The following is a 56033-nucleotide window of genomic DNA, read 5'->3' as shown; positions in this document are numbered from 1 at the left end:
CGGACATGCGTTCCAGCAGGCCGTACAGTGCCAGGATCTGCGGCCAGTCGGTCTCCTCGGCCGTCGCCGCCTCGTCGTGGACCGCGGCGATCGCCGCCTGGAGCTGGTAGGGGCCGACCGCGCCCCTGGCCAGGGTGGCGGTGATGAGCGCGACGCCCTCGGCGACGGCGGCGCCGTTCCACAGGCTCCTGTCCTGCTCCGCGAGAGGGATCGGGGTGCCGCCGGGGTCGGTACGGGCGGGACGCCGGGCGTCGGTGAGCAGCATCAGCGCGAGGAGCCCGGCCACCTCGCAGTCGTCGGGGAGCAGGTCGTGGGCCATCCTGGTGAGCCGGATCGCCTCGCGCGACAGCTCAACGCGCTGCAGGTCGGGGCCGGCGCTGCTGGCGTAGCCCTCGTTGAAGACGAGGTAGAGCACGTGCAGCACCGAGCCGAGCCGTCGCGCCCTTTCCTGGGAAGCCGGCATGCGGAACGGGATCCCCGAGGCCTTGATGCGCTGCTTGGCCCGGCTGATCCGCTGCGCCATGGTCGACTCGGGCACCATGAACGCCCTGGCGATCTCGGCCGTGGTCAGGCCGCCCACGGACCGCAGGGTGAGGGCGATCGCCGACGCCGGGGTGAGCGCCGGGTGGCAGCACAGGAACAGGGTGGTGAGCGTGTCGTCCCGGTCCGTCTCGTACGCGTCGTCCGCCGACGGAGCGGTCCGCCGGTCGGAGGACTCCCGGGTGGCGACCAGCTCCTCCCGGCGGCGCCGCGCCTGCTCGTTGCGTACCTGCTCGGTCATCCGGCGGTACGCGACCTGGATGAGCCATCCGCGCGGGTTGGCGGGGACGCCCTCTTCCGGCCACTGGGCCGCGGCGTCGATCAGCGCCTCCTGGACCGCGTCCTCGGCGGCGGCGAAGTCTCCGAACCGCCGGGTGAGCACGCCGACGACCTGCGGCACCAGCGGGCGCAGCAGGTCGTCGACGGCAGGGCTATCCAACGGTCACAACCCCTTGGAGGCCGGGCTGTCCGGTGGTCACAGTCCTTCGGGGACCGGGCTGTCCAGCGGTCACAGCTCCTCGGAGGGAGGGGCCGACATCACCTGGCGCAGCTCTATCGGCATGTTCAGCGGCTTGCCGCCGGGGCCGGGGGCCGCCGAGACGTAGGCGGCGAGGTCGATCGCCCGCTCGGGGCTTTCGCAGTCGACGATCCAGTAACCGACCAGGAACTCCTTCGTCTCGGGGAACGGGCCGTCCGTGATGACGGCCGCGCCGCCCTCCCCGGCCCGTACGATCTTGGCCTGGTCGGGGGCCGCGAGCCCCTGGGCGTCCACGAACTCCCCGGCCTCGACGAGCTTCCTGTTCGTGTCGTGCATGAACTGGATGTGGGCCTGTACGTCTTCGACGGGCCAGGTGTCGATCGGCGGCACCGCGTCCTGCATCTGCCCGCTGAACTGCATCAACATCATGTACTTCATGCCATCGCTCCTCACGTTCGAGCGTCCTCCTCGACGCTCTCACCCACAGGTAGAAGCAGGCGACCGTGTTCTCGACATTCTGGCCGACATTCGGCGAAAGAAAGTTCCCGCCACGGCGCCGGAGTGCGAAGTGCCAGGTCAGGGGCAGGGCGGGCGTGCCGGAATTCTCACCCCGGTGCCGTGGTTTCGTCTACTGCCCGTGCCGGTGAGAGCCTTGAGAGGTGGTTGGGAAACCGTTGGGAAAGAGGGATCATGGTCGCACCGCTTGAGTTCGCGATCGACACGTTCGGGGACGTCACCGCCGACGCGGACGGAAGCCGGCTGCCGTACGCGCAGGTGATCCGCAACGTCGTCGAGGAGGCGGTGCTCGCCGACAGCGTGGGGATCGACGCCATCGGCGTCGGGGAGCACCACCGGGACGACTTCGCGATCTCGGCGCCGGAGATCGTGCTGGCGACGATCGCCGGTCGCACCGAACGCATCCGCCTCGGCACCGCGGTGACCGTGCTCAGCTCGGATGACCCGGTACGGGTCTTCGAGAAGTTCGCGACCCTGGACGCGGTGTCCCAGGGCCGCGCGGAGATCATTCTCGGCCGTGGCTCGTTCACGGAGTCGTTTCCGCTGTTCGGTTTCGACCTGGCCCAGTACGAGGAGTTGTTCGAGGAGAAGCTCGACCTGCTCTCCCATCTCCTGGAGGAGGGCCCCGTCACGTGGCAGGGCCGGCTCCGTGCCGGGCTGAAGGACCAGCACGTGTATCCGAAGACGGAGTCCGGCCGGCTGCGCACCTGGATCGGCGTCGGCGGCAGCCCCCAGTCCGTGGTGCGCGCGGCGAGTTACCGGATGCCGCTCATGCTCGCGATCATCGGCGGTGCGCCGGCGCGTTTCGCGCCGTACGTCGACCTGTACCACCGCGCCCTCGCCCAGTTGGAGGTTGAGCGGTTGCCGGTCGGTGTGCACTCGCCGGGCCACATCGCCGAGACCGACCGGCAGGCCCGCGAAGAACTCTGGCCGCACTATCGGGCGCTGCACGACCGCATCGGCCGTGAGCGCGGCTGGGGTCCCACGACCCGGGACGGTTTCGAGACGGAGGCCGATGAGGGCTCGCTCTACGTCGGATCGCCCGAGACGGTGGCCGCGAAGATCGCGAAGACCGTGAGCACGCTCGGCGTCAACCGTTTCGAGCTCAAGTACAGCTCGGGGACGCTCGCGCACGAGAAGCTGATGAACACGATCCGCCTCTACGGCGAGGAGGTCGTGCCGCGGGTGAGGGGGCTTCTGGCCAAGACCTCGGCGGCGGCTCCGACCGGGTGAGCCGGGAGGCGCGACCGTCACCGCGGGGGATCTCATCCGCCGATCGCGGCCCACAGGGTGTCGAACTCCTGGGAGGTCAGGGCGTTCAGGCCGAAGTCGCCGGGATAGATCGGCCCTTCGGCCAGGAAGCCGTGCTCGTCCTCGATGTGGCGCCATGAGTATGTGCGGGCGATGCCGTCCGAGCCAAGCTCGGCGTGTCTCACGGGCCAGTACTCCCCGCCGCTGTCGATGACGGTCTCGAACAGCCACACGTGGCCGTCGCCGTCCACCCCGTGCCAGTACAGGTGTGGCCGGTCGCTCTCGTCGAGCGCCCGGATCGTGTCCCTGCGGCGGTCCTGCGACATCGTGCTCCCCGGTGTTCGTCAGAAGGCTGAGTGTTCGGTGTTCGTCCAAGGCGAGGAAGGGCTCGGGGCTTGCCAAAAGCAGCCGAAGGGCGCATACCCTGCCTTTTGTTATGTTGCGTGTTCTTGGTCCGCTCCAGGCGGAGATCAACGGCCGTACGGTGGACCTCGGCACCTCCCGGCAGCGGGCCGTGGTGGCCAGGCTCGTCGCGGCGGGCGGGCACGTGGTCTCCACCGATCGTTTCATCGATGACCTGTGGCGCGGGCAACCGCCGCCGAAGGCGCTGGCCGCGCTCCAGGTCTACGTGTCCAACCTGCGGCGGGTGCTCGAACCCGGACGGCTGCCGCGCACGCCCGCCACGGTGCTGGTCAGCGCCGTACCGGGCTACCGCCTGCGGCTGGATCCCGATCAGGTGGACGCCTGGCTCTTCCCCCGCCTGGTCGAGGCCGCCGGGGCCGCGCTCGCCGAGGGGGACGGGGCACGGGCACTGGAGACGGTGGACCGGGCGCTCGGGTTCTGGCAGGGACCCGCGTACGGGGAGTTCGTCGGCGACGAGTGGGCGGAGCCCGAGGCCGCGCGGCTCGAAGAGCTGCGGCTCGTCGCCGTGGAGCACAGGGCGGAGGCGCTGCTGGCGCTCGGTCGCAACGCGGAGGTCGAGCTTGAGCGGCACGTCCGCGCCCACCCGCTCAGGGAGAACGCGGTACGGCTGCTCGCCCTCGCCTACTACCGGGCAGGGCGGCAGGCCGACGCCCTGGGCGCGATCAGGAGGGCACGCGAGACCCTCGCCGACGAGCTGGGAATCGACCCGGGCCCCGCGCTGCGCGCGGTGGAGGCCGACATCCTGGCCCACGCCGACTCCCTGAACCGGACGAAGGCGCCCGTCCGCGTACGGACGCCGCTCTCGGATGCCGCGGGGAACGGGGTGAGGGGGCCGGGTCAGGGTGGTCGGGGACGGCCGGGGCCGGACCTGGCGGGGCATGATCGCGACCCGAACCACGACCGGGATCGGGAGTTCGACCGAGGCCGGGACGGGGACAGGGGCCAGGAGCACGACAGGGGCCGTGACGGGGGAGAAGACCTTGCCCTCGGCGCCCTCGGCGCCCTCGACGACCTCGACGACCCCGTTTCCAGTCTTGTGGGCCGTACCGAGGAACTGGCGGCGTTGGAAACGGTCGCGCGAGGGGGCGGGGTGCGCACGGTGTGGCTGGGCGGCGATCCGGGAGCGGGTAAGAGCACCCTGGCCACCGCGTTCGCCCGGCGGCTCGCGGAGCGCGGCTGGCTGACCGCGACCGGGCAGTGCCCGGAGACCGACGGTGGGGCGCCACCCGCGTGGGCGTGGAGCGAGGTGCTGCGCGCCCTGGCCGCGGAACGGCCGCCGGAGAGTGATCTGGCGGTCCGGCTGGCACCGCTGCTGGACGACGACGCCCCGCCCGCGGGACCGTTCCTGCTGGCTCGTGCGGTGGGGGACTACCTCTCCCGGGCCGTCGGGCGCGGCACCCGGCTGCTGGTGGTCATGGAGGACGTGCACCGGGCCGACAGCGAGACGCTCCAGCTTCTGCGCCACCTCGCCACGGGGGGCGCGGAGGCGGACATCTTGATCGTCGCGACCTACCGGCCCACCGAGGCCGTCGAGCACCTGGGGGCGACCTGGGCGGCCCTGGCCGGGCGTGACACCCACAGGATCGACCTGGGCGGGCTCGGCGACGAGGACGTGGCACTGCTGCTGCGCGAGCGCTCGGGGCGGGAGGTGGACGCGGTGACCGCGCGGACCGTGGCCGAGCGGACCGGCGGCAACCCGCTGTTCGTCTGCGAGACCGCGCGGCTGATCACCACGGACGGTACCTCGGCCGCCCGCGCGCTGCCCCCGGGCGTGCGCGACCTGATCCGTCGCAGGATCGCCAGGTTGCCCGCGACGGCCCAGCGGATCCTGCGGGACGCGGCCGTCGTCGGGAGGGACGTCGACGTCGACGTGCTGCTCACCCTGGAGGGCGCCGAGGAGGACGCCGCCCTCGAAGCGCTGGAGGCGGGCGTGGTGACCGGGCTGCTGACCGAGCCCGCCCCCGGACGGGTGCGCTTCGCCCACGTGCTCGTCAGGGAGACCCTCTACGAGGACACGCCCGTACTGCGCCGTACCCGGCTGCACGGCAGGGTCGTCGGCGCGCTGGAGCGGGTCAGACCGGGGGAGGTCACCGCGCTGGGCCACCACGCGCTCGCCGCGGCCACCCCGGCCTCGGCGGGGCGGGCGGTGCCCTACGCCAGGGCGGCGGCCGAGCAGGCGAGGGGGATGCACTCCTATCGGGAGGCGGGGGCGTTCTACCGGGGAGCGCTGGAGCACGTCGACGACGACGCGCTCCGGCTCGACCTGCTCTGCTCGCTGGTGGCCGTACAGGCGCACGAGGGCGACGTACTGGCCGCCAGGGAGAACCGCGAGCGGGCCGTCGCCCTCGCGCGGCGGCTGGGCGGCGGTCTGAACCGGGCGTTGACCGCGTACGACGCGCCGGTGACCTGGTCGATCCAGCCGGGCCGCCACGTGGACCAGCCGCTCGTCGACGCGCTGGTGGAGGCGCTGGACGGCGCCGACGACGAGACCCGCTGCCGGCTGCTGGCCACGCTCGTCTTCGAGCTGGAGGGGCACGACGACGAGCGCTGCCGGGCCTACAGCGCCGAGGCGGTCGAGATCGCCAGACGACTGGGGCGTACGGACCTCGTCTGCCTGGCGCTCAACGCCCGTTACTTCGTGCTGCTGACCCCCGACCGCCGCGACGAGCTGGAGGTCGTGGCCCGTGAGCTGGTCGAGCTCGGCGACCGCGCGGGACTGCCCGGGTACGCGATGCAGGGACACCACGCCCTGTTCATGGTCAGCCTGGGCCGCTGCGACCTCGCGGCCGCCAGGCACCACGCGGACCGCGCCCTGGAGCACTCCACCACCGGCCAGCTCGGTCTCGCGCTGGGTGTGCTGTCCATGCTCGACACGCTGATCCTGCTGATCAAGGGTGACTTCGAGGGCGCGGAGCGGTCCTACCTGGCCATCGCCGACCGCATGATGGCCGCCGGAGGGGCGAACGCCCACATCATCGGGCCCATCGGCCGGTTCGCGGCGCGGCTGGCGGGCGGCCTGCCGCAGGACATCCCCGAGCTGCTGGCGCTGCATGCGCTCGTTCCCGAGGGGATGTCGGACATCCTGGTCAGGGCACTGGCCGCCGAAGGGCGCGTCGCGGAGGCGCGGACGTACTGGCAGCCCGACCAGGAGCCCCGCCTGGACTACTACTGGCTCCTCTGGCAGGGCCTGCGCGGGGAGAACGCGATCGCGCTGGGCGACCGGTGGGCGGCCGAGCACTGCTACGAGGTCCTGCTGCCCTGGGACGGTGAGCCGGCCGGGATGCACTCGGGATCGATCACCCTCGGGCCGGTCGCCCAGATCCTGGGCGACCTGGCCGTCTTCCTCGGCCGGGACGCGACCGCACACCACGAGCGGGCGGTGGCCGTCGCGGAGAGGGTCGGATCACCGCACTGGGCGCGCAGGGCCGCCGAGGCGCTTGGGCGGTGAGAATCCGGATCAAGGAGACGCGCCGAGGGGCCGGGACGAGGAGGTGCGGTGAGGATCCGGGGTGAGGATCCGGGTCAGGAGACGGCGAGAGGGCCGAAGATCAGCCGCTGCCGCCGCCGGTGGCCCCGCCGGAACAGGGAGAGCATCACCGTCAGCGGGGGACCTGCGAGCTTGCGCAGCCGGGCCATCTCGTCGGGCTCGGCGTACTGCTCCATCCTCGGCAGGTCGATCCTGACGTTCCCGCCCTTGCGGACCTCCGTCTCGACCCGGTGCCAGTCTGCGACGGACACGTACTTCCTGATGATCGGGAAGAGCAGCCGCTCCTCCTCCGTGATGTGCTCGTCGAGCATGTCGGCGAGCCGGGTGAGGGACTTGGCGAGCGCGGAGGCGTCGCCGGTCGAGGCGAACGCGGCGGCCTGGCCCTCGATCTCGGCCAGCAGCGGGTCGAGGTCGGCGTGGTCGTCGCTCAGGTCGCGCAGGTCCACCTCGGCTCCGGCGGACCGTTCGAGGACGGGCCAGAGCACCTTGTCCTCCATCGTGTGGTGGTGGTGGATGCCCCGGTTCAGTGTCGTGATGAAATCGGCGATGGCGCGGGCACGGGTCTGGTCGGCCGACTGCCGGCCCTCGGCCAGCTGGGTGGCGAGCGTGGCGAGGCGGCGGACGTCACCGCGCATCGCGCGGTGGGTGATCTGGAATCCCAGAAGTTCCGGGGTCATGTCGAGGGCTCCTCGGTCGGTGCGGGCTGCTTACCCGACCACGATGCGACGGTCCTCTTATGGGCTACTTGGTAGTCACTTGGTGGCGAACCGTGGCCTTCCGGCACGCCCGTTTCCCCGGGTTCCCGGGCGGGATTCGAGGGGGTGGGCCGAAGGTCGGGCGGGGTTCGTCGCGGGGAGCGTGTGGTGGTCCGGACGGACCTCTATTGATTTCGCATCCCGCTGCGGAGCCGTGTATGGTTACACCTGTCCGCAAGCGAGAGCGACACGGACAGGCCCCTTTAGCTCAGTCGGCAGAGCGTCTCCATGGTAAGGAGAAGGTCTACGGTTCGATTCCGTAAAGGGGCTCAACAGCCTAAAGGCCCTAACCTTCCGGTTAGGGCTTTCGGCTTGGTTGGCCTTAAAGCAGGCGCAAAGGCGAGCCAGAAAACACTCAAGGTTCCTGACACGCGAGCGGGCATACTGGGGCAACCCAGAAGAGATCGCCCTGACCTGCACAAGTACGCAGGCACTCTGCGGGTCGGGTATCCTTGCGGGGTCGGTCGATTTCGTCGGCCTCAAGGCGGAGTAGCTCAGCCAGGCAGAGCAAACGGCTCATAATCGTTGTGTCGCCGGTTCAAGTCCGGCCTCCGCTACTACCCACAGGGGCTTCTCCCACCAGAGAAGTCCTGTCGTGGGTTGTCCACTGTCCAGAACGTAGAAAGGCACTCCCAAGTGGCTGCCACCGACGTTAGGCCGAAGATCACGCTGGCCTGCCAGGAGTGCAAGCACCGCAACTACATCACGCGGAAGAACCGGCGTAACGACCCGGATCGGCTTGAGCTGAAGAAGTACTGCCCCAACTGCAAGACGCACCAGGCGCACCGCGAGACTCGCTAGTCTGCGCGAAGCCTTCCGCCGTAGGCGGGAGATGAGTGCTTCATCGGCACGCACACACTCCACGAAAACCGGCGTCCTCCAACGAGGCGCCGGTTTGTCGTATCCGTACAGTTTTCTCGCACGGGCGTTGACCACGGAAGAGAGACGGCGGGAGGGCGAGCCGGGCTAGGTTTGCCGGTGGCACACTTCCAGGTGGTCACCCGGGGTCCAGGCGGCCCCCGAGGGCATGCTTTGGAATCTTGTTCTGTTAGTGTCTCGGTTCCACTCCGGTCTCCGGACCGGTCTCATCGCGGCAACCCGCCGGTGTTGGCCCCAGCAGTTCGGTATCCGCAAAGGAGCACGATGGCTCTGAACCGTGACTTCGTCGGGCGGGCGTCCGCGCCCTCCTCGCCGTACGAGGTCAGTCGCGTGAAGATCAAAGAGTTCGCGACGGCGATCGGGGACGACAACCCGATCTACCGGGACAGGGAGGCGGCCCAGGCCGCCGGGCACCCCGACGTGATCGCGCCGCCGACCTTCCCCATCGTGTTCAGCCTGGTCGGAGGGACGATCCTGACCGACCCCGAGCTCGGCCTGAACCTCGCCATGGTGGTCCACGGCGAGCAGCGCTTCGAGTACCGGCGGCCGATCCACGCCGGGGACGAGCTGGTGAGCGTCTCCACCGTGACCGACATCCGCAGCGTCGGCCGCAACGAGCTGATCACCGTCAAGAGCGACGTCAGCACCGTCGACGGTGAGCCCGTGTGCACGACCTACAACACCATCGTCGAGCGTGGAGGGGCGGGCTGACATGGCCGCGACGGTCAAGTACGACGAGGTCGAGGCGGGGCAGCAGATCCCGCCCGCCGAATACACGGTGCGCCGCGCCAGCCTGGTGATGTACGCCGGGGCCTCGGGCGACTTCAACCCCATCCACTGGAACGAGCGCTTCGCCAAGACCGTCGGGCTCCCCGACGTCATCGCGCACGGCATGTTCACCATGGCGCAGGGCGGCCGGTTCGTCACCGACTGGGCGGGCGACCCCGGCGCGGTCGTCGACTACGGGGTGCGCTTCTCCTCGATGGTGGTCGTCCCCGACGACGAGCAGGGTGCCGTCATCACGGTGAGCGGGCTCATCGAGGAGAAGCTTGAGGACAAGCGCGTGGTGGTCGCCCTGACCGCGAAGTCCAACGACTCCCGGGTCCTTTCCAAGGCCCGCGCGGTGGTCCAGCTGTCGTAGGCGCCCCGCTCACGGGCGCCGGTCTCGCCCTGCATGGCCGGTCTCATACGGCACGGCGCGGCTCCGCCCGGGATTCCCCGGATGCGGTCCGCGCCGGTTCGGGACGCGGCTCATCGGCTCGTGACGGTTCGGTCCGTGGTTCACGGCATGCTCCTGGGCAGGGGCCGAATCTTCTTCCTGTCGCGGGGTAGCTCCCCAGCATGAGCGAAGTACCTCCTAACGTGACCGGCCTCGCCGAGCGGCGGGCCAAGGCGCGAGCCGAGCGGGACCACGCCACCGCCGACGCGCTCCGTGACGAGATCAGAAGCGAGGGCTGGCTCGTCCGGGACACCGCCGACGGCTTCGAGCTCATCCCCTCTCCCTTCTTCGAGGTGTGGCCCACGGTGGGTTCCCTGCCCGAGGGGGCGGCTCGGGACGGTTCGGCCGGGGAGCCGGACGCCGCCACGACCGAGGGACGGGGTAGCGCCGGAGATGCCGGGGACGCCGAGGACGTCAAGGACGCCGCGGGGCGGGAAGACTCCGCGGATCCGAGGCGGGTCGCCGAGGCCGCCGATCCCGGACACCACCCCGGCCGGCTCGGCGACCTGGACGCCGAGCGGATCGCCGAGACCGAGGCGGCGCCCCAGCAGAGGCCCGAGGGGGCGGAACTGGTCGGCCGGACCGACGATCTCGGCGGCCATCCCGAGCGGATGGTCTCCTCCCAGCTGCTGTGGGACGCCAGCCTGTCGATCTCCCGGCTCGACGAGTCGATCGCTCCGCCGGCCAACGCCGAGGAGCCGCAGGAGGCGCGGCCGACGGTGACCGTCGCGCTGCTCGTCGACGGCCACCCCGACGAGCTGCGCGAGTGCGTACGCGCCCTGGTCGCCCGTACGGAGGCGAGGATTCTCGCCCTCGACCTGGGAAACCTGGACGGCGCGGGAGAGGTCCTGGGGGAGCTGGCGGAGGAGTTTCCCCGCAGGGTGGAGTCCTGGCACGTGGCCGAGTCGCCGCACTGGAGGGGAGGCTCCGCGGGATGGGGTGAGAGCCGGGACAAGCTGTTGCGTCTCGACACCTCGGACGTGCACGTCGTGATGGACACCTCCGTGATCCTGGAGGGCGACGCCGTCACCCCGCTGGTCAAGGCGCTGGACGACGATGTGACCGCGGCCGGGTGGAAGGGCGTGAACCCTCGCGAGGACGACAAGGAGTGGCTGGAGGCCGAGCCGGGCGAGGTCCGGGGGCTGCTCGGTCACCTGTTCGCGATCAGGCGTGACACCGCGCTCGCCGCCGGAGGTTTCCCCGCCGACGCCCGCTACTACCGCAACGCCGACCTGGAGTTCTCACTCAGGCTGCCCGGTACGCTCGTCGCCCTGGGAAAGGATCTTCCGGTCCGTCAGGAGCGGCACCGCCGCGAAGACGGCGCGGACCCCGAATATCGCGACAGGGAGTCCCGCCGGACCTATGACCGGGTGCTGAAGCTGCTGCGCTCCCCGTAGGCTGGTCGCGGATTTCGGCCGGGTGGCGGGTGGGGAAGCGCATGACGGAGCGGGTGGCGGGGGTGCGGCTGGCGCCGTACACGACGCTGGGGCTGGGGGGACCGGCCAGGGCGTTCGTGGAGGCGGGGTCGCCCGAGGAGATCGTCGAGCTGGTGGCGGCGGCCGACCGGGCGGGCGAGCCGGTGCTCGTGCTGGGGGGCGGCAGCAATCTGGTCGTCTCCGACGCGGGCTTCGACGGCCTGGTCGTGCGCGTCGCCTCCCGGGGGGTCGAGATCGAGGGGGACTTGGTCACCGCGCAGGCGGGCGAGGACTGGGACGCCCTGGTCGAGCGCGCGGTGGGGGAGGGCCGGTCGGGTGTGGAGTGCCTTTCCGGCATCCCCGGGCTGGTCGGGTCCACGCCGATCCAGAACGTCGGAGCCTACGGGCAGGACGTCTCCCAGACGATCACCGCCGTCCGCGTCTACGACCGCCGGGCCCGCGAGGTGCGGGACCTGACCGCGCGGGAGTGCGGGTTCGCCTACCGGCACAGCGCGTTCAAGGATGACCTGGGGCGATACGTCGTGCTCGCGGTCACCTACGAGCTGGTCGGGGACGCGCTGTCCGGCCCGGTCGCCTACCGGGAGCTGGCCTCCCGGCTCGGCGTCGCCCTGGGCGAGCGGGTGCCGCTCGCCCAGGCTCGGGCGGCGGTGCTGGAGCTGCGCGCGGGCAAGGGCATGGTCCTGGACGCCGCCGACCCCGACACCCGCAGCGCGGGGTCGTTCTTCACCAACCCGGTCCTCGCCGCGGCGCAGGCCGCCGAGCTTGAGTCACGGGTGCCGGGGTTTCCCCGCTGGGACATGCCGGACGGGGCGGTCAAGGTCCCGGCGGCGTGGTTGATCGAGAACGCCGGGTTCCCGAAGGGCTACCGGCGCGGCCCGGCCCGCATCTCCACCAAGCACACCCTTGCCATGACGAATCCGGAGCTGACGGCCTCGACGGAGGAACTCCTCGACCTCGCCCGGGAGGTGAGGGACGGCGTCCTGGAGAAGTTCGGCGTCACCCTGGTCAACGAGCCCGTGATGGTCGGCACCCGGCTCTGAGGCTCTCCGGGATCCCGAGTTCCGCCCCCTGAGGCTCTTCGGAGTCTCCTGAGCTTCTGTCAGGTTCTCGGCGCGGTTCCCGAAATCCCGCTGAGGTTCCCAGAGCCGTTCTCGGGTTCTCCCGGATCTCGTGGCCCTCTGAGGTGGGAATGGGCATCTGATTTCTGCTGCTATGGTCTGACTAGAAAGACCCGAAGGGGAGTAGTCCCAATCGCGTGATCGACATGCTGGCGCCTGAGGCGCCCGGTCGCGCGGGCCTCGGATCCGGCCGGTTCGGCTCGGCTTCGTGGCGGACGAGACCTTCGGCCTGGCAGGCATTAACTGGATGCCGCCGGGCCGAAGACGTGCCCGAAACTCCCCGGGCATCCCCTTCCGCCCGGCTGCGTACGCGGGAAGGGCACCTTCGTTGGAAGCGTTCTGGATCAGTCTTGCTGTGATCTTCGTCGCCGAACTCGGCGACAAGAGTCAGCTCATGGCGATGACCTTCGCCACCCGGTTCAAGCCGTGGCCGGTCCTCGCCGGAATCACCCTGGCCACCGCGGTGGTCCACCTGTTCAGCGTCGCACTGGGCGGGCTGGTCGGCGACTTTCTCCCCACCACGGCGATCACGATCATCGCGGGCATCGCCTTCCTGGGCTTCGCGTTGTGGACGCTGCGCGGGGACGAGCTGACCGACGAGGAGTCGCAGAAGGCGCAGCGCACCACCCGGTCGGCGATCATCGCCGTGACCGTCGCCTTCTTCCTCGCCGAGTTGGGGGACAAGACGATGCTCGCGACCATCACCCTCGCCACCCAGTACGGCTGGTTCGGCACCTGGATCGGCTCGACGGTGGGCATGGTCGCCGCGGACGCTCTCGCCATCGTGGTCGGCCGGATGCTCGGCAAGCACCTCCCGGAGAAGATCATCCGGTACGGCGCCGCCGCGGCCTTCGCCGTCTTCGGCGTGATCCTGCTGCTCGAACCGCTGTTCACCTGATCGGGGCCCGTACGGTCGCGTGTGCTCGGCGGTGGTGGAGCAGGGGGATCGGGGCGAGGCTATGGGTGAAGAGTCAGAGGCGGCGGGTGAGGGGTCAGCCGATCAGGGCGAGGCGGTGGGCGGCCGCGGCCGCCTCGCCACGGGTGGAGACACCCAGCTTGCCGAGGATGTTGGAGACATGGACGCTCACGGTCTTCGCCGAGATGAACAGCTCGGTGGCGACCTCGCGGTTGGACCTCCCCTGGGCGACCAGCCGGAGCACCTCCAGCTCGCGCGGGGTGAGCGGCGGCTCGGAGCCTCTGACCCGCCCGGTGTCTCCGGCCTGCTCGGTGAGGGAGATCCCGATCCGCTGGGCGAGCGCCTCGATCTCGGTGGCGAGCGGCCGGGCGGAGAGCGCGACGGCGATCGGGTGGGCCACGCGCAGCCGGGACGCGGCACCGTCGCGGTCACCGGCGCCGGCCGTCGTCCGCCCTCCGAGGAGCAGCGACTTCGCCCGGAGGAAGGGACGTCCCAGCCGTTCCCAGGCGGCGGCCGCGGCGTCGTGGTCGCGGAGAAGACCGAGCCGGTAGGCCTCGGCGACGGGACTGTCCACGGTCATCGCCTCCCTCGCCTTCTCGACGTGGGCGTGCAGCGCCGCCACCCGTTCCGGCGCGAGCGCCTCGGCCGTCTCGCAGACCCCTCCGAGCAGGCCGAGCACCCGCCAGCCCAGCATGGGCTTGCTGGTGATCTGCGCCTCAAGGGTGATCCGCTCGGCGACCTCCAGCGCGGCCAGCGGCTCCCCGCTGAGCAGGTGCAGGCCGATCATGAGCCGGGCGTTGGCCGTGAGCTCCTGCATGAACTCCTCGGGGGCGTTGCCGAAGGCGCTCACCTCGTCCAGGACGGCTCTGAGCACGTCCGTCTCGCCGCGGGCGATCGCCACGTCCCCGCGGATCCGCCGCAGGTGGTGGCGGGTACGCAGGGTGGGGTCCGCGCCGAGGAGCTGCTCGACGAGCTGGGCGGCCTCGTCGAACCTGCCCAGCGCCTCCAGCGCCTCGGCCCGGTTGTTGGCGATGAACGTGCCCTGGTCACGGTGGCGGCCGTACTTCCTCGCGAGCCGCTCCCCTTCGAGCGCGAGCTCGATCGCCTCGGTGGAGCGGCCCATGTTGTTCAGCGCGTCCACGTTGTTGGCGATGGCGCGCAGGACGCTGCGGCCGGACTCGACGCGCTCGCCGATCGCCTTCGCGGTCTCGTTGAGTTCGATCGTGACGTCGAGGCGCCCCGCGATCGAGTGGCCCAGCGCGAGGTTGAGCAGCAGCTCCGCCTCCAGGGTCTCCTCGCCGTGCTCACGCGCGATCCGCAGCGCCTCCTCGGTGTGCGCCGTCCCCTCCTCCAGCTCGCCGCTGAATATGAGGTACGAGCCCAGCTTGGACAGCACCTCGGCGCGTTCCAGCCCCGGTTTCGGGACGAGCCGCTCGGCGTAGCGAAGATCGTCGAGCACGCCGGGGCGCCGCTTGGCCTTCCTGAACTGTGATCTGCGGACGACCAGATTCGCCACCCTCGCGGGCTCGGTTCGTTCGTCGAGCTCGTTCAGCGCGGCCTTGACGAACTTGCCGCCCCGGTCGGCCTCTCCGCACGCGCTCGCGGCCTCGGCGGCGTGCTCCAGGACGGTGGTGTGGTCCACGCCGATGCGCTCGGCGGCGTCGGGAACCTTGCCCCACAGCGTCAGTACCCGCTCCAGCAGCTGCATCATCTCCTTGTAGGCGAAGGTGTTGGCGGCCTTGCCCGCCGCCTCCCATGCGGAGATGAGGGCCCAGAGGTCGTCGCGGGCGGCGTGCCAGTGGTGGGCGATCTCGATGGCGGCCCGGCCGGGAGGCACCAGCGTGCGGTCCCTGCCGATCTCCTCGGCGAAGCGGGCGTGCAGCCGTACGTGCTCGCCGGGCAGGAGCTCGTCGTGTACGGCCTCGCGGATCAGCGCGTGCCGGAAGACGTAGGCGCGGCCGTCGGCGACCTGCAGCACGTTGGCCGCGATCGCGGTGCGCAGCGCGTCGTCGAGTTCGACGTCCGACAGCTCGCTGACCGCGACGAGCAGGGCGTGGCTCACCCGGATGCCGCCGGCGGCGGCGACGCGCAGCACCCGCTGCGTCTCCTCGGGGAGCCGCTCCACGGAGCCGATGATCAGGTCGTGCAGGGAGTCGGGAAAGGTGCAGGTGCCGCCGCACTCCATCAGCGCCTCGACGAACAGCGGGATGCCCTCGCTGCGCTGGAAGACCCTGTCGACCTGGGCGAACTCGGGTGCGGTACCGAGGATGCCGGCCATCTGGGCGGCCACCTCCGACTGGGTGAGCCGGGGCAGGTCCAGCCGGAGGACCCCGTCCAGCCGGCTGAGTTCGGCGAGCACCGGCCTGAGCGGGTGCTGGCGGTGGAGCTCGTCGGAGCGGTAGGTGAGGACCATCAGCACGGGAGCGGTGCGCAGGTTCCGGCTGAGGAAGGCGATCAGGTCGCGGCTGGAGCTGTCGGCCCAGTGGACGTCCTCGATGAGGAGGATGACCGGGTGGCGCTCCGCGAGCCGTTCCAGCAGGGTGAGTATCTGTTCGAAGAGGCGTGCGCGGGCGGTGTCGCTCTCGGTGTCGCCGCTCGGCTCACCGAACTCGGGGAGCAATCTGGCCAGGTCGCGTGCCCCTCCCTCGGGAAGCAGGGCCGCGACCTTCTCGACGCCGCACTCGCGGACGAACTGGCGGATCGCCGCGGTGAACGGTGCGTAGGCGAGGCCCTCGGTCGACAGCTCCACGCAGCCCCCGTTGAGCACGTGGGCGCCGTCGACCGTGGCCCGCTCCGCGAAACACCCGATCAGGCGTGACTTGCCGACACCCGCCTCGCCGCCGAGCAGTACGGTCACCGCCGCGCCCTTCCGGGCCTGCTCGAACGCCTCGGTCAGGTCCGCGAGTTCCCTCTCCCGCCCCACGAAGACGGGGCTCACCGCCCGACCCACCATGTCTGCCAGCATGTCATGCCTTAAAGGTGCGATCTCCTCATTTTTCGCTCGGTGAAATCGGGAAGTCAGGGAGGCAGGGAGGCCCGGCCGGGCGAGTGGGAGCGGCCGGGCTCTCGGGACGGGGTCATGCCGGAATGATCTTGCTGAAGAGGCCCCCGCGGCGCTTCTCCGAGGAGTGGGCCTTCCTGTCCTCCTGCGCCTCACGGGCGCGGCGGTAGTCGTCGGCCTCCTCGCGGAGCTCGGTGGTCCGATGGGCGATCATCTCAAGGTGGAACTCGGGACCCATGAGGGTTCCTTCCTGGTGTGGCGCCTCGCGGCGCGCTTTCCTTACAGACTCAAGATTCGTCCTAAGGCCCCCGGTCCCACATCGGGAGGATGTCCTATCTCCCGGGCACCTCTCGCCGCGGCACTACCTAGATGGGGCCCCGGCCGTGCCGGTACTACCTAGTGCTGTGACCGGAAGGGTTCAATCTGTGACGCCAGGCTGGAGCAGCGGCAACCGGAGGACGAAGCGCGCGCCTCGTGGACTGTCCTCGATCTCCAGTGTCCCGTGGTGGTCGGCGGAAGTTGACGAAAACCGACAAGGCTGCTGGGCAGGGTCCAGTTTGGAAGTAATCACACCAGTAGGCATGCTGGAGAGGTGTCAACTATGACGACCTCGCTCAACGACGTGGCAACGTCCAACGTCACGCTGCGAAGCTTCCTGCACGGCCTGCCCGGCATCGACCGCGTGGGCGCCGACCAGCGGGCCGCGATGCTCGGCACCCGATCCATCAAGACCACCGCCAAGGCCCAGGCCATCGACCTCGCCATCGGCATGGTGGACCTGACGACCCTGGAGGGGGCCGACACCCCGGGTAAGGTCCGCGCGATGTGCGCCAAGGCCGTCCACCCCGACCCGGCCGACCCCTCCGTGCCCAAGGTGGCCGCGGTGTGCGTCTATCCCGACATGGTCGCCGGGGCCGTGGCGGCGCTGAAGGGCTCCGGCGTCAAGGTGGCCAGCGTCGCGACCGCCTTCCCCAGCGGGCGCTCCTCGCTCGACGTCAAGATCGCCGACACCACCCTCGCGGTGGCGGCCGGCGCCGACGAGATCGACATGGTCATCGACCGGGGCGCGTTCCTCGCGGGCGACTACCTCAAGGTCTTCGAGGAGATCGTCGCGATCAAGGCCGCGTGCGGCACCGCCCACCTGAAGGTGATCCTGGAGACCGGCGAGCTGTCCACGTACGACAACGTGCGCCGCGCGTCCTGGCTGGCCATGCTGGCCGGGGGCGACTTCATCAAGACCTCCACGGGAAAGGTCCAGCCCGCCGCGACCCTCCCCGTGACGCTGATCATGCTGGAGGCGGTCCGCGACTTCCTGGCCGTGACCGGCCGCAAGGTCGGGGTGAAGCCCGCGGGTGGCATCAAGACCACCAAGGACGCGATCAAGATGCTCGTCCTGGTCAACGAGACCGTCGGCGACGGCTGGCTCAGCCCCGACTGGTTCCGGCTCGGCGCCTCCAGCGTCCTCAACGACCTGTTGATGCAGCGCCAGAAGATGACCACCGGCAGATACGCGGGTCCCGACTACTTCACCCTCGACTAAGGCGTTCACATGTTTGAGTACGCACCGGCGCCCGAGTCGCGTGGCGTCGTCGACATCAGGCCGTCCTACGGCCTGTTCATCGGCGGCGAGTGGGTCGACTCCCAGGGCGAGAACCGCAACAAGACCGTCAACCCGGCCTCCGAGGAGGTCCTCGCGGAGGTCGCCTGGGCCACGGAGGCCGATGTCGACCGGGCGGTCCAGGCCGCACGCAAGGCGTTCGGCGTCTGGTCGGCGATGCCCGGCTCCGAGCGGGCCAAGTATCTGTTCAGGATCGCGCGGATCATCCAGGAGCGCTCGCGCGAGCTGGCCGTGCTGGAGTCGTTGGACAACGGCAAGCCGATCCGCGAGTCCCGCGACGTGGACCTGCCCCTCGTCGCGGCCCACTTCTTCTACTACGCGGGCTGGGCCGACAAGCTCGACTACGCCGGGTACGGTCCCGGCCCGCGCCCGCTCGGGGTGGCCGGCCAGGTCATCCCGTGGAACTTCCCGCTGCTCATGCTCGCGTGGAAGATCGCCCCCGCGCTGGCCTGCGGCAACACCGTCGTCCTCAAGCCCGCGGAGACCACCCCGCTGACCGCGCTGCTGTTCGCGGAGATCTGCGCGCAGGCCGACCTGCCGCCCGGCGTGGTCAACATCGTGACCGGCGCGGGCGAGACCGGCGCCGCCCTGGTGAACCATCCCGACGTCGACAAGGTGGCCTTCACCGGCTCCACCGAGGTCGGCCGTCAGATCGCGAGGTCGGTCGCGGGCACCGGCAAGAAGGTCACGCTGGAGCTCGGAGGCAAGGCCGCGAACATCGTGTTCGAGGACGCCGCGCTCGACCAGGCCGTCGAGGGCATCGTGAACGGGATCTTCTTCAACCAGGGCCACGTCTGCTGCGCGGGCTCCCGCCTGCTGGTGCAGGAGTCGATCGAGACGGAGCTGCTCGACGCGCTGAAGCGGCGGCTGGGCACCCTGCGGCTGGGCGACCCGCTGGACAAGAACACCGACATCGGCGCGATCAACTCCGCGGCCCAGCTCGCCAAGATCCGCGAGCTGTCCGACCTCGGGGAGGCGGAGGGCGCGGAACGCTGGTCCCCGGCCTGCTCGCTGCCCGACAAGGGCTTCTGGTTCCCGCCGACCATCTTCACCGGTGTCGCGCAGTCGCACCGGATCGCCCGCGAGGAGGTCTTCGGCCCCGTTCTGTCCGTGCTGACCTTCCGCACCCCGGCGGAGGCGGTGGAGAAGGCGAACAACACCCCGTTCGGCCTGTCGGCGGGGGTGTGGACGGAGAAGGGCTCGCGCATCCTGTGGATGGCGAGCAGGCTGCGCGCCGGCGTCGTCTGGTCCAACACCTTCAACCGCTTCGACCCCACCTCGCCGTTCGGCGGCTACAAGGAGTCCGGGTACGGACGCGAGGGTGGCCGGCACGGGCTGGAGGCGTATCTCGATGTGTGAGCATCACCGGGGCAGGCGTCGCCGCCGACGTGCCCAGGGCACCCGGGGCCACGGCTTCGCCCGCGCGGGACGGCCGGAGCCGCGTGGCTGGTTCGCCCACCGGTGCGGTGTGAGCCGCTGCGGTCAGATCTTCGTGCCGGCCCGGCTGGCACAGCAGGAGAGCACGTGGAGAGGGCTGGGAAATGAGTAAGGCGGAGAGGCCGAGCCGGGCACGGGCGGGCAAGCGGGCGGGGGACGCCGCGGAGGAGCGCGCGGGTGACGCCGCGGGAGAGCGCACGGTTTCCTCCCGTGCGGGCGAGGGCGGGCCCGCACGGCTCGCCGTGCGCAAGACGTACAAGCTGTACATCGGCGGGGCGTTCCCGCGCTCCGAGAGCGGAAGGTCCTACGCCGTGGCCTCCTCAAGGGGCGACTTCCTCGCCAACGCGTCCAAGGCCTCGCGCAAGGACGCCCGCGACGCGGTGACGGCCGCGCGCAAGGCGTTCGGCGGTTGGTCGGGCGCGACGGCGTACAACCGGGGGCAGATCCTCTACCGCGTCGCCGAGATGCTGGAGGGCCGTCGGGCCCAGTTCGTCGCCGAGCTGGCGGAGACCGGGACGAAGAAGGCCGGGGAGGTCGTGGACGCGGCCGTCGACCGGCTGGTCTGGTACGCGGGATGGTCCGACAAGATCGCCGCGATAGCCGGGTCATCCAACCCGGTCGCGGGGCCCTACTTCAACGTCTCCTCGCCCGAGCCGACCGGCGTGGTCGCGGTGGTCGCCCCCGACGAGCCGCTGCTGGGGCTCGTCTCGGTGATCGCCCCGGTGATCGTCACGGGCAACACCTGCGTCGTGATCGCGAGCGAACGTGCCCCGCTGCCCTCGATCACCCTGGCCGAGGTGCTGGCCACCTCGGACCTGCCCGGCGGGGTGGTGAACATTCTCACCGGCTCGGTCGCCGAGATCGCCCCCTGGCTGGCCGCGCACATGGACGTGAACGCCCTCGACCTCACCGGGGTCGCCGACGAGAGCCTCGCGGTCGCGTGCGAGGAGGCGGCGGCGGAGAACCTCAAGCGCGTCTTCCGCCCCGCCGCGACCGACTGGTCCGCCGATCCCGGCACCAGGCGCCTCACGGCCTTCCTGGAGACCAAGACGGTCTGGCACCCCACCGGAGTCTGAATCCGCGCGGCCGTCAGGTGAGCGGGGCGTGGCGGGTCCACGGCCGGGCGGTCTCAAGCTGCCCGGCCAGGGCGAGGAGCTGCGCCTCGCCGCCGGGGGCCGCGACGAGCTGGACACCGATCGGCGTGCCGGTGGAGTGCCTGCCGTACGGGACGCTCATGGCGGGCCAACCGGCCATGTTCCACGCCGCCGTGGCGGGCGCGTACGTCAGGTTGACGCGGGCGTTGGCGAGGAGCCCTCGGCGGCCCCAGCGCTCGGCGGGCGGCGGTACGGCGGCGAGTGTCGGGGTGACGAGCACGTCGGCGTTGCCGAACCACTGGTCCGCCCCGTAGGCGCGCCAGCGGTCGCGGCCCGTCGCCCCGTCCGCCCCGACCCTGGCGAGCAGTCGGCCGACCCTCGCCAGGGACCGGGTGCGCCGCTCCAGCCCGCGCGGGTCGAGCCCTTCGACGTCGCCGGCGGCGCACGCGAACCAGGTGGCCACGGCGGCGGCGGCGACCCGCAGGGACATCCGCTCGGTGTGGTCCACCACGGTGTGCCCCGCCGCGCCCAGGACCTCCGCCGTCTCGGTCACCGCCCGCTGGAACTCGGCGTCCACCGAGAAACCCGGCGGCAGCGGCATCGGCGCGACCGCTATCCGCAGCCGTGGCGGATCCGACAGGGTGAGCCCGCCCGGGTAGTCGTCGATGGCGCGGCCCACGCCGAGGGCCTCGCTCTCATCGGGCGTCGCCAGCGACATGTCACCCGCCATGACGGCGAGGGCGAGGGCGAGGTCGGCGACGGTCGTGGCCATCGGCCCGTTCTCCGACATCCGGTACCAGTCGTGCTCGGGCGGTGGGACCACCCCCTGACCAGGCTTGATCGAGACCAGGCCGCAGCAGGCGGCCGGGATGCGCAGCGAGCCCAGCCCGTCGGCGCCGTGGGCGAGCGGGACCATCCCCGCGGCCACGGCCGCCGCGCTCCCTCCCGAGGAGCCGCCGGGGGTGCGCCCCGGGTCCCACGGGTTGCGCGTGACGCCGTACACGCTGTCGGAGACCCCGGCCAGGCACAGCTCGGGCACGTTGGTGATGCCGACGACCACCGCGCCCGCCGCCCTGAGCCTGGCGACCACGGGGTGATCCTCGTCCGCGGCCACGTCGGGTGTCGCCGCGGAACCGTTGCGTGACGTCTCACCCCCGACCGCGACGTTGTCCTTGACCGCGATCGGCACCCCGGCGAGCGGCAGCCCGGCGAGGTCCTCCCGCTCCTGCAGGACCCGTGCCTCGGCCAGCGCCCGTTCGGTGAGGACCACGCGGAACGCCCCGAGGCGCCCGTCACGCTCGGCGATGGCTTCGAGGTGTTCGGCGACCACCACGGGTGCCGTGACCTTCCCCCGTCGCACGGCATCCGCGATCTCCACTGCGGAACTTCCCACCCACGACATGCACCGAGTGTGGTCCGGCGAATGGGGAAGGGGAAGCGTCCCACATCTCAATCAGATGACTTGTCCGGCTCGTCGGCGTTATTTCGCCCGGTGTATCCGGGTTCCCGAGGTCAGCGTCGGGGGTTGGTACGGCGGGTGGCGACGGCCGACAGGGGATCGTCGGGCCAGGGGTGCCTGGGGTAGCGCCCGCGAAGCTCGGCGCGGACCGCGCGGTAGCCCTCGCGCCAGAACGAGGCGAGGTCGGCGGTGACGGCGGCCGGGCGGCCCGCGGGGGAGAGCAGGTGGATCACGAGCGGGACTCCCGCGACGCGCGGGGTCTCGGTCCAGCCGAACAACTCCTGCAGCTTGGCCGCGAGCACCGGCTGCTCGCCCGAGTAGTCGATCCTGATCCGCGACCCGCTCGGCACCTCGACCCGTTCGGGGGCCGTCTCCGCCAGCCGGGCGTTCCACGGGACCAGGCGGTGCAGGGCGGAGACCACGTCGAGGCGCTCCAGGTCGGACCGGCGGCGGGCCCGCGACAGCTCGGGCTCCAGCCAACGATCGGCCGCCTCGATCAGCGCGTCGTCGTCCGTCGCGGGCCAGGGGTCGCCGAGCGTACGGCGGCAGAAGGCGAGCCGTTCGCGCAGGGCCACGGCCTCGGGGGTCCAGCGCAGGATCGACAGGCCCTCGGAGTGCAGGCCCTCCAGGACGGCGGGCCGCACGTCCGCGCCGCGGAGCGCGCCGCTGGACAGCTCGATCGCGCCCAGCCGTTCCACCCGGCGCGCCGACACGTCTCCGCGCCGCTCTCCCGGCGGCACATGCCAGGTGATCTCCTCGCCGGAGCCGTACAGGGAGGCCGCGGCGAGCCTGGCGATCTCCTCGTCGATCACCACCGCCTGCCTGATCCTCGCCGACGCCGCTCCGGCGGGCCGGTCCGCGACCGCTACCGCGAGCCACTCCGCCGTCCCCAGCCGTGACCCGCGCGGCAGTTCGGCGGCCGTTCCCGAGGCCATCAGGTACGACCCGCCGCGCCGCCGCGCCACCCGCTCCGGGTAGGCGAGCGCCACGACGATCCCGGCCACGGCGTCGTCGCCCCCGGCCGTCGGAACGCCCGTGAACGTAGCGCCCGTGGATGTGGCGCCTTTGGATGTGGCGCTTGGGGATGTGGCGCTGTCGGCGCGGGCCGCCCTGGTGCCGCCGCTTCTCGCGGGTTTTCCCGCGGCATCACCTTTTCCCGGCCGGGTGGCACCGGCGTCGGCGGGTTTCCGCCCCCGGTGCCGGTCGGTGGCGGGTACGGCTCGGGCCAGGCGCCTCGCCTCCTGACGCCACCGGGCGGAGAAGCCGTCACCGCCCTGGCGCGCGGAGCGCCAGATCGCCACCAGGTCGTCGCCCGCGTCCCGGGGCAACTGCTCCGACAGCAGCGCCACCACCTCGGCGGCCCGGGGACCGGCGTCGATGTCCGCCCCCGTGTCCGTCCCCGCGTCGATCAGGGCGCGTGCCAGGCGCGGGTGGACCCCGACCCCGGCCATCCGCCGTCCCCGGTCGGTCACCCGGCCGGCAGGAGGGGTGCCCGGTGTCCGCGGGGTGGCGGGGGAGTCCAGCGCGCCCAGGGCGTACAGGGTGCGGCGGGCGGCGTCCATCGCGGCGGGTGGTGGCGGGTCGAGCAGGGCGAGGCCGATGGCCGTGGGGTCGCCCCAGCAGGCGACCTGGAGGGCGAAGCCGGTCAGGTCGGCGAGCGCGATCTCGGGTCGCGCGTGCTCGGGCAGCCGGTCGTGCTCGGCCCGCGACCAGCACCGATAGACCACGCCGGGCGCCTCGCGGCCCGCCCGCCCCGCCCGCTGGGTGGCCGAGGCTCTGGAGGCGCGGACGGTGGTGAGCGAACCGAGACCGCGGGCGTGGTCGGTGCGGGGCTCCCTCGCCAGGCCGGAGTCGACCACGATCCGCACGCCCGGCACGGTGAGGCTGGACTCGGCGACCGAGGTGGCGAGCACCACCCTTCTGCCGTCCCCCGGGGACAGGACCGCGTCCTGGACCCGGACCGGGGCCTGGCCGTGCACCTGGAGGACGTCGATGCCGGGGAGCATCGCGGCCACCCGGCCGATCTCGCCGACGCCAGGCAGGAAGCAGAGCACGTCCCCCTCGTGCTCTGCCAGAGCGCGCCGTACGACGGCCGCGACGTGGGCGAGGAACGCCGGGTCCACCCGCATGCCGTGGGGCGGTGCGACGGTCCCGGTGGGCGGTGCCCAGACGGGCGTGACCGGGTGCATGGTTCCGGAGGCGTGCACGATCGGCGCGGGATCGCCGGGATCGCCGGGATCGCCGGGATCGCCGGAGGCGTCGGAAGTGCCGGGATCGTCGGAAGTGCCGGGATCGCCGGAAGTGCCGGGGGCGCCTGGGGCGGCGGATGAGGAGAATCCGTCGATGTCGGGAAGCGGGAGAGTGCCGGGAGATCCGAGGAGGCGTGCCCAGGGGGCGGCGTCGGCGGTGGCGGAGGTGGCGACGATCCGCAGGTCGGGGCGGAGTGTGGCGCGGACGTCGAGGAGGAACGCCAGCGCGGTGTCGGCGTCCAGGTGGCGCTCGTGGCACTCGTCGAGCAGGACCGTGTCCACGCCTTCGAGGTCGGGGTCGCGCTGGAGTCGCTGCAACAGGACTCCGGTGGTGACGACCTCGACGACCGTCCTCGGACCGGCTCTGCGCTCGCCGCGTATCGAGAACCCGACCTCCGCACCCACCTCGGACTCCAGCAGCCACGCCATCCGCTTCGCCGCCGCCCGCACCGCCATCCGCCTCGGCTCGGCCACGATCACCCGCTTCGGCTCCGAGCCGTCGAGGAGCCCGGCGAGCGCGAGCGGGACGAGCGTGGTCTTCCCTGTGCCCGGAGGAGCGGTGAGCACGGCGACGCCCCGCCCGTCCAGCGCCGCGAGCAACTCGGGCAGGGCGTGGCGTACGGGCAGGCCGGACCAGTCGGAACGCACCCGTCCAGTCTCCCCGAGTCCGCCACCGGATCAGACGCTCCGATCACCCGCAACCCGGAACCCGGGGAGTCCCGAAGTCCCGAAGCCCTGAAGTCCCTGGGTCCCGGGGTTCGGATAAGTCCCGGAGTTCGGAGAGTCCTGGAGCCGGGAGGTCGGCGGTCCGGGACCGGGGACGTCGTGAGATGCGGTGAGAGGAAGCCCTCGCCCGCAGGCCGTGCTCCATAACACGGAGACGAAGAGTGTGTCTCGGGAACATGTCAAATGGGTTACGGCGGTTTTAACGTGCGCTGGTGAGGGCCGGTGACACAGGTCACAAGGCCACGAAGGAGCATGTCATGGCCGCATCCTTTCCAGCGGGACTTCTCCGCATCCTTCTCACCCTGTCGCTCGGGCTGCTCGTGTCACTCGGCGCGGCGACCGCGACGACGGCTCCCGCGCGGGCCGCGTCGCTCGTCCAGGTCGGCTCGTTCGGGAGCAACCCTGGAAATCTCACCATGTTCAGCTACCGTCCCGACGGGTCGACCGCCGGACGCCCGTTGGTGGTGCTGCTGCACGGCTGCACGCAGAACGCGAGCGGCTACTTCGCCAACTCGGGATGGCGCAAGTACGCGGACCAGTCGGGATTCACCCTCGTACTGCCGCAGACCGGCAGCGCGAACAACGCGTCAAGTTGCTTCAACTGGTTCGAGACCGGTGACACCACCCGGGGCCAGGGCGAGGCCGCCTCGATTCGCGCGATGGTCGCCTACGCGGTCTCCAACTACGGGACCGATCCGGCGCGCGTCTACGTCAGTGGGCTGTCGGCGGGGGGCGCGATGTCGGCGGTGATGCTCGCCACGTACCCGGACGTCTTCGCGGGCGGCTCGATCGGGGCGGGGCTCGCCTACCGATGCGCCGCCAGCCTGATCCAGGCATCCACCTGCCAGTACGGTCCGGTCGGCAAGACCCCGCAACAGTGGGGTGACCTGGTGCGCAACGCCCACGCGGGGTACTCGGGGCCGTACCCGCGCGTCGCGATCTGGCAGGGGTCCTCCGACTACACCGTCGTCCCGGCGAACGCCGCCCAGCTGCGCGACCAGTGGACGAACGTGCGGGGTGTCTCGCAGAGCCCCACCTCCACGCGGAGTCTCACCGGCGGTACCTCCCTGAAGGTGTACGGGAGTGACGCGGTGCGCCTGTACGAGATCCCGGGCATGGGGCACGGCCTGCCGATCGATCCCGGCAGCGGCGCCGACCAGTGCGGCAGCGCGGCGGCGTACTTCCTGGACACCGTCTGCTCGGCCTATCACGACGCGCAGTTCTTCGGCCTGACGGGTGGCGGTACGCCGCCCCCCACCCCGACCGTCACGCCGACCCCGACCCCGACGGTGCCCCAGACCTGCGTGAGGGCGAGCAACTACGCCCACACCGTCGCGGGGCGTGCCTACCAATCAGGCGGCTACACCTACGCCAACGGGTCCAACGACGCGATGGGTCTGTGGAACGTCCTCGTCACGCACGGCCTCAAGCAGACAGGTCCCGGTCACTGGGTCGTCGCCGACAGCGAGTGCTAGCGAGCCGCAGGCCAAGGGGACCCCGAAGGCGATCTCGCGGGGCCGCCTTCGGGGCCTCTAGGCCGAGGGGTCGAGGATCCCGAAGCTCACCAGGGCGATGATGACGACCCCGAGGGCGATCCTGTAGATCACGAAGCCGGTGAAGCGGTGGGTGCTGATGTACTTCAGGAACCACGAGACCGCCAGATAGCCCACGATGAACGAGATCACGGTGGACAGGATCGTGGGACCCCAATCGGGCGACTCGCCATCACCGATCTTGAACAGCTCCAGCAGGCCCGCGCCCAGTACGGCGGGGATGGCGAGCAGGAAGGAGTACTTCGCGGCCTCCTCGCGGCGGTAGCCGAGCAGCAGTCCGGCGCTGATCGTGCCGCCGGAACGCGACACGCCGGGGATGAGGGCGAGCGACTGGGCGAAGCCGTAGACCAGGGCGTGGGGGAAGCCGAGGTGCGACTGCAGGGTGAGCTTGTTGCGGGCGGTGTGGTCGGCGAACCACAGGACCAGGCCGAAGACGATCAGCGTCGTGCCGATCAGCCGCAGGTCGCGGAAGGCCCCCTCGATGGAGTCCTTGAAGAGCAGGCCGAGCACCACGATCGGGATGGTGCCGACGATGACGTACCAGCCCATCCTGGCGGCGTGGTGGCCGCGCAGGTCGGGCGTCCACAGGGAGCGTGTCCAGGTGACGATGATCTCCCAGATCTCCTTGCGGAAGTAGATCAGCACCGCGGCCTCGGTGCCGAGCTGGACGACCGCGGTGAACGCGGCTCCCGGGTCCGGCCAGCCGAAGAACGCCGACACGACCCTGATGTGGGCACTGGAGGAGATCGGCAGAAACTCCGTCAATCCCTGAACCAGCCCGAGGACCACCGCTTCGAACCAGCTGATCACTTGGAGCACCTTCCGTGCCTGCGCGTGCGTAACCTACGCGAGGCTAGCGGAGAGGCGGGTCGATCGTGGCCCCGGTCTTCGGCTTTCGAAGCGACTCCTGTCAGACGGCCCGGCCGCGGGCGTATCTGGCCGCCATCGTGTGGAACACCTCCTTCGGCGCCCAGCGCTCCCGGTCGAGCATCCTGACCGCGCCGTAGGAGGCGATGTCCGCGTCTCCGACGCGGCCGAAGCCCGCGAAGGTGAACCAGAGCGCGGTGTCCACCCCCTCCTCCTCGAAGATGTCCATCAGCTCGGTGAAGTAGCGCACCTGCTCGCCCTCGTCCCGTACGGCGCCCTCGGGCGGCAGCCAGGCCATGCCGCCGCGTTCGCTCGCGCCCCGCCAGGCGCAGGTGCCGAACTCGGTCACCGCGACCGGCTTGCCGTGCTTGAACTTCCCGCGCAGCTCCTCCCTGAAGGTTTCCGCGTTGTAGGCGGCCCGGTAGGCGTCGGCGCCGACGATGTCGAACGGTTCCCAGTCGACGAACTCCCACGGGGCCGCCGCGTAGGTGACCCGGCCGCCGAAGCGGGGCCTGACAACCTTCACGCTCTCGGCCAGGAAGCCGCTGAGCCGTTCCATGACGGGGCCGAGCGAGGACCACCACTCCACGTCGGCCTCGTCCATCGTCCGCATGCGGTCGCGGTACGTGGCGCCGGGGATGAACCCGGGGCCGAACGCGCTGATCTCGCAGCCGGTCACGAACACCACCTCGGCCCCGCCGCGTCGTACGGTCTCGGCACGCTCCGCGCAGTCGGCGAAGGTCGAGAGCATCTCCTCGGGCGGGAGATCGACGGGGAAGGGGGCGAACCAGATCTCAAGTCCCGCCGCGGCGGCGTGCTCGGCGGCGACGCTCAGCCGCGCGGGATCACCACCGGAGATTCGTACGGCGTCGCAGTGCAGCTCGTTGGCGATGACGTGTATGTCGTGCCGGACGGTTTCCGGGTCGAAGACCTTGCGGGTCAGGTCCGCACCGGGGAGGAACCCGGTGTCGTAGTTGATTCCTTTTGCGCGCATTACTCTCCCGGTTGATCGAGACCGTGTTCCAGCAGATCGAAGGCGAGTTCGACGTCCCCGCAGAGGCGGCTGCCCGCCTCGTCCAGCGAGGCGCCGGAGACCAGGTGGCGGAAGAACCTCTCCTGAAGTGTCAGCACGGAAGCGGTGATCTGGGCGGCCATCAGGGCGGCCGTCAGCTCGTCGCGTTCTTCGGCGAGCACCCGCGCCAGCGCCTCACGCTGACTGTGGAGCAGGTCGTTCACGCCGCTGCTGAGCGTGGGGCTGGCGAAGATCACCCGCATCTGGACGATCAGCGTGTCCCTGTCCACGGCCTCCGCCGGCCCGGTGGCGAATCCGCGGTAGTGCTCCCGCAGCGCCTCCAGCGGCGACCGCCCGGGTGGCCGCGCGGCGACGATCCCCGCCAGGTCCTCCTGGCCCACGCCCTGCAGGACGAGTGACTCCTTGGTCGGGAAGTATTTGAACAGCGTCACCTTCGCCACCTCGGCGGCCTCGGCGATCTCGTTGACGGTCACCGCGTCGAACCCTCGCTCTGCGAACAGCCGCAGCGCCACCGCGGCGATTCGCCGTTGGGTCTGTTCCTTCTTCCGCTCCCGCAGTCCTGCCATGCGGCAACCATAAACACGAACTCGGTTCAAAAGCAAACCCGGTTCATATTTTTACGGTGCGAGGGCGCGTCGAGTTGGCTCGGGAGCGCCGTTCGGCGAAGGTGGCACAGTATTCGGGTATGGCCCGAGGACGACGATCGGAGGGCTGGAAATGACGATCAAGACGATCGCGGACTTCTGGTTCGACCCCTCCTGCCCGTACACCTGGATCACCTCCCGGTGGCTGGTGGAGGTGGAGAGGGTGCGGCCGGTCGAGGTGCGCTGGCACGTGATGAGCCTGGCGGTGCTCAACGAGGGCCGCGACGAGGACCCCGAGGGTGACACGGAGGGATACCTCTGGGTCCCCGTGCGCGTCTGCGCGGCCGTACGACAGGAGTACGGGCAGGAGGCGCTCGGAAGGCTGTACACCGCGATGTGGACCGTCGGGCGCGCTCGCGGGCAGGACTGGGCCGGTGCCCTGCACGACTCCCTCGCCGCCGCCGGCCTGCCGCCGGAACTGGCCGAGGCCGGGATGTCGACGGCCTACGACGAGGCGGTGCGTGCCTCACACGCGGAGGGCATCGGCCTGATCGGCGAGCACGTCGGCACCCCGGTGGTCGCCGCCACCGGCCCCGACACCCATGGCGGGCGCGTTGTGTTCTTCGGTCCCGTGATCTCCCGGATTCCCCGGGGGGAGCATGCGGGCCGTCTGTGGGACGGGACGCTGCTCGTGGCAGGGACTCCGGGCTTTCACGAGCTCAAGGGCACCGCGCACGAGAAACCCCGGCTCGACGATCAGGACTGACGGGGGTTCGCCCGGGGACGCGGGGTTTCCCGTCAGTGGGACGCCGGTTCGTTCGATGCCGGGTCGTCCGTCGTCGGTTCGTTCGAGGTCGGTTTGTTCGAGGGGCACGAGAGACCGTCCAGGAGACCCGAGAGGGGTGCGGCCCGCGTGGCGGGCCGTCCGGGGGTGATCCGGACGGCCCGTGGAGGGGGAAGGCGCGGGCCGCACCCGGTCTCGTCTACTGCCGCAGGGTCACCGCCCCGCTCACTGGCGGGTCACCTTGACGTCGTCCACCCCGGCCTCCACCAGGGAGGCCCCCGAGGCGTCGGCGGCCTCGACCAGGATCCGGACGCTCTGCCCCGCGAAGGCGGAGATGTCGACGTCGGCCGTGCCCCAGGCGCCGTTGCGGTTGGAGGCCGCGCCGAGCTGCTGGAACACCTGGGTGGTGGTGGAGCCGACGACCTTCACGCGCAGGTAGTCGGCGCTTGAGGAGTTGGAACCGTGCGCGAGATACCAGGAGAAGGCGAGCTTGAGCGTCCCGGTCGACGGCAGGGTGACGGCCGGGGAGCGGACGCTGGTGACGCCTCCGTCGATGTCGTAGTCGCCGGCCGCGGCGCCCGCGAGCCTCCCGGTGACCAGGTCGTTGGTGCCGCTCACGGTGGTGCCGAGCTGCTTGGCGCCGCTGGAGTTGGTGGCCTGCGGGACGCCTCGCTCCCACTGGCCCGAGGTGGCGGTGTCGGTCCCCGAGGGGTTGGTCGTCCAGCCGGTCGAGGTCTCGAAGGTGTCCTGCCAGACGACCGTCGGAGGTACGGCGGTCGCGGTCGTCCACACCGCGTAGGCGATGGCGTCGGCGTTGCGGTTCAGCGCGGTGTCGCTGATGTTGGACGTCGTGTCGCACGCCCGGTGGTAGCAGGGGTCGAACGCCTGCCCCGCCGTACCGCCCCAGAGGGTGGCCTGGGCGCTGGACTTGGTGCCCTCGGCGCCGGTGAAGGTGCCGCCCGCGGGGATGCCGACGGCGATGAAGGGCCCGTAGTCGGAGCGGCCGTCGAAGTCGGTGCCCCGGGTGGCGACGCCGATCGAGGTGAAGTACGCCTGGAGCGTCGCCTCCAGCTGCGCGGAACCCGCCGGGCCGGGGCCCGAGCCGACGCCGTCGGAGTTGTCGCCGTCGTAGATGAAGTAACCGGCGTTGGGCGAGCCGACCATGTCGAAGTTGTAGTAGCCCTTGACCTTGGCGCGCTCGGTGGCCGAGAGGTTGTTCACGTAGTACTGGGAGCCGCGCAGGCCCAGCTCTTCCGCGCCCCACCAGGCGAAGCGGAGGTGCTTGGTGGGTGCCAGCGACTGGCGGGAGACCTCAAGGGCGGTCTCCAGGATGGCGGCGCTGCCGGAGCCGTTGTCGTTGATGCCGGGTCCGGCGGTCACGCTGTCGAGGTGGGCGCCGACCATGAGGATGTCGTTCGGGTCGCCGCCGGGCCAGTCGGCGATGACGTTGTATCCGGTCGCGCCGTTGTAGGTGAAGGACTGCAGGGAGGTGGTGAATCCCGCGCCGTCCAGCAGGCCCTTGACGTAGTTCGCCGAGGCGAGGTAGCCGGGGCGGCCGTGGGCGCGGTTGCCGCCGTTGGCGGTGGCGATGGACTGGAGCTGCGTGAGGTGTGCCTTCACGGCGGTCAGCGAGATGTCCGGTGGGACGGCGGCCGACGCCGATGGTGCGGTGAACGCCAACGGGATGGCCAGGATCGCCGCCATGCCCATGGTCCACAGATTGCGCATCATGCTCCTCGGGTTTGAGGGGTGTGGGGGGTCCCCGAGCGGCGCGCACCCGTGGCGGGTGCGCGCCGTACAGCGTGGTGGTGCGCTTGCGGAGCGAATCCCTAGCGGGCGACCTCACCGTGGTGGTGGTCCGCCGTGGTCGTCGCCGCGGACCTGGAGAGTGCCTTGGTCGCGGCGTTGCGGTCGGGAATGCCCTTCAGGTCGTAGGCGAAGTACGCGGTGGTGTAGCCGACGGCCTTGGAGTTGCGGTCGAGCGCGGCGGCGCTGATGTTGTTGATGCCGTCGCAGGCGGCGTGGTAGCAGGGGTCGTAGGCGACGCCTGCGGTTCCGCCGAACCTGGCGGCCTGCTCGGGGGTCTTGATGCCTTCGGCGCCGGTGAAGATGCCGCCGGCCGGGATGCCGTTGGCGATGAACGCGCCGTAGTCGGAGCGGCCGTTGAAGTCGGTGCCCTGGAACGGCAGCTTGCGCTTGGTGTAGAACGCCTCAAGGCGCTTCTCGATCTGTGCGGAGCCGGCCGGTCCCGCCGGGGAGCCCTCGACGTCGGAGTCGTCACCGTCGTACAGGAAGGTGACGTCGTTGGGCGAGGCGATCATGTCGAAGTTCAGGTAGAGCCTGATCTTGTCCTTCTCCGCCTGGGACAGGCCCTCGACGTACTGCTCGGAGCCGAGCAGACCGAGCTCTTCCGCGCCCCACCAGGCGAAGCGCACCTTGTACTTGGTCGGCACGTAGGCCAGCTTCAGCGCGGTCTCCAGAATGGCGGCGCTGCCGGAGCCGTTGTCGTTGATGCCCGCGCCCTCGGGCACGCTGTCGAGGTGGGCGCCGACCGCGACGATCTCGCCGGACTTGCCCCAGCGGGAGTCGGCGATCAGGTTCTTGGTACGGCCGACCTCGGTCTCGGCGTCGACCTTGAGGCGGACGGTGGTGTTCGGGCTGGCGGCCAGGTCAAGGCCGACGGCCGTGCTCGCCATCACGATGGGGAAGCCGAAGCGCCACTCGAGGATGTCGAAGAGGAGCGGGTCGGTCCTGCCGGGCTGGCCCTCGTTGAAGAAGATCACACCGGCCGCGCCGGCCGCCTTGGCGTTGGTGGCCTTGTCGATGAACGGGCAGGTGCCGCGCTGGAGCAGCGCGATCCGCCCGGGAACGAACCCGGCGAAGTCCGAGGCCTCGCAACCCGCGGTCGAGGTGTTCGGGGTGGCCGGCACCGGGATGACGGCGTCGACGACCTGCACCTGCGCGGTGACGTCGCCTCCGCTGGAGGAGACGACGGTGACGAAGTCGGTGGGGTTGGTGTAGGTCTTCGCCACGGGAGCGGTCTGCTGCAGGACGGAGGGGCTCGCCTCCTCCCAGCCCAGCGGGAACTCGACGTCGGTCGTGGAGGTCTTGTATCCGGCCTTGCGCAGCTTGTCCTGCACGTAGGCGAGGGAGGCGTCGTAACCGGGAGAGCCAGCGGCGCGGTTGCCGCCGTTGGCGGTCGCGATCTGCTGGAACTTGTCCAGGTGCTTCTTGACGTTGCTGCCCTTGATCTGTGTCGCGAAGACGTTGGCGAGGACGTCCGTGACGTCCGTGGACGTGGTCGCGGTGGTCGCGCTCGCCGGTGCGGTGAGGGCGAGAGGGAGGGCGAGGGCCGTGACCAGGGCGGCGGTCTGGACCAGGCTGCGTCGTAACCTCAGGCGCATAGCGCTCCTCGGGGTGGAACGGAGGGGAATCCCCTATTAGGTACATGGCGGAACGTACCGTGATCAACCTGTTTCGCCTAGATGTGCCGACGTTCGGGTGCGAAAAAAGTTATCAAGCCGACCCTGACAGGGTTTTCTCAGGGATGTCTCGGGAACGGATGGGTTCCGGTCGTTCGTTTGAAAGGACGAAGAACATCGATTCGAGAGAGGCAACGTGTACCGTTCGAGAAATCACAAGATAATCGCCGGAGTCTGCGGCGGGATCGCGGACAGTCTCAACATGCCGCCCACCCTTGTCCGGGTGTTCTGGCTGCTGCTCTCACTCATCCCAGGGCCCCTGTGGGTCGCCTACGTGCTGATGTGGATCTTCGTCCCCAAGGCGCCCGCAGCCCGCTACTAGGGCGCGGGCCGGTGTTCCGGACCCCGGGTCACGGCGCGTCCCGGTGAAATTAAGCTGGGGGCATGAGGCGACGCCCAATGTCCCTGGTCCAGGACGACCTGGTCGACTACGAGAAGGCGATGGAGCGGATGACCGACATGGTCGGTCAGCGGCAGCGCGACGAGCGCCCCGACACGCTCTGGTTGCTCAGCCACCCGCAGGTGTACACCGTGGGCAGGCGAACCCCTGAGCAGCACCTGCCCGACCCCGCTCACGGCATCCCGGTCGTGAGCACGGGTCGCGGCGGGCAGCTCACCTACCACGGCCCCGGCCAGCTGGTCGGATACCTGATCGTCAAGCTCGGCGAGGGCGAGGGGATCGTCGACTACGTCCGCGAGGTCGAGCTGAGGCTCGTCGGCGCGCTCGGCGCGCTGGGCGTCCCGGCCGAGCGCCGCGACACCCCGCCGGGCTCGGAACTGCTCACCGGCGTGTGGACGGCCGAGACGGGACGCAAGATCGTCTCGATCGGCATGCGGCAGAGCCGCGGTGTCACCAGTCACGGGTTCGCCCTCAACGTCGACGGCGACCTGACCCCGTGGAACTGGGCCGTGGCCTGCGGCATGCCCGACGTGGACATGACGTCCATGGGGCGGGAGATCCCCGCCGCCGCCATGGCGAAGGGCATGACGTTCACGACCTCAACGGGGACCCCCGCCGCCACGACGATGGATCGGGTCCGTGCGGCGGTGGCGGAGGCCTTCGAGGCGAGCTGACCGGCCCTCTCCAGGGCCGGTCGGCTCGTTTCCCGGTCCTCTCCGGGAACGGTCGGTGCGATGGCCTCGCGGTGCGGGGCTCGTTTTCCGGTCTTCTCCGGGGCCGGTCGGCGGGAGGCCCCGCGGGGCGGTCAGCCGGTCGGTTCCCCGCCGGCCGTGCCGGTCGGGTCGAACGCCTCGTTCATGTCGATCGTGCGGCGCGGGCCGGTGAACCAGTGCCTCGCCGACAGCACCCACCACAGGCCCACGGCCAGCACCATCACGCCGACCACGATCGGCGCGTAGTTGACCGCGGTCCAGGTGAAGTCGTCACTGAACGGCACGGCGGCCGGAACGAGCGGCATGATGAAGTAGATCGAGACGATGACGATCTCGACGATCGCGATCCAGCACATGACCTTGTACTTCGACCCCAGCGTCCAGGGGCCCGGCTCGAACCGGTCACCCATCCGCAGCCGCAGCCAGATCGGGATCGCGAAGGCGATGTAGAGGCCGATGACCGCCACCGACACGACCGCGTAGAAGGCGAGCGGCAGACCGCCGGGGGCCTCGTACAACGCGGGCAGGGTGAGGACGAGCGCGGCCGCGCAGCCGAAGACGATCGCGTTGACGGGGGTCCGGTTGGCGTCCACCTTCGACCACAGGCGCCAGCCGGGGATGGCGCCGTCGCGGGAGAAGGCGTAGGTCATCCGGGACATCGAGGTCACGCAGCTCATCCCGCAGAAGAACTGGCCGATGGTGGAGATCGTGAAGATCGCCGTGGCCAGGTTGCCGGGGAGCGCGCTGTCGAAGATGGCGCCGACGAAGCCGCCCGCCTCGTTCACCGCGTCCACGTCGGTCGCCGCGAACAGGAAGGCGAGCAGCAGGATCCAGCCGCCGATCGCCGAGTAGAAGATCGACTGCCACAGCCCTCGGGCGGCGGCGGTGGAGGCGCCCTGGGTCTCCTCCGACACGTGGGCGCACGCGTCGAACCCGGTGATCGTGTACTGGGTGAGCAGGAAGCCGAGCGGCAGCACGTAGAACCAGTACGACGAGTCGGAGAAGCCGGAGTTGTTGATCGTCTCGGTGAAGACGAACGACATCGACTGGTGCGAGTCGGGGCCGAAGATCAGGATCAGTACGACGACCGCCGCGCCGAAGACGTGCCACCACACCGAGACGTTCTGCAGCGTCGAGATCAACCGGTGACTGAAGATGTTGATCATGCCGTGCAGGGTGAGGATGACCGCGAACAGGATGAACGCGTTGGTCAGGCTGGGGTCCCAGGCGGGGAAGAACCGGTTGAGGGTGATGTTCAGGAAGGTCGCGCAGCCGTAGTCGACCGAGGCCGTCACGGCGATCAGGCCGACGAGGTTGAACCACCCGGTGAACCAGCCGTGGATCGGCTTGCCCATCTTGGCGGCCCACCAGTAGATGCCACCGGCGGTCGGATAGGCCGAGACCAGTTCCGACATGCACAGCCCGATGATCAGGATGAAGATCGAGATCAGCGGCCACCCCCACGAGATGGCGATGGGTCCACCGTTGTTCCACGCCTGGCCGAACGTGGTGAAGCAGCCTGCCAGGATGGAGATGATCGAGAAGGAGATGGCGAAGTTGGAGAAGCCGCTCCAGGTTCTGGAGAGTTCCTGCTTGTAACCGAGTTCGGCGAGTCGCTTCGCGTCCTCGTCGACCGACGTTGGCTTGGTCACTCAAGCCTCCTTGGGGGGTTATGCGGGGGGTGGGAATCCGGAGCTCGCGCCCCGGACGTCGTCGACGAGCCGTCCGAACCCGGGGTCGTCCAGGTCTCGTACGGCTTGCGAGAACTTGTCGGCGGCCTCGGCCTCGTAGTCGAAGTCGGCGTCGGCGGCCTGCTCCTTGAGCAGCCCGTGGTGTACGGAGAACCAGAGTGTCCAGGTCAGGTTGGACATGATCAGGTTGAGCCGGACCCTGGAGGCGAGTCTCCGGTCGTCGGTGCCGAAGTAGGCGCGGGCGAGCCGGGTGGTCAGGTCCGGGTCGTAGTCCGCCTCGGCGGCGATGTCGCCCAGTTCGAAGGCCGGGTCGTTGTTCCCCGAGAGCTGGTAGTCGACGATCCTCACCTCACCGCCGCAGCGGATGAAGTTCTCCGGCAGCAGGTCGTTGTGACACGGCACCGTGGGCAGCGGATCGGCGGCGAGCGCCCTTTCGATCTCCGCCGCCGCGGGAAGGCGATCCCGGTAGCCGTCGGGTGTGCTCAGATCGTGGGTACGGCACAGGGCGAGAAACTCGTCGAGCTTGCGGAAGATGGAGAAGTCGTTGACGAACCGAGGTCCGGCGTGCAGCCGGCGGCAGGCCGCCGCGACGGGGCCGGGAATCGTCCGTACGGCGTGGGCGTCCAGGGTGACACCGTCGAGATACTCCAGCACCAGCGCGCCCGGCAGCCGGTGCAGCACCCTGGGTCCGACCCCGGCGTCCGCCGCGTGGACCGTGTTGGCGATCTCCTGGTCGAGAGGTATGCCCAGGCCGGCCTCCGACACCCGGGGATCCAGCACGCGCAGCAACCAGCGCTGCCCGTCGGCCGTGGTGAGCCGTGAGATCCGGTGGCTGAGTCCACCCTTGATCGGAGTCTCGGTTATGGGCTGACCAGCCCATTCTCGGACGTCCGCTAGAGGATCTGGCATGCCGCCCTCCTTTGGCCTACCTTCATACCATTGATCCGATTCTGTGGACTAGTTGTTACAGAGGGGTTCCCTGCCGTGAAACTTCCCAGATCCGCGCGAGCCGTCGTGATCGGCGGCGGGGTGGCCGGTTGCAGCGTGGCCTACCACCTCGCGAGGCTCGGCTGGAGCGAGGTGATCCTCGTCGAGCGGCACGAGCTCACCGAGGGAACCACCTGGCACTCGGCCGGTTTCGTGGGCCAGCTCCGCTCGACCGTCACACAGACCAAGATGATCATGTACTCGGCCGGTCTCTACCCCGAACTCGCCGAGCTCACCGGGCTGGACCCGGGATGGCGCGGGGTCGGCGGCCTCCGCCTCGCGACCACGCCCGAGCGGGTGGAGGAGTCGCTGAGGCTCGCCGGGGCCGGGGAGACCTACGGGATCGGCCTGGAGATGATCTCCGGCGCCGAGGCGAAGGAGATGCTCCCGCTGCTGCGCGCCGACGACGTGCGGGCCGCGCTCTGGCTGCCGGGGGACGGCTGGCTGGACCCGGCACTGCTGGCCAGGGCGCTGGCGGCGGGGGCGCGGAAGCTGGGCGTGCGGATATACACCGGTACCAGGGTGACGGGGATCGACGTGAAGAACGGCACGGTCGCCGGGGTGCGCCTCGCGTCGGGGGCCGAGGGCTCCGGCGACGCCGAGGAGTGGTCGGTCCAGGCGGAGACCGTGGTCGTCGCGGCGGGCGCGGCGAGTGGGCGGGTCGGGCGGACGGCCGGGGTGGACATTCCGGTTGTGCCGATAAAGCATCAATACGTGGTCACCGAGCCATTCGGGGTTCCTTCGTCCATGCCTACAGTGCGGGATCCGGACAACATTGTCTATTTCCGGGAAGAGAACGCCGGCATTTTGGTAGGCGGATATATCAGGAATCCTGAGATATGGGACACGGCCGCTCCTTTGGAGGAGCCTCGGGCCCTCTTTCCCCCTGATATGCCGAAATTTCGGGAATCGTGGGAATCGGCGGTGCGAAGGGTTCCCGCCCTGGCCAACAGCAAGATCACAAAGGTCGTCCACGGGCCCGAGGCGTTCACCCCGGACGGTGAGTTCCTGCTCGGTGAGACCCCGGTCCGCGGGTTGTGGGCGGCGGCCGGATTCTGTGTCCACGGCCTGGCGGCCGCCGGAGGCGTGGGCAAGGTGATGGCCGAATGGATCGTGGACGGGTCGCCGGAGTATGACATGTTTGGTATGGATCTGAGGCGTTTCGGATCCCATGCCCGTTCCGCATCGTGGACTCGCGCCAAGGCCCTGGACTCGTACTCGAAGTACTACGACATCGTCTACCCCGGCGAGGAGCGCACCGCCGCCCGCCCTCTCCGCCGCTCTCCCGCCTGGGTACGGCACGTGGAGCTGGGGGCGGTGTTCGGCGAGAAGTCCGGCTGGGAGCGGGTCAACTGGTACGAACCCGGCGGGCGCCCGGCCGGGGCGGGTGAGACTCTTCCCGTGGACGCCCCGGACGGCCGGAGCCCTCGCCCTCACGGCTGGGCGGGCCGGATCTGGTCGCCCGCCGTACGCGAGGAGTGCCTGGCCACCCGCGACGCCGCGGGCCTGTTCGACCAGACCTCGTTCTCCAAGCTGGAGGTCTCGGGGCCCGGAGCCCTGGAGAGGTTGCAGCGGGCGTGCGCCGGGCAGATCGACAGGCCCGTCGGCTCGATCGTCTACACCCAGCTCCTCAACGGGCGCGGCGGCATCGAGGCCGACCTGACCGTCACCCGCCTGGCGGACGACCGTTTCCGTCTGGTCACCGGCACCGCCTTCGGCGTTCACGACGCCGCCTGGCTCAGGGGCCGGGGTCTCGACGTTCGAGACGTCACCTCGGCCCACGCCTGCTACTGCCTGTGGGGTCCGCGGGCGCTCGACATCCTCGGTTCCGTGTCCGGCGACGACCTCACCTTCGGCTACATGAGGGCGAGGGAGATCAGCGTGGGGAACGTCCCGGTGCTGGCCCAGCGGGTGACGTTCGTGGGCGAGTTCGGCTGGGAGCTGTACTGCCCGTCGGAGTACGGGCTGACGCTGTGGGACACGCTCATGGAGGCCGGAGCGCCGTACGGCATGCGGCCTGCCGGGTACCGCGCGATCGACTCGATGCGCCTGGAGAAGGGCTACCGCGTCTGGGGCATGGACATCACCCCGGAGACCACCCCCTATGAGGCGGGCCTGGGGTTCGCGGTCGCCCGTGACAAGGACTTCATCGGCCGCGCGGCCCTGGAATCCGCCCGCCGCCTCATCGGCGACCGTCCAGCTGACGACCGCTCGTCCGGCGACCGTCTCGCTGAAGACAGCCCGGCCGATGCCCGTCCCGCCGCCGACCACTCGACCGTCGACCACTCGTCCGGCGACCGATCGGCCGGCACTCGTCCCGTGCGACGTCTGTTCTGCCTGGTCCTGGACGACCCCCGCCAGGTCTGCCTGGGCGGGGAGCCGGTCCGTGTCGGTGGGCTGCCCGCCTCGCGGGTGACGAGTGGCGGGTACGGCCACCGCGTCGATCGCTCGATCGCCTACGCCTACCTGCCCGAGGGCACCGCCCCCGGCGACCGGGTCGAGGTCGGTGTCACCGGGACCTGGGTGGGCGCCGCCGTCACCGCGGAACCTCTCTACGACCCGTCCTCGGAGCGTGTCCGGCGTCTGCCGTCCTGATCCGCACCCCGACGCCCCGCGAGGACGCGCTCCGCCGGGGATCGAAGGAGGTGCTCACGCCGGACCCGCCCACCGGCGGAAACGGGGAGGCGTCCCGGAGGAGCCCGGAGGGATGGGACGGCGCCTCGGGGCCCGGGGAGGCGTTCCGGGGGGCTTGGGGGAGGCAAGGGACGCCCGGGGTGGGATGGGGCCTGCCCGCGATCTTCCGGAGGCCTCAGGATTCTCAGAATTCCGGTAAGTCCCTTCATCCCCCTGTGCATCGGTCATCCTGTGACCTGGAGACCGGCGTCAGGTATACCCCCCAGGGGTTGCCCAAAAGGGTGGTGGTGTGGCACTGTAGGCGAGCGAGAGGATACCCCCTACGGGTATCTGAGAGGGGTGATCACGATGAACGGCGCGCTCAAGGTGGGGGCGTACGCGCTGGTGCTGGCCGTGGTGTTCGGCGGCGCCCTGGGGGCGGGCCGGATGGCCGGTCCGATCGGAGACGCGGAGGCCCAGAGCTCTCAGGGTGCCGGTGCCGAGCGGGGCGAGGGTGAGGGCTCGGAGCGCGGAGCCCATCAGCACGCGACGGCCGCGAAGGCGCCGGTCGTTCCCGCGGGGCTCCAGGTCTCCCAGGACGGATACATGCTCATGCCGGAGACCGACGAGGTCAAGGTGGGCAAGCGGACCGACTTCCGCTTCACGGTGATCGGCCCCGACGGCTCCCCCGTCACCGGTTTCACCACGCAGCACGACAAGAAGCTGCACCTCATCGTGGTGCGCCGCGACCTGACGGGTTTCCAGCACCTGCATCCCACCCAGCTGGGAGGCGGGGTGTGGTCGGTCCCGCTCAAGCTTCCCGCCGCAGGGGAGTATCGCGCGTTCGCCGACTTCGCCCCCGAGGGCGCGGGGCCGCTGACCCTCGGCATGGACCTGTCGGTGGCGGGCGACTACCGGCCGAAACCGCTCGCGGTCCCGGCCGAGACCGCCACCGTGGGCGACTACACCGTCACCCTGAAGGGCGATCTCATTCCCGGCCGTACGAGCATGCTCACGCTCTCGGTCGCCAAGGACGGCGAGCCGGTCACCGATCTGGAGCCCTACCTGGCCGCATACGGGCACCTGGTCGCGCTGCGTGACGGCGACCTGGCCTATCTGCACGTGCACCCCGACGGCGAACCCGGTGACGGGCGCACCACGTCCGGCCCGAACATCACCTTCTACGCCGAGGTGCCGAGCGCGGGGACCTATGGGCTCTACCTGGACTTCAAGCACGGCGGGACCGTGCGCACCGCCGCGTTCACCGCCGCCACCAGCCCGGACCCCGAGGATGGCGGAGCCTCGTCGGGTGACGGCCACGGGCACAGCCACCAACCGTGAAATACCCCATAGGGGTTACGCGTTCTCATAACGAGGAGAGACATATGTCTGGGCACACCCATCACGTGCCGGGACGGTGGACGGGCCCGCTCCCGGACGGCGACGAGGGTTTCGCCCCCGCGGGCCGTCCGGTGACGACCCCGGGCCACGCACGACGGCCAGGACACGAGGCAAGGGACGAGGAGAGGTCGTGATGTCCATGACCACCGGCGAAGCATCCGCCCGCGGCGAGATCGAACTCGCCATCGGCGGCATGACCTGCGCCTCCTGCGCGGCCCGCATCGAGCGCAAGCTCAACAAGCTGGACGGCGTGACCGCGACCGTCAACTACGCCACCGAGAAGGCGAAGGTCACCTACCCCGCGGACATCACCCCCGACGACCTCGTCGCGGAGGTGGAGAAGGCCGGATACACCGCCGAGCCGCCCGCGCCTCCGGCGTCCGAGAAGACGGAAGGGGCGGCCGGTGAGGAGGAGGGAGAGCGGGACGGGCTCACCCCTCTCAGGCAGCGCCTGATCACCTCCGTCGTGCTCTCGGTGCCGGTCATCGCGATGGCGATGATCCCGGTGCTTCAGTTCGACAACTGGCAGTGGCTCTCCCTCGCCCTGGCCGGTCCCGTCGTGGTCTACGGAGGGTGGCCCTTCCACCGGGCGGCCTGGACCAACCTGCGGCACGGCGCCGCGACCATGGACACGCTGGTCTCGATGGGGACGATCGCCGCCTTCTCCTGGTCCCTCTGGGCGCTGTTCTTCGGCACGGCTGGCATGCCGGGCATGCGACACGGCTTCGAGTTCACCCTGTCCGGGGGCGAGGGCTCGGGAAACATCTACTTCGAGGCCGCCGCCGGGGTGACCACCTTCATCCTCGCGGGCCGCTACTTCGAGGCGCGCTCCAAGCGCCGAGCCGGTTCCGCGCTTCGCGCGCTGATGTCGATGGGCGCCAAGGAGGTCACGCTCGCCTCGGGGAAACTCGTCCCTGTCGGTGCGCTCAAGGCGGGCGACCTCTTCGTCGTACGGCCGGGGGAGAAGATCGCGACGGACGGCGTGGTCGAGGAGGGCTCCTCGGCCGTGGACACGTCCATGCTGACCGGCGAGTCGGTCCCCGTCGAGGTACGGCCGGGTGACGCGGTGGTCGGCGCCACCGTGAACGCCGGGGGGCGGCTCGTGGTCAGGGCCACCAGGGTCGGCTCGGACACCCAGCTCGCCCAGATGGCCAGGCTGGTGGAGGACGCGCAGAACGGCAAGGCCGCCGTGCAGCGGCTGGCCGACCGGATCTCCGCGGTGTTCGTGCCGATCGTGATCGCGCTGTCCGTGGCCACGCTGGGCTTCTGGCTCGGTACCGGCTCAGGCGCCGCCGCGGCCTTCACCGCCGCCGTGGCGGTGCTGATCATCGCCTGCCCCTGCGCCCTGGGCCTCGCCACGCCGACCGCGCTGATGGTCGGCACCGGCCGGGGCGCCCAGCTGGGAATCCTGATCAAGGGTCCGGAGGCGCTGGAGTCGACCCACGGCATCGACACCGTGGTCCTGGACAAGACCGGCACCGTGACGTCGGGCACGATGACCCTCAAGGACGTCTTCCCCGCCGCCGGTGAGAAGCGCGAGGAGGTGCTCCGGCTGGCCGGAGCCCTGGAGGGCGCCTCCGAGCATCCCGTCGCCCGCGCCGTCGCCCGCGCGGCGGACTCCACCGCCGAGGTCGAGGACTTCGCGAACATCGAGGGCCTCGGCGTCCAGGGCGTCGTCGACGGGCACGCCGTCCTCGTCGGGCGGCCCCAGCTGCTCGCCGACTGGTCGCAGCACCTGCCACCGGAGTTGGAGGAGGAGCTGGAGCGGGCACAGGCGCGCGGGGAGACGGCGATCGCGGTCGGCTGGGACGGGAAGGCCCGCGCGGTGCTCACCGTCGCCGACGCGATCAAGCCCACCTCGGCCGAGGCGGTCGCCGCGCTGCGCGCGCTCGGCCTGCGTCCGATCCTGCTCACCGGCGACAACGAGACGGTGGCCCGTACGGTCGCCGAGGCCGTCGGCGTCGAGGACGTGATCGCCGACGTGCTGCCCGCCGACAAGGTGGAGGTCGTCAAGCGGCTCCAGTCCGAGGGCCGCACCGTGGCCATGATCGGCGACGGGGTGAACGACGCCGCCGCGCTAGCCCAGGCCGATCTCGGCATGGCGATGGGCACCGGCACCGACGTCGCGATCGAGGCCTCCGACCTCACCCTGGTCAGGGGCGACCTGCGGGTGGCCGCCGACGCGATCAGACTGTCCCGCCGCACGCTGCGCACGATCAGGGGCAACCTGTTCTGGGCCTTCGCCTACAACGTCGCCGCCATCCCGCTGGCCGCGTTCGGCCTGCTCACCCCGATGATCGCCGGGGGTGCGATGGCGCTCTCCTCGGTGTTCGTGGTGAGCAACAGCCTGCGGCTGCGCCGCTTCAGGTGAGGTGAAAAGGATCACGACCGTGTCCTGGCCGGCGCTCAGGACACGGTCGTGGAGCGGTCAGGGAACGGGGCAGATCCGATGATCGGGGCCCGGAACTCTCTCGCCGGGCCCGTCATCCTCCGACAGCCGGAGGATCTCCCCGACCGTCGCCTCGTCCGCGGCGTAGATGTGCGGCACGTCGACGAAGACCCTCATCGATCCGCAGCCGACCGTGAGGCCGTCCGCGACCTCGCGCTGGATGCCGCGCAGCGGTACGTAGTTCAGATAGGACGTGTAGACGTTCTGCGACCGGAAGGCGGCGGTCATGACCAGCCTCCCGGCACGGAGCCTGAAGGCGAGGCTGGTCAGGCAGGGCACCGCGTCGGGAGACTCGCCGGGGGCGGTGAGCGAGATCCAGCCGCTCTTGGTGTACGGCTTGGCGCGCAGCACGTCGGTGATCCAGCCGAGTTGGTCGACGCCGAGAAACTGGCGGAGTCGCCCTCCGTAACTGTATTTGAACGGTGGGACGACCGATCGCTCGCTGAACTTGCTGGAGTACAGCGGGATCTTTCCGGCCTCGCCGTAGCTTTTCAGGACCGGATCGTCCCAGGCCAGGCTGGCGACCTCGAAGAGCACCGCCGGAGCCTCGATGATCGGGCCGCGGTCGTCCAGGGCGGGCCCGCCGTTGTGTGTCACATGTCGCATCAGCCAGATCCACGTCTCCCCACAAGACGCGAATCTGAGGAGGTCGGGCATTCAGGTCTCCACGTTGGGGAAATGGAAGGGATTGTGTGGGAGCCGGCGTTGCCGGGAAACATTGGCGCGGACGTAGTAGACGAAATAGTGGACCAGCGCGAGCAGTCCGATGACCACCAGGAGCAGGGCGACGGTCGGTGCGGTCCCGATCATCCCGAGCACGCCGACCGCGATGTAGGAGCTGTTGACCAGGGCGAGCATCATCACGTTGATCCCCGGCCAGGCGAGTGGCGCGTACGTCTCCGGATAGCGGGGATCCACCGGCAGGTTGGGAGTCCAGCCGAGGGCCGCGAACTGGTCCTTGAGGTGGACCGTGTAGAGCAGGCGGAAGTTGTTGAGCGCCCGCGCGGTCCTCATGTGCGCGTTGACCGCCTCGATCAGCCGGAGGAAGGGCAGCACGCTGAGCAGCCCGAACGCGGCGGTCATCGCGAACAGGTGCCAGGGCACGCTGTGCCAGGTGGTGAGCATCGCCGGGCTGACCACCTTCGCGCTGGCCAGTGCGACCGCGGCGGCGAACGGGGCGGCGAGCAGGCTCATGGACAGCCGGGTCATCTTGATCCGCTCGTCCTTGGCCGCCAGGTAGACCTGGTAGGTCCCGGTGAAGTCCACGGACACGAGGGCGAGGAATTCCCCGGGTTTGACGGGCAGCCCGTCCAGGGTCTCGGGCAGTGCTTCCGCGGTCATCCGCGGTGACATCCTCCGCATCGGGACCCCACTTTCGAGGGATAGTGGATTTTCCCGTAAGAAGATATTGACTTATTTGTCAGGCGAATGAGTGCTTTTTAACGATATACGTCTCAGATTTCTGACGTCCGTGGAGGCTCCTCCAGGGTTGCGCCTTTTGTGGGGGTGGCTGAGGGGTGCCCCGGAGTCCACCCCTCACGTCAGTGTCCTTCCGCCGCCCCGAGTTCCTCTCCCGCGAGGGCCGTCTCCACGGAGGTGGCCATCGTGAAGTGGGCGAGGAGCCCGGTGACGGCCATCATGTGACGCAGTGTCCGGCTCGCTCCGGCCAGCACCAGGCGGGTCCGCGTCTCCTGGCTCTTGCGCAGGATCCACAGCAGCTCCGCGAGCCCGGTGGAGTCGCAGAAGGTGAGCCCTTCCAGATCGAGGATGAGCCGGGGCGCGACCTCGGCTCCCGCCGCCGGGGACGCCTCAGGGGAGGAAGAAGCAGGTGGCGGGGGGAAAGACAAGGTCATCGTGGGGGTCGAAGACGGCCCGTCCGACGGTGGCGTGTCCGGAGGAAGGGGAGAGGGCTCCTCGGGGAAGACCGGTGGCGGGCTTCCCGGGGCGGGGGGAGGCGGGCTCCCGGGGAAGAACGGTGCGGGAGGTTCGGGCGACAGCGGTGGAGGCGGGCCCGAAGGGTGCGGATCTTTCGGGGTGAGCGAGCCTTCCGCGAGCAGTGGTGTCTCCGGGAGAAGAGGGGACTCCGGGAAGAGCGATTTCTCCGGAAAGAAAGGGGTTTCCGGGAGGAGTGGTGTCTCGGGGAGGAAAGGCGAGCCTGAGAGGAGTGACGTCTCAGGGAGGAGCGGCGTCTCGGTGAGAAGCGGAGCCGGGATGGGCGACGGTGCCGGAGGCGTCGGAAGTTCGGAGGGTGCGCCGGGTGCCAAGGGTGTCGGCAACCCCGGTGGTGTGTCGAGCGACGAGGGGGCCGCGGGGTCGGACGGCGCGTCGGGTGTCCGGGACGCTGGAAGCTCCGATGGTATGCCGGGTGCCGTGGGCGGTGTGAGTCTGGATGACAGGTTGCCGGTTCCCTGGCTCCAGGCCTGGGTGAGATTCCTCCGCAAGATCGGCGCATAGTCGTAGTCAAGCTCGCCGATCAGACGGACCACGATGGCGTTTCCGCGTACGTCGGCCGAGATCGAGAGCGTGTTCACACCTTCGGGTGACATGGAAAGGCTCCTTAGACCCGCAGTTCACAGGGCGGGCGTTCCCTCCGTCTTACCAGGTATGCGGCCTGGGCGGCCCCGGTAGGAGAATTACACTATAGTTGCATGCTTTCGTCCCATCTGGCGGATGTGGGATGAGCGCCCGACACCCTGGCCCGTCGGACCCTCGCTCGGACGGGCGCCTCCCCTGGCGGACTTGACCGGGCCGGGTCCGGGTGAGCTGGAGAGGCTGGAAACGGGCGAGTGGCCCGGAAGCAGAGAGGCTTGGAAAACCGACAGGCCGGTCCCTCGTTCGAGGGACCGGCCTGTCGGCTCAGATAGGGGGTGCGGCCTGGTCAGAGGCTGAGGGGCGTGCCCGATGCGGCCTGGGCCACTGTCACGGGCTGGGCCGGGCGGACGGAGGCGTGAGGTTCCGTACGGGATCGTGCCGCTTCTCCGGGAACCTCCCCCGCCTCAGGTGTTCTCGGTGCCGGGCGGCGACGCATGCCGCGCTCCGACACCGGTCGCGGCCCGATCTCCTTGCCGAAGCCCAGCCGGTGGAGGAGTCACCCCAGCGCACCGCCCAGGATCACGACCCCCGCGCCGATCCAGAAGAAGAGGACGTTGGCGGCGGTCATCGCCACCCCGGAGATCGCGAAGCCGATGATGCAGACGATCGAGCCGGTCCAGCCCGCCACGGTGTGTCCCATGTCGTGCTCTTCGTGGATCGCGGTCAATTCCGCGAGGTCTTTTCTGATCCCCACGTCTCCTCCATCGGAAAGCACCGTCCCTGGGGGTCGTGGCGGATCGCAGGGGCGGCGGGCGCTAGGTTGGGTCGGCCTGTATAATTTATCTCATGAGCTAAGCTTCTTAGATAGTAAGGGGATTTTGTGGTGGAAGGCAAATCCGAAGCCGTCGTCTCGCCGCCGGAGGTCCTCGCCCGGATGGACCGGTTGATCGCATTGAGCCTCGTGGGGCAGCACACGATCGCCGAGCGCCTCGGGATCAACGTCACGGATCTGACGTGTCTCGGCTTCGTCCTCGGTGCGGGAGAGGAGGCGCTCACCGCGGGACGTCTCGCCGAGCTGGCCGGTCTCACCACCGGGGCCGTCACCGGGGTGGTCAACCGCCTGGAGAGCGCGGGCTACGCCCGGCGCGTCGCCGACCCCCGTGACCGCCGCCGTGTCCGCATCGTCCCGGAAGAGAAGTCGGCCGCCCGCATCGCGACAGCGTACGAACCCACCTATCGGCGGCTCACCGAGCTTTTCGAGAGCTATGGCCCGGACGAACTGGCCGCCATCTCCGACTGGTTCACGCGTGCCGCCGACGCCATGAGGCTCTCCTTGGCCGAGATCCGCGAATCTCCGGCGTCCTGAGGGGAGTGGGTCTCACCCGGCCGCCGACGGGGCGGCCCCGAGTGCCGCCGGCGCGGCGGCCACCGCCGGAGGACCGAGTGTCGCGGCGGTAGGTCGGCGAACTCCACGGTGCGCTCCGAGAGCCCGCCGATGGCCGCGAACGCGCGGGTGCGGGCGGCGGGCGGGGCGCGAACGGGTGTGAGGTCTGTCGGTCCCGGTCACTCGAACCGCCAGCGCGTCGCCGTCCTGCCGTCCGAACCGTAACCGAAGGCGCGCGTGGGCGTGACCCGGTAGAAGCCGTACTCGGGTGAGCCGGGAAGGTCGTCACTGTAGGCGGAGCCGTCGCGCACCATGAGCTCCCAGTGGTACTTGGCCTTGAAGGCGGCGGCCACCTGCCGAAGCTCGGCCTCCTCCCGCGCCCGGGTCGCGTTACCCTCGATCACGAGATCGAGGTTTTCGCCGGCGGCGGTGATGGCGCAGTGAGGGTTGACCGCGAGGTTCCTGCCCTTCCGGGAGTTCGGGCGGGTGGTGATCCAGGGGGCGCCACCGGCCCACACCGGAAGTACGGGCGCGGCGTGCGCGCGACCGTCGGGCCACACAGTGGAGAGCCAGGCCTTCGGCGCGGACTCAAGACACACCCGCGCCTCGTCCCACGGTTTGACCGTCGCTTCGTCCGTGCTGAACGGTGTCGCGTCGGCCTCGCCGAACAGAAGTTCGGCGACGGGGATCGTCTCGGTCATTCGGGGTCCTTCCTGGCCGCCCGTCGGGCGGTGATCGATCGGTTGGTGCTCAGGCCTCGTACTCGTCGTGCAGACGCCACCACGTGTGGGGCGAGGTCTGAGGCCGGCCTTCCGGGGAGTCCTCCCAGGTCTCCTGCCGGCCGAACGGTGTCAGGTCGAGGAAGGTCCAGCCGCTGCCGAGCCGCTCGACTCCCCGCCTCGTGGTGGAGTAGGTGCGATAGACGGTGTCGCCGTCGCGAAGGAAGACGTTGAGCGCGAACCCGTCGCCGGCTCCCATGTCGTCGTTGAAGTCGTTGCCCAGCGAGGAGAACCACGGGATCGTCCAGCCCATGCGCTCCCTGAACGGTGTGATCTCGGACATCGGGCCGCGGGAGATCAGCACCACCGAGGTGTCACGGGCGTGGAGGTGGCTCAGGTGTCCGATGTTGTCGGTGAACATCGAACACCCCGAACAGAAGGTGTCGGCACCCAGCCACATGAAGCTGTAGACGATGAGCTGGCGCCGCCCGTCGAACAGGTCGAGCATGCTCACCTGCCCGTCCGGGCCCTCGAACACGTACCCTCCGTCGGCCCTGCCCTCGCCGCCGATCCGGACCATCGGCATCCTGCGCCTCTCGGCGGCGAGCGCGTCCTGCGCACGGGTGTTCTCCTTCTCCTTGACCAGCAGCGCTTCCCGCGCTGCCTGCCACTCCTGGGCCGATACGACCTGAGGACGGTTCATGATGCTCTCCCTCCAGTAAGTTCCCTAAAGGAACTGACAAGAGAACGATAACAGGAGACCGTTTCTTCAGGGAACCCTCTCGCCTAGACTGCCCCCATGCAGCGAACCCGATTCGGCGACATGGCCTGCTCGATCGCCCGCACGCTGGATGTCATCGGTGAGCCGTGGTCACCGCTGATCCTGCGGAACGTCTACGTCGGCATCAACCGCTTCGACCAGATCCAGCAGAGCCTGGACATCTCCCGCAAGGTGCTCGCCGAGCGGCTCAAGTGGCTGGCCGAGAACGGTGTGCTGGAGCGGCGGGAGTATTCGAGCCGACCGCCTCGCCATGAGTACGAGCTCACGACAAAGGGGCTGGAGTTGTGTGACCTGCTCCTGGTGATGGTGCGCTGGGGTGATCGGTGGACGGCGGGCGAGGCCGGCCCGCCGGTTCTCTACCGCCACCACGCCTGCGGCGAGATCGGCCACGTCGAACTGCGCTGCGCGGTGTGCGACCGGCCGATGAACGCCGCGGACGTCGACGTGCTCCCCGGTCCGGGAGCCGAGCCCCGGACCGCCTCACCCGACCGGGCCCGCGCGGAACAATACGGGCACGCCGAACACTGAAACGTATGCGGTCACCACGACATCGTCGCCGTCAGTCGTTCTTGAAGGGGTCGTGCTCGGCCAGCAGCTTGTCCAGCCTGGCCTGGTCGACGCGGCTGACGACGGCGGCCTCCTCGTTCCTGTCCCGGACGCACTTGGCGAGCGTGAAAGTCGAGGTCACCACATAGAGCAGCCCGAGTCCCATGAAGGACCGGACCCAGGTGGTCACCGGCAGGTAGGCGATACCGATCCCCAGGGCCGCCACCGACAGCCCGAAGGAGATGACGGCCTGCGCGTAGAAAGCGGTCGTCGTCGTGTTTTTCACCGGTCGTGTCATGCACATCATCTTCGGGACGATCGGTTCCCGGGTCGTGAGCGCCGCTACTTAGTTACTGGTGAGTACGACGGCTGCCCGTCAGCTGTCCGTGGCGGTCGCGCGGGCGAGGAAGAGGGTCCGCTCGCGCTCGTTGCGGGTGAGCCCGGCGGCCCGCTCGAACTCCGTGCGCGCCTCGTCGAGGCGGCCCAGCTTCGCGAGCAGATCACCCCGTACCGCCGCCAGCAGCGGATAGTTCCTGAGCGCGCGCTCCGCCACCAGCCCGTCCACGATCTCCAGGCCGCGTTCGGGACCGTACGCCATGTCCACCGCGACCGCACGGTTCAGCTCCACCACGGGCGAGGGGGCGACGTGGGCGAGCACCCGGTAGAGGGCGGCCATCCGCTCCCAGTCCGTGTCGCCGGCGGACAGCGCGCGGGCGTGGCAGGCGGCGATCGCGGCCTGCAGACCGTACGGGCCCAGCGTGCCGAGCGCCTCGGCTCGGGCGAGCGAGTCCAACCCGCGGCGGATGAGCAGCCGGTCCCACAGGCCCCGGTCCTGGTCGAGGAGGAGGACCGGCTCGCCGCTGGGTCCCGTCCTGGCGCGTGTGCGGGACGCCTGGATCTCCATCAGGGCGACGAGGCCGTGCACCTCGGACTCCTCGGGCATGAGACCCGCCAGGATCCGGCCCAGGCGCAGCGCCTCCTCGCAGAGCGAGGGGCGCATCCAGTCGTCACCGGCGGTCGCCGAGTATCCCTCGTTGAAGACGAGGTAGACGACCTCCAGGACCGACGAGAGCCGGTCACCCAACTCGGCCGGGGTGGGCATCTCGATCCGTACCCGCCTGTCGGCGAGGACGCGCTTGGCCCGGAAGATCCTCTGCCCGACGGTCGGCTCGGGCACCAGGAAGGCGCGTGCGATCTCCTCCGTCGTCAGGCCGCCGAGCAGGCGGAGGGTGAGCGCCACTCGTCCTTCCGTGGAAAGTACGGGATGGCAGGCCGTGAAGAGGAGGCGCAGCACGTCGTCGCCGATGTGGTCGTCGAGGGCGTCGTCCAGCTCGGCCTCTGCCGACTCCTGGCGGATCTCCATGTCCCGGCCGACCTCTTCGAGCTTGCGCTCGTACCGGTTCCTGCGGCGCAGCAGGTCGATCGCCCGGTGCTTGGCGGTGAGCATGAGCCAGGCACCGGGATTGTCGGGCACACCGGCGACTGGCCACTGTTCCAGCGCGATGACCAGGGCGTCCTGTGCGAGCTCCTCCGCCAGGCCGACATCGTGCACCATCCGGGCGAGCCCCGCGATCACCCTCGCGGACTCGATCCGCCAGACCGCCTCGATGACCCGGCGAGGATCTACAACCGTCATGTCGCCCGATCCAACCACCTTGTCCTCCGCCCCGGCGAGAATCCCCTCACGGGATTCTCGCCGGGGCGTCGGAGAGGACGGTCTCAGGCGGGGGCGGCGAAGTCCTCGGGGCCGAAGACGCGGTGGATGTCGGCCTCGCCCTCCCAGCCCTCCCAGTGGTCGCGGTGGAGCCTCACGAAGCGGGAGGTCCACTCGACGGCCTCCTCCTTCGACCGGACCTGGTAGAGGGCGTAACTGATCAGCTCCTTCGCCTCGGCGAACGGGCCGTCCGTGACGTTCATCCTGCCTCCGGTGAGCTCGACCCGCGCCCCCTCGGTGCTCGGAGCCAGCCCGCCGTTGTCGAGCAGCGCGCCCGCTCTGGTGGCCTCCTCGCCGAGCTTCATGATCGCCTCCATCAGTTCGGCGGGCGGCGGGGTGTCGGGCTGGTGGGTGACCTTGAGGGTGACCATGTATCGCATCGTGTCTCTCCTTGATCTTGTTTTTCGAACGGTCTGGCCGGGTGGCGGGCGAGGTCAGGCGATGACGCCGCAGACCAGGAGCGACCTGGTGACGCTCGTTCGCGGGTCGCGGGCCACGGTGTTCGCGGTTCCTGTCATCTGCCGGGTCATGGCACTCTCCTCACGCGTCCTGGCCGGTTTCGGTGTTCCTCTGGAGTTCCTCCGGCCCTTTGACCACGCTTCGAACGAGCACGGACCGATTCGACACGGCGGCCGGATTTTCTTTCAAGATTTTTTCTGACCCCGGATCGCCTGTGGATCTCGGACGTGGCGAGGGTGTGAATCGCCCATGGGTCTCGAACTTCGCACCGCCGGGGTGGCGTGGGATGATTTCCCCATCATGCCCGCGACGTTGCCCTTCCGCCTCGCCCGCGCGGCCGCCTTCGCCGCGGTCTGCCTGGGGCTGAGCGTGCTGGCGCACGTCCTCGCGGGGGGCTCGGTCTCCGTGCCGAGCGCGGCCGCCGCGCTGGCTCTCGCCTTCTTCGCGGCCCTCGCGGTGTCGGGGCGCGAACGGACGCTCGCGGTGATCCTGCCGCTGCTGGCGGGCGTGCAGGCGGGGGTGCACGTGCTGTTCTCCCTCGCGCACGCCGCGTCCCCCGCCGAGATGATCGGGCACGTCCACTCGGGACTGCTGCCCGGCCTGGGCATGCTGGTGGCGCACGGCTGGGCCGTCGGGCTCACCGCTCTGTGGCTGGCGCGCGGCGAGGCGGTGCTCTGGGGGCTGCTGCGACGGCTCGGTGTCCGGCTGTGCCGCGTGCTCGTCGCGGTCGTGACCCCGGCGTACACGTCCTTCCTCACCGCGGGCGCGATCGAGCCGGGAGCCCTCCGCTCCGCCGTGCTGCGCCACGTCGTCAGCCGGCGCGGCCCACCCCGGATCGTCACCGCCACCTTCGGCTGACCGCGCGGGTCATCCGAGGGCCTGACCCGTTCCCAACCGCCGTACGCACCGTACGCGCGGTCCTGCGCCGATGCGGCCTTTCCGCTGCTCGGCGGACCTGTACCAGCGTGACAATCCCGGCCGCGTGTCCGGCATGGCCATATCGAGGCGGCGTTCGGCCGCGGCCTGCCGATCCGGCCAGAAGAAAGGCGTCAACGTGCCTGCTCGTCGTATCACCCGTGCCGGAATCACTGGATTCACCCGTAACGGAGTTCGCCGGACCACCCCCGCGGGACTTCTGGTCGCGGCCGTGATGGTCCTGGGCGGATGTGGCTCCCAGGGCGCCCCGGAACCGGCCGCCGCCCCCGGCACCGCCGCACCCGCCGCCGCGACCCCTTCCGCGCCCTCTTCCGCAACGCCTTCCGCGGTCGCCTCCGTGTTGACGGTCACCGATCCGTGGGTGAAGACCGCGAAGAAGGGGATGAGTGCCGCGTTCGGCACCCTGGTCAACAACACCGACGCCGAGGTGACGATCGTCTCCGGCGTCTCGCCGATCTCGCCGGTGATCGAGTTGCACGAGGTCGTCGACTCCAAGGGAAAGATGATCATGCGACCCAAGGAGGGTGGGATCGTGATCCCTCCGAAGGGCACCCACCAGCTCCAGCCCGGTGGTGACCACATCATGCTGATGGGCGTCACCGAAGCGGTGAAGCCCGGCGCGCAGATCCCCTTCACCCTCACCCTCAAGGACGGCCGGACCGTGGAGTTCACCGCGGTCGGCAAGGACTTCGCCGGAGGCAAGGAGGACTACCAGCCCGGCATGGACATGGGAGGGGACAAAGCCGACAAGGGCGACGGCGACGGGGACATGCACATGGGCGAGAGCGACGGCTGAGCGGGAAACGGAGGAGAATTCTGATGCCAGACCCCCGACTCAGCCGTAGGGGACTGCTCGCGGGAGGCGCCGCCACCGCGGTCGGCGCCCTCGCCGGGTGCGCCCCCGACCAGGCTGTCCCCCCGGTCGCCCTCCAAGCCGATCCTCGGGCCGCTGCGGCGTCCGGAGGCCCCGAAGGCTCCGCGGGTGCCGCGACGGAGCCCTTCGACGGTGTCCACCAGGCCGGGATCGCGACGGCGCCCCAGACGTACGGGGTGTTCGTCGGACTGGACCTACGGCCGCAGATCGACCGCGAGGCGCTCGTGCGGATGATGCGGCTGCTCACCGACGACGCCCGGCGGCTCACCCAGGGCAGGCCTGCCCTGGCCGACACCGAGCCTGAACTGGCCGTACTGCCCGCCCGGCTCACCGTGACCTTCGGGTTCGGTCCCGGCTTCCTCACGGCGGCCGGCCTGACCGACCGCGCTCCGGAGGCGGCGGCACCGCTGCCCGCCTTCGCGATCGACAAGCTCAGGAAGGAGTGGAGCGGCGGGGACCTGCTGCTGCAGATCTGCGCCGACGACGCACTCACTCTGGCCCACGCCCTGCGCATGGTCGTCAAGGACGCCCGTTCCTTCGCGAAGGTCCGCTGGATCCAGCGGGGGTTCCGGCGCGGCGCGTACACCCAGCCCGCCGGGCTGACCCAGCGCAACGTGATGGGCCAGCTGGATGGGACCGTCAACCCCGTACCCGGCACTCCTGAGTTCGACCGGGCCGTGTGGGTGAGCGACGGCCCACAGTGGCTGCGCGGCGGCACCACGCTGGTGCTGCGGCGCATCCGGGCGGAGATGGAGACCTGGGACGCCGTGGACCGGATCGGCAAGGAGTTCACCGTGGGCCGCCGCCTCGACAACGGCGCCCCGCTCACCGGGCGCGACGAGCACGACGATGCCGACTTCGAGAAGCTCAACGCGATCGGTTTCCCCGTCATCTCCGAGCAGGCCCATATCCGCCGGGCCCATGTCGCCGACCCGAACCTGCGGATCTTCCGCAGGGTCTACAACTACGACGAGGGGCTCACCTCGGAAGGACACGCCGACTCCGGGCTGCTGTTCGCCTCCTACCAGGCCGACGTCTCCCGGCAGTTCCTGCCGATCCAGCGCAGGCTGGCCGAGGCCGACCTGCTCAACGAGTGGACGACCCCGATCGGCTCGGCCGTCTTCGCCATCCCGCCCGGCTGCTCACCGGGCGGCTGGATCGGGGACGGTCTCCTCACCTGACAGGGGTCGCCGTACGTCCGTGACGGGCAAGGGGCGTTACGGGCGTCATCCTCGGAGAGTCGCCGTACGTCCGTGACGAGCGGGTGTCCGACCCTTCGGCGAGCCGCCGTACGTCCGTCACGGGCGTACGGCGGTCTCGTGGGATCACGCCTCCGGTTGGGCGGAGAACCACGTCACCCACCGTCGTTGCCAGGGGGTTTCGACCGCGCGGCGGTGGTAGTGCGCACGCGTCCACTCGACGGCCTCCCGAGGGGGCAGGCCGGTGAGGGTCGCGAGGCAGGCCATGACGGTGCCGGTCCTGCCGACCCCGCCGCCGCAGGCGACCTCGACGGAGAGCCCCGATCGCGCCTGGTCGCGCAGGTGGACGATGGAGCGGGCGGCCGCGTGCCGGTCCAGGGGCAGCAGGAAGTCCGGCCAGCGGATCCATTCGTGCGGCCATGGCAGATCGCTCTGGTGGCGCTGCCGGAGGCGCGCGGAGCCGAGATAGAGCGCGAAGTCGGGGGCCGGGCCGGTGGGGGCGGTGTTCCGCAGCCCTCGGCCGCGCACCCAGATTCCGTCGGGGAGCTGGACCGCGCCGGTCAGTGGTGCCGTCATGAGGTGATTGTGGCTCACCGCCGTCGCCGCCACACGCTCGCTCACTCGGTTCAGCTATCGGCGATCATCCGCGATGACGAAGGCCGGCCTCTCCTGGCAGGGATCACCGGAAGCGGGGATCACCGGAAGCGGGGACCGCCGGGAAAGGGCCGCCCGGCCGAAGAACCGGCTCTACCGGACCGACGTCGTGCACGTGGTGGTCTGGTCGAGCGTCGGCACGTCGGCCCGCCGTGGTCGGCCACGAGGGCGAGGAACGCCTCGACACCACTCGCTCTTACTTGAAGCTGTAAAAGCTGTAAAGAGCCGCCGTTAACGAATATCGGCGCAGATCTTTACGAAGATCTGTCTCGGCGTCACAGGATATTTCGCCTCATTGTTAGGCCGTGGCGGCATCCTGCCGCGAGAGGTACCCCCCGGACAAAGGCAGAGTCCATGGTCAAGCGCGCCCTCGCAACCGTCTCCCTCTCCTTCGCCGTACTACTCGGATTAACCCTGCCCGCCTACGCGGTGACGTTGCAGCAAAAACTCGCCGCACTTTCCAATTTCAGCCAGCCTACGGCGGCGAGTGCCGCGAGCTGGGTTTCCGCCTGGCAGAACCAGGGAAGCTGGGCGGACTACAACTTCGACTGGTCGACCGACCTGTGTTCGGCCAGCCCTGACCAGCCGCTCGGCTTCGACTTCAGAATGTCGTGCCGACGTCACGACTTCGGCTACCGCAACTACAAGGCGGTGAGCCAGTTCCCGGCGAACAAGGCGCGCATCGACGACGCGTTCTACTTCGACATGAAGCAGGTCTGCGCGGGATATTCCACCATTCCCAGGGGCACCTGCAACAGCCTCGCATGGACCTACTACCAGGCGGTCAAGGAATTCGGCACCCTCAACGTCACCCAGGCGCAGATCGAGCGGATCCGCCAGAGTGCGGAAAGGGCCACCCCGACGGCGGAGCAGGCCACCCCGACCAGTGAGCAGGCCACCCCGACCGCGGAGATGTGACCCATCCCGCTCCCCGCAGCGGCGGGATCGCTCCTAGTCGCTGGAAACTCGCCGAAAACCAGCTGAAGAAGAGCGGCGGGGGGGGGGGGGGGCCCCCCCCCCCCCCGGATAAACAACCCCCCCCCGCCCCGGGGGGGGTTGTGACGCCCGGGGGGACC

Annotated in this window: 50 protein-coding genes and 2 tRNA genes (1 of these 52 cut by a window edge); 27 read left to right on the top strand and 25 right to left on the bottom strand. The window is 70.2% G+C overall.

Annotation, left to right across the window (positions count from 1 at the left end; genetic code table 11):
• Both ABZ664_RS06340 and ABZ664_RS06335 read right to left on the bottom strand, forming a co-directional pair.
• A protein-coding gene (locus ABZ664_RS06340) for a sigma-70 family RNA polymerase sigma factor (RefSeq protein ID WP_362503805.1) crosses the window boundary here: on the bottom strand, nucleotides 1-979 show its 5' portion. It extends 281 nt beyond the left edge of the window; 979 of the gene's 1260 nt are visible here — the first part of the coding sequence; the start codon lies at nucleotides 977-979; its stop codon lies off the left edge, out of view.
• 69 nt (nucleotides 980-1048) lie between these two features.
• Nucleotides 1049-1456 carry a YciI family protein gene (locus ABZ664_RS06335; RefSeq protein ID WP_362503802.1) on the bottom strand — a complete coding sequence of 136 codons (408 nt, stop codon included), beginning with the start codon at nucleotides 1454-1456 and terminating at the stop codon, nucleotides 1049-1051.
• A 252-nt stretch (nucleotides 1457-1708) separates the two neighbouring features.
• Between ABZ664_RS06335 and ABZ664_RS06330 the strand changes: the two genes are divergently transcribed.
• Complete coding sequence (locus ABZ664_RS06330; protein ID WP_362503799.1) at nucleotides 1709-2767, top strand: LLM class flavin-dependent oxidoreductase; 1059 nt, start codon at nucleotides 1709-1711, stop codon at nucleotides 2765-2767.
• A 32-nt stretch (nucleotides 2768-2799) separates the two neighbouring features.
• Here the strand turns inward: ABZ664_RS06330 and ABZ664_RS06325 are convergent, their stop codons facing one another.
• Nucleotides 2800-3111 (bottom strand): hypothetical protein, encoded by a 312-nt coding sequence (locus tag ABZ664_RS06325; protein WP_362503796.1) that lies wholly within the window; start codon nucleotides 3109-3111, stop codon nucleotides 2800-2802.
• Nucleotides 3112-3221: 110 nt separating this feature from the next.
• Between ABZ664_RS06325 and ABZ664_RS06320 the strand changes: the two genes are divergently transcribed.
• The gene (locus ABZ664_RS06320; RefSeq protein ID WP_362503793.1) at nucleotides 3222-6656 is read left to right on the top strand and encodes a BTAD domain-containing putative transcriptional regulator; all 3435 of its coding nucleotides are present in this window, start codon (nucleotides 3222-3224) and stop codon (nucleotides 6654-6656) included.
• A 74-nt stretch (nucleotides 6657-6730) separates the two neighbouring features.
• Here the strand turns inward: ABZ664_RS06320 and ABZ664_RS06315 are convergent, their stop codons facing one another.
• A complete protein-coding gene (locus ABZ664_RS06315) occupies nucleotides 6731-7372 on the bottom strand; it encodes a hemerythrin domain-containing protein (RefSeq protein WP_362503790.1) in 642 nt (213 codons plus the stop codon).
• A 275-nt stretch (nucleotides 7373-7647) separates the two neighbouring features.
• Between ABZ664_RS06315 and ABZ664_RS06310 the strand changes: the two genes are divergently transcribed.
• The 8 genes from ABZ664_RS06310 to ABZ664_RS06275 all read left to right on the top strand — a co-directional run bounded on the left by ABZ664_RS06310 (nucleotide 7648) and on the right by ABZ664_RS06275 (nucleotide 13000).
• Nucleotides 7648-7720 (top strand) — tRNA-Thr (locus ABZ664_RS06310).
• A gap of 213 nt (nucleotides 7721-7933) precedes the next feature.
• Nucleotides 7934-8007, top strand: a tRNA-Met gene (locus ABZ664_RS06305).
• 79 nt (nucleotides 8008-8086) lie between these two features.
• Complete coding sequence (rpmG, locus tag ABZ664_RS06300; RefSeq protein WP_030921771.1) at nucleotides 8087-8251, top strand: 50S ribosomal protein L33; 165 nt, start codon at nucleotides 8087-8089, stop codon at nucleotides 8249-8251.
• A 342-nt stretch (nucleotides 8252-8593) separates the two neighbouring features.
• Nucleotides 8594-9040: a MaoC family dehydratase N-terminal domain-containing protein gene (locus ABZ664_RS06295; protein WP_350942876.1), complete on the top strand. Its 447-nt coding sequence runs from the start codon at nucleotides 8594-8596 to the stop codon at nucleotides 9038-9040.
• 1 nt (nucleotide 9041) lies between these two features.
• Nucleotides 9042-9470 carry a MaoC family dehydratase gene (locus ABZ664_RS06290; RefSeq protein WP_362503939.1) on the top strand — a complete coding sequence of 143 codons (429 nt, stop codon included), beginning with the start codon at nucleotides 9042-9044 and terminating at the stop codon, nucleotides 9468-9470.
• Between the two features lie 200 nt (nucleotides 9471-9670).
• A complete protein-coding gene (locus ABZ664_RS06285) occupies nucleotides 9671-10945 on the top strand; it encodes a glycosyltransferase family A protein (protein WP_362503785.1) in 1275 nt (424 codons plus the stop codon).
• Nucleotides 10946-10986: 41 nt separating this feature from the next.
• Nucleotides 10987-12024 (top strand): UDP-N-acetylmuramate dehydrogenase, encoded by a 1038-nt coding sequence (locus tag ABZ664_RS06280; RefSeq protein WP_362503782.1) that lies wholly within the window; start codon nucleotides 10987-10989, stop codon nucleotides 12022-12024.
• Between the two features lie 406 nt (nucleotides 12025-12430).
• The gene (locus ABZ664_RS06275) at nucleotides 12431-13000 is read left to right on the top strand and encodes a TMEM165/GDT1 family protein (protein WP_362503779.1); all 570 of its coding nucleotides are present in this window, start codon (nucleotides 12431-12433) and stop codon (nucleotides 12998-13000) included.
• A 94-nt stretch (nucleotides 13001-13094) separates the two neighbouring features.
• Here ABZ664_RS06275 and ABZ664_RS06270 read toward each other — a convergent pair whose 3' ends face one another.
• Together ABZ664_RS06270 and ABZ664_RS06265 are read right to left on the bottom strand one after the other, a co-directional pair.
• On the bottom strand, nucleotides 13095-15983 hold the full coding sequence (locus ABZ664_RS06270; protein ID WP_362503776.1) for an AAA family ATPase: 2889 nt from the start codon (nucleotides 15981-15983) through the stop codon (nucleotides 13095-13097).
• Nucleotides 15984-16095: 112 nt separating this feature from the next.
• Nucleotides 16096-16257, bottom strand: coding sequence for a hypothetical protein (locus ABZ664_RS06265; RefSeq protein ID WP_362503774.1), 162 nt, complete (start codon nucleotides 16255-16257; stop codon nucleotides 16096-16098).
• A 363-nt stretch (nucleotides 16258-16620) separates the two neighbouring features.
• Here ABZ664_RS06265 and deoC point away from each other — a divergent pair, with 363 nt between their 5' ends.
• The 3 genes from deoC (at nucleotide 16621) to ABZ664_RS06250 (ending at nucleotide 20150) form a co-directional block, all read left to right on the top strand.
• On the top strand, nucleotides 16621-17559 hold the full coding sequence (deoC, locus tag ABZ664_RS06260; protein ID WP_362503771.1) for a deoxyribose-phosphate aldolase: 939 nt from the start codon (nucleotides 16621-16623) through the stop codon (nucleotides 17557-17559).
• Nucleotides 17560-17568: 9 nt separating this feature from the next.
• Nucleotides 17569-18996: an aldehyde dehydrogenase family protein gene (locus tag ABZ664_RS06255; protein ID WP_350942885.1), complete on the top strand. Its 1428-nt coding sequence runs from the start codon at nucleotides 17569-17571 to the stop codon at nucleotides 18994-18996.
• A gap of 182 nt (nucleotides 18997-19178) precedes the next feature.
• The gene (locus tag ABZ664_RS06250; RefSeq protein ID WP_362503767.1) at nucleotides 19179-20150 is read left to right on the top strand and encodes an aldehyde dehydrogenase family protein; all 972 of its coding nucleotides are present in this window, start codon (nucleotides 19179-19181) and stop codon (nucleotides 20148-20150) included.
• A gap of 13 nt (nucleotides 20151-20163) precedes the next feature.
• Here the strand turns inward: ABZ664_RS06250 and ABZ664_RS06245 are convergent, their stop codons facing one another.
• The gene (locus ABZ664_RS06245) at nucleotides 20164-21570 is read right to left on the bottom strand and encodes an amidase (protein ID WP_362503764.1); all 1407 of its coding nucleotides are present in this window, start codon (nucleotides 21568-21570) and stop codon (nucleotides 20164-20166) included.
• A gap of 110 nt (nucleotides 21571-21680) precedes the next feature.
• Entirely contained in the window at nucleotides 21681-24524 is a 2844-nt protein-coding gene (locus tag ABZ664_RS06240) for an ATP-dependent helicase C-terminal domain-containing protein (protein WP_362503761.1), read from the bottom strand.
• A 335-nt stretch (nucleotides 24525-24859) separates the two neighbouring features.
• Here ABZ664_RS06240 and ABZ664_RS06235 point away from each other — a divergent pair, with 335 nt between their 5' ends.
• Nucleotides 24860-26077, top strand: coding sequence for a PHB depolymerase family esterase (locus ABZ664_RS06235; protein WP_362503759.1), 1218 nt, complete (start codon nucleotides 24860-24862; stop codon nucleotides 26075-26077).
• A 57-nt stretch (nucleotides 26078-26134) separates the two neighbouring features.
• On the opposite strand, the gene ABZ664_RS06230 is transcribed toward ABZ664_RS06235, so the two are convergent.
• The 3 genes from ABZ664_RS06230 to ABZ664_RS06220 all read right to left on the bottom strand — a co-directional run bounded on the left by ABZ664_RS06230 (nucleotide 26135) and on the right by ABZ664_RS06220 (nucleotide 28621).
• Nucleotides 26135-26965, bottom strand: a complete 831-nt coding sequence (locus tag ABZ664_RS06230) for an undecaprenyl-diphosphate phosphatase (protein ID WP_362503757.1) — start codon at nucleotides 26963-26965, stop codon at nucleotides 26135-26137.
• Nucleotides 26966-27065: 100 nt separating this feature from the next.
• On the bottom strand, nucleotides 27066-28016 hold the full coding sequence (locus tag ABZ664_RS06225; protein ID WP_362503753.1) for a hypothetical protein: 951 nt from the start codon (nucleotides 28014-28016) through the stop codon (nucleotides 27066-27068).
• Nucleotides 28016-28621 (bottom strand): TetR family transcriptional regulator, encoded by a 606-nt coding sequence (locus ABZ664_RS06220; protein ID WP_362503750.1) that lies wholly within the window; start codon nucleotides 28619-28621, stop codon nucleotides 28016-28018. The genes ABZ664_RS06225 and ABZ664_RS06220 overlap by 1 nt, the downstream gene beginning before the upstream one ends.
• A gap of 151 nt (nucleotides 28622-28772) precedes the next feature.
• Here ABZ664_RS06220 and ABZ664_RS06215 point away from each other — a divergent pair, with 151 nt between their 5' ends.
• Nucleotides 28773-29405 (top strand): disulfide bond formation protein DsbA, encoded by a 633-nt coding sequence (locus tag ABZ664_RS06215; RefSeq protein WP_362503747.1) that lies wholly within the window; start codon nucleotides 28773-28775, stop codon nucleotides 29403-29405.
• 243 nt (nucleotides 29406-29648) lie between these two features.
• On the opposite strand, the gene ABZ664_RS06210 is transcribed toward ABZ664_RS06215, so the two are convergent.
• Both ABZ664_RS06210 and ABZ664_RS06205 read right to left on the bottom strand, forming a co-directional pair.
• Nucleotides 29649-31154: a M28 family metallopeptidase gene (locus ABZ664_RS06210; RefSeq protein ID WP_362503744.1), complete on the bottom strand. Its 1506-nt coding sequence runs from the start codon at nucleotides 31152-31154 to the stop codon at nucleotides 29649-29651.
• A 98-nt stretch (nucleotides 31155-31252) separates the two neighbouring features.
• Nucleotides 31253-32827: a M28 family metallopeptidase gene (locus ABZ664_RS06205; protein ID WP_362503741.1), complete on the bottom strand. Its 1575-nt coding sequence runs from the start codon at nucleotides 32825-32827 to the stop codon at nucleotides 31253-31255.
• Nucleotides 32828-33041: 214 nt separating this feature from the next.
• Here ABZ664_RS06205 and ABZ664_RS06200 point away from each other — a divergent pair, with 214 nt between their 5' ends.
• Nucleotides 33042-33227: a PspC domain-containing protein gene (locus tag ABZ664_RS06200; RefSeq protein ID WP_350942895.1), complete on the top strand. Its 186-nt coding sequence runs from the start codon at nucleotides 33042-33044 to the stop codon at nucleotides 33225-33227.
• Nucleotides 33228-33289: 62 nt separating this feature from the next.
• Complete coding sequence (gene lipB, locus ABZ664_RS06195) at nucleotides 33290-33979, top strand: lipoyl(octanoyl) transferase LipB (RefSeq protein WP_362503737.1); 690 nt, start codon at nucleotides 33290-33292, stop codon at nucleotides 33977-33979.
• A 131-nt stretch (nucleotides 33980-34110) separates the two neighbouring features.
• Here the strand turns inward: lipB and ABZ664_RS06190 are convergent, their stop codons facing one another.
• On the bottom strand, nucleotides 34111-35670 hold the full coding sequence (locus ABZ664_RS06190) for an amino acid permease (RefSeq protein WP_362503734.1): 1560 nt from the start codon (nucleotides 35668-35670) through the stop codon (nucleotides 34111-34113).
• Between the two features lie 18 nt (nucleotides 35671-35688).
• Nucleotides 35689-36618 (bottom strand): choline/ethanolamine kinase family protein, encoded by a 930-nt coding sequence (locus ABZ664_RS06185; protein WP_362503731.1) that lies wholly within the window; start codon nucleotides 36616-36618, stop codon nucleotides 35689-35691.
• A gap of 75 nt (nucleotides 36619-36693) precedes the next feature.
• Here ABZ664_RS06185 and ABZ664_RS06180 point away from each other — a divergent pair, with 75 nt between their 5' ends.
• From ABZ664_RS06180 to ABZ664_RS06170, 3 genes are all read left to right on the top strand, one after another.
• On the top strand, nucleotides 36694-39291 hold the full coding sequence (locus ABZ664_RS06180; protein WP_362503728.1) for an FAD-dependent oxidoreductase: 2598 nt from the start codon (nucleotides 36694-36696) through the stop codon (nucleotides 39289-39291).
• Between the two features lie 387 nt (nucleotides 39292-39678).
• Entirely contained in the window at nucleotides 39679-40650 is a 972-nt protein-coding gene (locus ABZ664_RS06175) for a hypothetical protein (protein ID WP_362503936.1), read from the top strand.
• Nucleotides 40651-40849: 199 nt separating this feature from the next.
• Nucleotides 40850-43081, top strand: a complete 2232-nt coding sequence (locus ABZ664_RS06170; protein ID WP_362503933.1) for a heavy metal translocating P-type ATPase — start codon at nucleotides 40850-40852, stop codon at nucleotides 43079-43081.
• A gap of 57 nt (nucleotides 43082-43138) precedes the next feature.
• On the opposite strand, the gene ABZ664_RS06165 is transcribed toward ABZ664_RS06170, so the two are convergent.
• The 3 genes from ABZ664_RS06165 to ABZ664_RS06155 form a co-directional block, all read right to left on the bottom strand.
• Nucleotides 43139-43765, bottom strand: a complete 627-nt coding sequence (locus tag ABZ664_RS06165; protein WP_362503725.1) for a hypothetical protein — start codon at nucleotides 43763-43765, stop codon at nucleotides 43139-43141.
• 51 nt (nucleotides 43766-43816) lie between these two features.
• Nucleotides 43817-44500 carry a hypothetical protein gene (locus ABZ664_RS06160; protein WP_362503722.1) on the bottom strand — a complete coding sequence of 228 codons (684 nt, stop codon included), beginning with the start codon at nucleotides 44498-44500 and terminating at the stop codon, nucleotides 43817-43819.
• Between the two features lie 200 nt (nucleotides 44501-44700).
• The gene (locus ABZ664_RS06155; protein WP_362503719.1) at nucleotides 44701-45012 is read right to left on the bottom strand and encodes an STAS domain-containing protein; all 312 of its coding nucleotides are present in this window, start codon (nucleotides 45010-45012) and stop codon (nucleotides 44701-44703) included.
• Between the two features lie 181 nt (nucleotides 45013-45193).
• Between ABZ664_RS06155 and ABZ664_RS06150 the strand changes: the two genes are divergently transcribed.
• The gene (locus ABZ664_RS06150; protein WP_362503716.1) at nucleotides 45194-45613 is read left to right on the top strand and encodes a hypothetical protein; all 420 of its coding nucleotides are present in this window, start codon (nucleotides 45194-45196) and stop codon (nucleotides 45611-45613) included.
• 634 nt (nucleotides 45614-46247) lie between these two features.
• Here the strand turns inward: ABZ664_RS06150 and ABZ664_RS06145 are convergent.
• A complete protein-coding gene (locus ABZ664_RS06145) occupies nucleotides 46248-46445 on the bottom strand; it encodes an HGxxPAAW family protein (protein WP_362503713.1) in 198 nt (65 codons plus the stop codon).
• Between the two features lie 129 nt (nucleotides 46446-46574).
• Here ABZ664_RS06145 and ABZ664_RS06140 point away from each other — a divergent pair, with 129 nt between their 5' ends.
• On the top strand, nucleotides 46575-47057 hold the full coding sequence (locus ABZ664_RS06140) for a MarR family transcriptional regulator (protein WP_362503710.1): 483 nt from the start codon (nucleotides 46575-46577) through the stop codon (nucleotides 47055-47057).
• A 197-nt stretch (nucleotides 47058-47254) separates the two neighbouring features.
• Here the strand turns inward: ABZ664_RS06140 and ABZ664_RS06135 are convergent, their stop codons facing one another.
• A complete protein-coding gene (locus ABZ664_RS06135) occupies nucleotides 47255-47776 on the bottom strand; it encodes a pyridoxamine 5'-phosphate oxidase family protein (RefSeq protein WP_362503707.1) in 522 nt (173 codons plus the stop codon).
• 49 nt (nucleotides 47777-47825) lie between these two features.
• Complete coding sequence (locus tag ABZ664_RS06130) at nucleotides 47826-48497, bottom strand: DUF899 domain-containing protein (protein WP_362503704.1); 672 nt, start codon at nucleotides 48495-48497, stop codon at nucleotides 47826-47828.
• Nucleotides 48498-48593: 96 nt separating this feature from the next.
• On the opposite strand from ABZ664_RS06130, the gene ABZ664_RS06125 reads away from it, so the two are divergent.
• Nucleotides 48594-49103 carry a helix-turn-helix domain-containing protein gene (locus tag ABZ664_RS06125; RefSeq protein WP_362503701.1) on the top strand — a complete coding sequence of 170 codons (510 nt, stop codon included), beginning with the start codon at nucleotides 48594-48596 and terminating at the stop codon, nucleotides 49101-49103.
• Between the two features lie 31 nt (nucleotides 49104-49134).
• Here the strand turns inward: ABZ664_RS06125 and ABZ664_RS06120 are convergent, their stop codons facing one another.
• The 3 genes from ABZ664_RS06120 to ABZ664_RS06110 form a co-directional block, all read right to left on the bottom strand.
• Entirely contained in the window at nucleotides 49135-49419 is a 285-nt protein-coding gene (locus tag ABZ664_RS06120; RefSeq protein WP_362503698.1) for a YiaA/YiaB family inner membrane protein, read from the bottom strand.
• Nucleotides 49420-49497: 78 nt separating this feature from the next.
• Nucleotides 49498-50757 carry an RNA polymerase sigma factor gene (locus ABZ664_RS06115; protein ID WP_362503695.1) on the bottom strand — a complete coding sequence of 420 codons (1260 nt, stop codon included), beginning with the start codon at nucleotides 50755-50757 and terminating at the stop codon, nucleotides 49498-49500.
• Between the two features lie 83 nt (nucleotides 50758-50840).
• Nucleotides 50841-51215, bottom strand: coding sequence for a YciI family protein (locus ABZ664_RS06110; RefSeq protein WP_362503692.1), 375 nt, complete (start codon nucleotides 51213-51215; stop codon nucleotides 50841-50843).
• Between the two features lie 328 nt (nucleotides 51216-51543).
• Between ABZ664_RS06110 and ABZ664_RS06105 the strand changes: the two genes are divergently transcribed.
• From ABZ664_RS06105 to ABZ664_RS06095, 3 genes are all read left to right on the top strand, one after another.
• A complete protein-coding gene (locus ABZ664_RS06105; RefSeq protein WP_362503689.1) occupies nucleotides 51544-52152 on the top strand; it encodes an MFS transporter in 609 nt (202 codons plus the stop codon).
• 196 nt (nucleotides 52153-52348) lie between these two features.
• Nucleotides 52349-53026 (top strand): copper chaperone PCu(A)C, encoded by a 678-nt coding sequence (locus ABZ664_RS06100; protein WP_362503686.1) that lies wholly within the window; start codon nucleotides 52349-52351, stop codon nucleotides 53024-53026.
• A gap of 23 nt (nucleotides 53027-53049) precedes the next feature.
• Nucleotides 53050-54285, top strand: coding sequence for a Dyp-type peroxidase (locus tag ABZ664_RS06095; RefSeq protein WP_362503683.1), 1236 nt, complete (start codon nucleotides 53050-53052; stop codon nucleotides 54283-54285).
• Between the two features lie 144 nt (nucleotides 54286-54429).
• On the opposite strand, the gene ABZ664_RS06090 is transcribed toward ABZ664_RS06095, so the two are convergent.
• Nucleotides 54430-54879, bottom strand: a complete 450-nt coding sequence (locus tag ABZ664_RS06090; RefSeq protein ID WP_362503680.1) for a protein-tyrosine phosphatase family protein — start codon at nucleotides 54877-54879, stop codon at nucleotides 54430-54432.
• A 432-nt stretch (nucleotides 54880-55311) separates the two neighbouring features.
• Between ABZ664_RS06090 and ABZ664_RS06085 the strand changes: the two genes are divergently transcribed.
• Nucleotides 55312-55875 carry a phospholipase gene (locus ABZ664_RS06085; protein ID WP_362503677.1) on the top strand — a complete coding sequence of 188 codons (564 nt, stop codon included), beginning with the start codon at nucleotides 55312-55314 and terminating at the stop codon, nucleotides 55873-55875.
• Nucleotides 55876-56033 lie beyond the last annotated feature (158 nt).

The organism is Streptosporangium sp. NPDC006930 (assembly GCF_040635605.1).
In the GTDB taxonomy this organism is placed as follows: domain Bacteria; phylum Actinomycetota; class Actinomycetes; order Streptosporangiales; family Streptosporangiaceae; genus Streptosporangium.
Note: the sequence above shows the minus strand (reverse complement) of the source record. Positions and strands in the feature narration are given on the sequence as shown.

Coding starts and splice junctions, on each gene's coding strand:
- ABZ664_RS06115 (WP_362503695.1), bottom strand. CDS start 50,757: ATGACGGTTGTAGATCCTCGCCGGGTCATCGAGGCGGTCTGGCGGATC.
- deoC (WP_362503771.1), top strand. CDS start 16,621: ATGACGACCTCGCTCAACGACGTGGCAACGTCCAACGTCACGCTGCGA.
- ABZ664_RS06215 (WP_362503747.1), top strand. CDS start 28,773: ATGACGATCAAGACGATCGCGGACTTCTGGTTCGACCCCTCCTGCCCG.
- ABZ664_RS06265 (WP_362503774.1), bottom strand. CDS start 16,257: ATGGGTCCCGAGTTCCACCTTGAGATGATCGCCCATCGGACCACCGAG.
- ABZ664_RS06175 (WP_362503936.1), top strand. CDS start 39,679: ATGAACGGCGCGCTCAAGGTGGGGGCGTACGCGCTGGTGCTGGCCGTG.
- ABZ664_RS06280 (WP_362503782.1), top strand. CDS start 10,987: ATGACGGAGCGGGTGGCGGGGGTGCGGCTGGCGCCGTACACGACGCTG.
- ABZ664_RS06315 (WP_362503790.1), bottom strand. CDS start 7,372: ATGACCCCGGAACTTCTGGGATTCCAGATCACCCACCGCGCGATGCGC.
- ABZ664_RS06120 (WP_362503698.1), bottom strand. CDS start 49,419: ATGACACGACCGGTGAAAAACACGACGACGACCGCTTTCTACGCGCAG.
- ABZ664_RS06235 (WP_362503759.1), top strand. CDS start 24,860: ATGGCCGCATCCTTTCCAGCGGGACTTCTCCGCATCCTTCTCACCCTG.
- lipB (WP_362503737.1), top strand. CDS start 33,290: ATGAGGCGACGCCCAATGTCCCTGGTCCAGGACGACCTGGTCGACTAC.
- ABZ664_RS06210 (WP_362503744.1), bottom strand. CDS start 31,154: ATGATGCGCAATCTGTGGACCATGGGCATGGCGGCGATCCTGGCCATC.
- ABZ664_RS06110 (WP_362503692.1), bottom strand. CDS start 51,215: ATGCGATACATGGTCACCCTCAAGGTCACCCACCAGCCCGACACCCCG.
- ABZ664_RS06135 (WP_362503707.1), bottom strand. CDS start 47,776: ATGACCGAGACGATCCCCGTCGCCGAACTTCTGTTCGGCGAGGCCGAC.
- ABZ664_RS06155 (WP_362503719.1), bottom strand. CDS start 45,012: ATGACCTTGTCTTTCCCCCCGCCACCTGCTTCTTCCTCCCCTGAGGCG.
- ABZ664_RS06245 (WP_362503764.1), bottom strand. CDS start 21,570: ATGTCGTGGGTGGGAAGTTCCGCAGTGGAGATCGCGGATGCCGTGCGA.
- ABZ664_RS06225 (WP_362503753.1), bottom strand. CDS start 28,016: ATGCGCGCAAAAGGAATCAACTACGACACCGGGTTCCTCCCCGGTGCG.
- ABZ664_RS06105 (WP_362503689.1), top strand. CDS start 51,544: ATGGGTCTCGAACTTCGCACCGCCGGGGTGGCGTGGGATGATTTCCCC.
- ABZ664_RS06270 (WP_362503776.1), bottom strand. CDS start 15,983: ATGCTGGCAGACATGGTGGGTCGGGCGGTGAGCCCCGTCTTCGTGGGG.
- ABZ664_RS06220 (WP_362503750.1), bottom strand. CDS start 28,621: ATGGCAGGACTGCGGGAGCGGAAGAAGGAACAGACCCAACGGCGAATC.
- ABZ664_RS06335 (WP_362503802.1), bottom strand. CDS start 1,456: ATGAAGTACATGATGTTGATGCAGTTCAGCGGGCAGATGCAGGACGCG.
- ABZ664_RS06095 (WP_362503683.1), top strand. CDS start 53,050: ATGCCAGACCCCCGACTCAGCCGTAGGGGACTGCTCGCGGGAGGCGCC.
- ABZ664_RS06320 (WP_362503793.1), top strand. CDS start 3,222: ATGTTGCGTGTTCTTGGTCCGCTCCAGGCGGAGATCAACGGCCGTACG.
- ABZ664_RS06295 (WP_350942876.1), top strand. CDS start 8,594: ATGGCTCTGAACCGTGACTTCGTCGGGCGGGCGTCCGCGCCCTCCTCG.
- ABZ664_RS06330 (WP_362503799.1), top strand. CDS start 1,709: ATGGTCGCACCGCTTGAGTTCGCGATCGACACGTTCGGGGACGTCACC.
- ABZ664_RS06285 (WP_362503785.1), top strand. CDS start 9,671: ATGAGCGAAGTACCTCCTAACGTGACCGGCCTCGCCGAGCGGCGGGCC.
- ABZ664_RS06125 (WP_362503701.1), top strand. CDS start 48,594: ATGCAGCGAACCCGATTCGGCGACATGGCCTGCTCGATCGCCCGCACG.
- ABZ664_RS06255 (WP_350942885.1), top strand. CDS start 17,569: ATGTTTGAGTACGCACCGGCGCCCGAGTCGCGTGGCGTCGTCGACATC.
- ABZ664_RS06160 (WP_362503722.1), bottom strand. CDS start 44,500: ATGACCGCGGAAGCACTGCCCGAGACCCTGGACGGGCTGCCCGTCAAA.
- ABZ664_RS06130 (WP_362503704.1), bottom strand. CDS start 48,497: ATGAACCGTCCTCAGGTCGTATCGGCCCAGGAGTGGCAGGCAGCGCGG.
- ABZ664_RS06170 (WP_362503933.1), top strand. CDS start 40,850: ATGACCACCGGCGAAGCATCCGCCCGCGGCGAGATCGAACTCGCCATC.
- ABZ664_RS06290 (WP_362503939.1), top strand. CDS start 9,042: ATGGCCGCGACGGTCAAGTACGACGAGGTCGAGGCGGGGCAGCAGATC.
- ABZ664_RS06165 (WP_362503725.1), bottom strand. CDS start 43,765: ATGCGACATGTGACACACAACGGCGGGCCCGCCCTGGACGACCGCGGC.
- ABZ664_RS06085 (WP_362503677.1), top strand. CDS start 55,312: ATGGTCAAGCGCGCCCTCGCAACCGTCTCCCTCTCCTTCGCCGTACTA.
- ABZ664_RS06205 (WP_362503741.1), bottom strand. CDS start 32,827: ATGCGCCTGAGGTTACGACGCAGCCTGGTCCAGACCGCCGCCCTGGTC.
- ABZ664_RS06185 (WP_362503731.1), bottom strand. CDS start 36,618: ATGCCAGATCCTCTAGCGGACGTCCGAGAATGGGCTGGTCAGCCCATA.
- ABZ664_RS06325 (WP_362503796.1), bottom strand. CDS start 3,111: ATGTCGCAGGACCGCCGCAGGGACACGATCCGGGCGCTCGACGAGAGC.
- ABZ664_RS06090 (WP_362503680.1), bottom strand. CDS start 54,879: ATGACGGCACCACTGACCGGCGCGGTCCAGCTCCCCGACGGAATCTGG.
- ABZ664_RS06250 (WP_362503767.1), top strand. CDS start 19,179: ATGAGTAAGGCGGAGAGGCCGAGCCGGGCACGGGCGGGCAAGCGGGCG.